This is a genomic window from Mesobacillus sp. AQ2 (genome assembly GCF_030122805.1).
Classification (GTDB): Bacteria; Bacillota; Bacilli; order Bacillales; family Cytobacillaceae; genus Mesobacillus; species Mesobacillus oceanisediminis_A.
In genome coordinates this window covers 1,177,632-1,235,302 of record NZ_CP126080.1, presented here as the reverse complement: position 1 = coordinate 1,235,302, position 57,671 = coordinate 1,177,632, and the positions used below count along the sequence as shown (strand labels likewise).

The window sequence follows — 57,671 nt, the reverse complement described above, 5'->3', positions numbered from 1 at the left end:
TCGGCGAAGTTAGCTAAAATCTCGGAACGTCTGGGTGCATCTGCCGTGGTTGTGGAGGGATTTGAGGCCGGCGGGCATCTGGGGACAGACAGGCCATTATTTGAAATACTCCCCGAGATTGTTGAGGCTGTGTCCATCCCGGTAATTGCTGCCGGAGGAATATTGACTGGTGCTGATATCGCCAGGGCATTATCACTTGGAGCTTCTGGGGTCCAAATGGGCACAAGGTTCGTGGCCAGCGAGGAATGTGACGCTCCGCAAAGCTTTAAGGAAAAGTACATCTCGGCTGCAGAAAAAGACCTGCAGCTGGTAAAAACAACTGTAGGCTTGCAAGGGCGGGCAATCGCAAATCATTTTACAAGGCTTATTACTACTTCAGATAAACTCCGGATCAAAAAATGCCGTGATTGCCTGAAAAATTGCTCCTACCAATTTTGCACACTTGACTCGCTGCTTACCTCAGTTGCAGGGGATGTAGAAAATGGCCTCGTATTTGCAGGTGCCAGGGTTGGTGAAATAAAAGAAATCCTTCCCGTCCGGAAAATTATAGACAATTTAAAGATGGAATATATAGCAGCTAAAAGCTTCGCTCAATAAAGGCTCTTTCTTCATCAGGTCCTGCTTACCATAAAAACGGAGTCTGTTTTTCCTTGTACGGAAATAGGCTTTCATAAAAACAGACAACCATGATTGTGGCTGTCTGTTTTTCTTTATAGTGTTATTAAAAATTCCTGGTTTGTCCGCTGATCTTCTGAGAAAACCCGTTCGTTAAAATAGATTTCTTCATCATTCATTAAAATGACAGTCGAGCTTCTCGTTCCGTATCCTTCACTTTTTATGAACATTGGTGACAGCAAACGTTCCCATTCAAGTGAAACTCCAGTTGAAGGCAATATATGGTCAGGTGCAGGGTCCGCATTTTCCAAAAGGCTAAATAAGCTGTCTGCCAGGTCAGAAGTGTCTTCCGATACGATTTTCTTCAATCCTGCTTTACCTTTTTCCACTTTAGGCCATTCGGTATTAAGCAGATGGTTGCTTACGCCATGGATACCTGGCTGAATTTCCACCGGGTGGTGGTTTCCACGGTTCGAATAGTAATAAAGTTCCTTAAGGTCACCTGCCAAAAGATTATAACCAGGATATTCGAGACGCCTTTGTGCCATTTTTTGAAGATAATTTTCGGGATTGTCCATTCCCCTAAGATATTCAGCCACAAGCTCCCCGCGGGTTCTTTTTCCAGCAGTCTGTTCACTTGGGTCCCGGTAATTAGTCAAGGCGGCAATTTTCCCTGAAGTGGTCACTCCCATCCAGGTACCCATTTTTTCAAGGTCGCGTCCGGCAAGCAGCTCCGGTGCATCCTCCCAAAAAGCCGCTGGGGCAGTGGCACGGTTGTATGCTTCATCCCTGTTTGCAGCGATAATCAGCTTATATTTTGGATGCGCTTTATAGGCAAATAAAATTAAACACATTCATCATCACAGCTTTCCGTTCGGTTTTCTTCTATTATAACTCAAAGCAAAAAAGAGAAGGACCAGGTCCCTCTCTTTTCAGTCATTTATTATAACAGCATACCTGCCATTGCTGCACTCAATAATGACGCAAGCATACCAGCAATGATTGATCGTACACCCATTTTCGCGATGTCAGCACGGCGATTTGGGGCAAGGCTTCCAAGTCCGCCAAGCAGGATTCCCATGGAAGATACGTTTGCGAATCCACATAGCGCGAAACTGATGATTGCTACTGTTTTAGCAGATAATTGATCGATTTGCGGCGCAAATGATGAATAAGCTACAAATTCATTCAAGATCAATTTTTGTCCAATGAATCCGCCAGCTTTAACTGCTTCATCCCAAGGAACACCAATAGCGAAAGCAAGCGGAGCAAATACAAAGCCAAGAATCGTTTCAAGTGTTAGATTATCGGCACCGAAGAATCCTCCTAAGAATCCAATAATACCGTTGATTAATGCAATCAATGCGATGAACGCAAGCAACATTGCACCAATATTCAAAGCTAATTGAAGACCTGTACTTGCACCTCTGGCCGCAGCATCGATGACGTTCGCTGATTCTGTGTCTTTTTCCATCCTCAGCTCATCAGATGTTTCAGATTTCTCTGTTTCTGGAATCATGATTTTAGCCAGTACCAACCCTGCCGGAGCAGCCATGAAACTTGCTGCAAGCAAGTATTCCAAAGGAACACCCAATAAAGAATAACCAATTAAAACAGAGCCCGCAACGGAAGCTAGTCCACCTACCATTACTGCAAAAAGTTCAGATTGAGTCATTTTAGCAATGTATGGCTTAATGACAAGTGGTGCCTCAGTCTGTCCAACAAAAATGTTTGCTGCTGCTGAAAGTGATTCAGCTTTGCTCGTTCCCAGTAATTTAGAAAGTCCTCCGCCCAGGAACTTGATGATTAATTGCATGATTCCCAGATAGTAAAGAACAGAAATCAAAGAAGAGAAGAAAATGACGACAGTTAATACTTGAAAAGCGAATACAAACCCAATATTTTCGGCCTGGAACAAGCCGCCAAACAAGAATTGCACGCCAGCGTCTGTATAATTGACGATTTCATTGACAGCAAGCGAGAGTTTTTTCAATAGCAGCTTCCCTGTTTCCCACTTCAGTACAGCGAAAGCGAAGATGAATTGAATTGCCATTCCACCAATGATTGTGCGCAAATTGATGGATTTCTTGTTATTTGAGAAAATGAATGCAATTCCCAGAACAACAGCTATTCCCATCAAGCCCCATAAGATATTCATTTTGACCCACCTCTTGTTGTGTTATTTGTTACCGTTTACAAATAGTTTGAAAAAAATTTCTTTAAAACGTTTACATTTGTTTAACTTAAACTTTCTATAGCAAATATATCAGACCTAAAGAACTTTTGTAAATATGTTTTTGAACAAATGTAAAATGAAAATAATGCCTTTTCATTTTTTCGACAAAAATACCCTCAAGGCCGAAAACCTATCGGGTATCTGATTGTACCTTATGGCTTTTCTCATTAAGTACAACTATTAAACCTTTATTTATCCAACAGGAACTTTGCTGTGAACTGGTCTGTTACAAGCACATTTGTATAATTCCCTTTTAAAGCACCATAAATACCTTCAATTTTATGGGCTCCTCCTGCCACTAAAATAGAATACTTTTTCTTTTTTAACTCTTCCAGCTCGATCCCCAATGTTCTCGCATTGAGATTTTCGTTACATACCTGGCCGTCCTTATCGAAGAATCGGGAACAAATATCCCCTACGGCTTTAGAATAGATGACTTGCAGGTCCTCTTCTGTAAAATAGCCTAACTGGAACAATAGAGATTCGGATTTAATCGGCCCGATTGTATAGACGGCGATGTTGGACTGCTTCCCCATTTCGAGGATTTTTTTGATATGCCTGTCCGCCTCCATTGCCTGCTTCACTACGACATGGTCGACGATTGCCGGGAGCGGCAGGTGGTGTGGTGCACTGTTGAAGGCCTTGCCGAACAAATACAGGATTTCATTCGCATATGTATTCGTTTCAGAATGGCTGACACCGCCTTTCAACTGGACTACCTTGACATTCTTACACGGCTTCTGTTTCAGTTCCAGAGCCACGTGGTAAAGCGTCGTTCCCCACGTTACACCAATGATATCATCATGCTCAACCACTTCATTCAAAAAAGAAGCCGCCTTCTCCCCAAGATATGTTTTGATGACAGTGTCATCATATTGGGGAATATGGGTAACAATCGCCTTTTTGAGCCCAAACTTTTGTTCAAGCTGCAATGACAGATTCTCGACATCCTCAGTCGGATCCATGATCTTGATGTCGACAATCCCCTCCTGCTTCGCTATCTGAAGGAACCTCGAAACTGTCGGTCGCGATACTCCCAATTCTTTTGCGATATCATTCTGGTTATAATCCAGTAGATAATATAGCTTTGCAGCCTCGATTATCTTCAATAATTTTTCTTTTTCCATTCTGATCACCTTTGGAAATGACATAAATTCAATACCTTCATTTTAACAAAAAATCCAAATGAAAACATTTACAATTTTAAAAAGAACAAAATGTTCATAAATCTCCTTATCTTTACATATGATTAATCTTTTTGAACGTTTTAATCAACAACTAATAATATTAAAACACAAAAAGGCATCCTCCTCATAATGGAAGAATGCCTTTTTTCAAATTGATTGCTGCTTTTCAATTATGCCAAGAGCCTTGATCATTTACTGCTTTCGCTTAGGGATTTTCCCGATTCCTAGCTCTCTTGCCTCTTTGTTTAATGCTTTTATTAGACTTAAGGCCATCATCGCCATGATGATGGAGAATGGCAGCGCAGCGACGATCATTGTATTTTGCAGTGCCTGTAATCCGCCAGAGTATAGCAACACCAGGGATATTGCCGCTAGCATGATTCCCCAAATGAATTTGATTCGGTTGCCTGGTGTCAGGGACCCATTAGTTGTCATCATGCCTAAAACAAATGTCCCTGAATCCGCTGAAGTGATGAAGAAAGTACCAATCAGAATCATTGCAAGAATAGATAACAATGAACTCATTGGGTAATTAGCGAATACGCCAAATAATGCTTCTTCGGTCGCCAGCTCAGAGATTTTTGCAATCCCCTCCTGCTCCAATTTAATCGCAGAACCCCCAAATGCGGAAAACCATAGGAAGCCAATCAGGGAAGGTACAAGAAGAACTCCAAAAACAAACTCCCTTATCGTACGGCCTTTAGAAACTCGAGCTATAAAAATCCCTACAAATGGCGCCCATGCAATCCACCAAGCCCAATAGAAAATGGTCCATCCGTTTATCCATGAACGCACATCTTCATTCAGCGGTGAAATACGGAAGCTCATTGAAGGAAGGTTCTGAAGATAGGTACCAATAGTATTGGTGAATAGATTCAGGATAAATTGAGTTGGTCCAAGAATCAGCATGGCTAACAGCAATAGACCTGCCAAAAGCATATTAACATTGCTCAGGATCTTAATCCCTTTCCCTAATCCTGACCATGCTGAAATCATGAATAAAATGGTGACAATCAGGACAATTAGTAATTGGGTCAAGAAACTAGCAGGAATTCCAAACAGGTAAGAAAGCCCCCCGTTAATTTGTACAGCTCCAAATCCTAAAGTTGTTGCCACACCAATAACTGTCGCGACGACAGAAATTACATCGACTACTTTTCCTGCGGTCCCTTCAGTGCGTTCACCTAGAATTGGTCCAAGTGTGGCACTGATCAGTCCAGGCTTACCATGGCGGAAATTGAAATAAGCAAGAACTAAGGCGACAATTCCGTAAATGGCCCAGGCATGGATGCCCCAATGGAAAAATGTGAATCTCATTGAATCACGGATAGCCTGATTCGATCCCGGTTCCGATCCCGTCGGTGTTGATACCATAAAATGGCTTATTGGCTCAGCAGTTCCCCAGAAAACCAGTCCGATCCCCATCCCGGCACTGAACAGCATCGCATACCAGCTCAGCGTCGAAAATTCCGGACGGTCGTCCTGCCTGCCAAGCCTGATTTTCCCCAGTGGGCTAATGAGGAAATAAAGACACACAATAACAATTAAAGATACAAGGATTAAATAATACCATCCTAAAGAATCAGTTATGAAAGCCTGAATATTGGCTGTTACTGATTCAAGCTTATCTGGTACAAATACACCGAACAGGACCATCAGAAGCAAAATCCCGGCCGATATGAAAAATACTGATGAATCCTTTTTCATCATAAAACTCCTTTCAATAAAAATGACACTTTAATACCCTAACATAACTTTAGGTTTTTTTAAAAAGATTGACTCATAACAAAGTTAGTATGGCCTGATACAGCCATAAAAATGTGGGTTTAAAGACTTTTAAAAGTTGCAATCTAAAAATTCCTTTTTGTATCCGCCTGTTGAAAACAGAAATTTATGGTTCTGGAAGCACAATTTTATTTATTTTCCACAAATTATCCATTTACAATCTATTAGTCTATTGAATCCATGTCGAAAGTTGTATAAGATTGATATAGAGATGTTGTAAGGAGACGATTTGTTGAATAAAAAAATCTTTTTCAGGACATTGTCAATAGGAGTCATTTTCCTTGTTACCTTCCTCGGTGGCGAGAAGATCCGATCGATTGAAAACCCTACAGCAGAGGCTAAAACAGAAGAAGCACCCAAAATTACCAGGACTAAAGCCCATCTCGTGAACAAGAATATCGAAAATAAAACACTTCTTAAAAATTTTACGAATAAAGAAGAAAAAATCCTCATTGACGGGGTCCCACACGTGAGCCAGCTCCCCGAATTGCAGCGAGGGTGTGAAGTAACCAGTTTGTCCATGCTGCTGCAATATGAAGGAATTGCAGTGGATAAGATGACTTTAGCCCAGAAAATACATAAAATTCCCTTCCGTGACGCGAATTATGTCAGAGGCAACCCGTATGATGGATTTGTTGGCGATATTTATACATTCAGCAAATCTGGTTACGGTGTTTATCATGGACCAGTCGCCAACCTTGCAGAAACCTTCCTTCCAGGAAAGGTCAAGGATGTGACTGGACAGCCGTTTAAGACAGTAACTGAGCTGCTTGACAGCGGTTCGCCGGTCTGGGTCATCATTAATTCGACGTTTGCCCCATTGCCAGAATCCGAGTTCACAACCTGGAAAACCAATACCGGTGATGTCAAGATTACATACAGAGAACACAGTGTATTAATCGTCGGCTATGACGAAAATTACTTATACATCAACGACCCTCTTGATGTTACAGGCTACAAGACTGTTTCACGCAAAGCATTTGAACAAGCATGGATTCAAATGGGCAGCCAGGCAATAGGCATCGAAAAGTAACAGTTTAAGAGGATAATAGGAAAAATCGGCAGGGATTCTACCCTGCCGATTTTTGTTTAAGCGTACATTTTATTTTCTTCTTGTTTGAAAAAGCTCTTCATGGCATGGAATACATCGGCTTTTTGCTTGAGGATATAGTATCTGAAATGTTCATCTTTAATGTTTTTATACGCGGACATTAGGGTCGAGTGGCGGTTGTACTGATTGACTTCTCCATAGCCAAACATATTGGAGACCTTCATCAGTTCTTCAACTAATTTTACACAGCGGGCATTGTCGGAGGTCAGGTTATCACCATCGGAAAAGTGGAATGGATAAATATTGAACTTGCTTGGATTGTACTTCAAATCTATAAGTTCTAAAGCTTTTCGATAGGCGGACGAACAAATTGTACCGCCGCTTTCTCCTTTTGAGAAAAAATCTTCCTCGGTTACGACCTTTGCTTCGGTATGATGTGCAATGAATTCAATTTCGACTGTTTCATATTTAGAGCGAAGGAAACGGGTCATCCAGAAGAAAAAGCTTCTCGCCATATATTTTTCCCAAAGTCCCATACTTCCGCTCGTATCCATCATCGCAAGCACTACAGCCTTCGAGTCTGGCTTCACAACCTCATTCCAGGTCTTAAACTTCAGATCCTCCTTGTAGATTGGATGGAAAGCTGGTTTTCCGGTCATCGCATTTCGTTTATAAGCTGACATCATTGTGCGCTTCTTATCAATATTCCCCATGAGCCCTGTCTTCCTGATGTCATTGAATTCGATGTTTTCGACAAGATGTTCCTGTTCTTCCTTCTTCTTGAGGTTCGGAAGCTCCAACTCCTTGAATAGGGCCTCCTCAATCTCCATCATCGATACTTCTGCTTCGTAATAATCTTCCCCGGCCTGGTCTCCTGCACCCTGGCCTTTGCCTGGTCCCTGCTGTTGGCCTGAGCCATCCCGGGCGACAACATCCCCAATCTTTGAATCTCCGTTGCCCTGGCCTACATGTTTGTTCTTATCATAGTTATAACGGATTTTGTACTCATCCAGTGACCTTATCGGAATCTTTACGACATCCCTGCCGTTGGACATGATAATGTTCTCTTCTGTGATCAAATCAGGCAGATTGCTCTTGATTGCTTCCTGCACCTTTTCCTGATGGCGCTGTTGGTCATCATGTCCTTTGCGGTGGAGGGACCAATCTTCCTGGGAAATCACAAACTGGTGACTGCTTTCATCGGTCATTTTCAACCCCTCCTTTGAAATTTTCATTTTGAGTAACATAATACAAACTACTTTCATACAATATCCCGATGGCCGTAAACCACAGGGGAGATGTAATTACTCTATCTTATGCAAGAAGACAAAATAATTTACAAATAATTTTGACAATTACCGCTTTCTCCTAGTGCAGGACAAGCCCATTTTACATATTGAATTTATTTTTAGGGGCTGAGGTTAGGCACTATATATCGCAATAACACGCTCACCTTTTTTTGGCAAAAAAATAACCTTTGCATTATCCGCAAAGGTTATTTCTTTTCATTCGCTTTATCAAATTGAATTGGATCTGGTACTTTATCATATTCCTCTTTTAAAACTTCGCCACTGCGGCGATGTTCCATTTGCTTGCCCAGATTTTCCATTTCATCTTCATTGCGGGCCATGGAACTGTTTTTAGGGACATAGTTTTTTGGTAAGTCTTTTTGTACTTCTTCTTTTGCCATCTTTATCACCTCTTGCCTGTACTATTCCCTCTATGGATGCTAAATAAACTCTTAACCCAAGTTGAAAAGGACCTGCAATCTGCAGGCCCCCGCTGTCTACCTATTTAATAAGCTTCCAACATACCGCAGCAATTCGTTGGCGGAAGTGGAGTTGTAGCCATGCTCATCAATTAGCCTTGCGACAACATTATTGATTTTCTTCAGCTGGGTCTCATCAGGAGTTTTCGTGGAAGTCGTGATTTTCACAACATCCTTCAGATCAGCAAACAGCTTTTTCTGGATCGCTTCACGCAGGCGATCATGGGAATTATAATCAAACCGCTTGCCTTTACGCGCATAAGCAGAAATTCTGATTAAAATCTCTTCACGGAACGCTTTCTTCGCATTTTCGGAAATGCCAATCTGTTCCTCGATCGAACGCATCAGCTTCTCATCCGGATTGATTTCCTCTCCAGTGAGCGGATCGCGAAGCTTCGCCTTATTGCAATAGGCCTCAACATTATCAAGGTAATTATCCATAAGGGTTTTAGCTGATTCTTCATATGAGTACACGAATGCTTTTTGAACTTCCTTCTTGGCGATATCATCATACTCTTTCCGGGCAAGGGAAATATAATTCAGATAACGTTCCCTTGTTTCTGCAGTGATCGAAGGGTGCTGGTCAAGTCCCTCTTTCAATGACCGTAATACATCCAGTGCATTGATCGTTTTGACTTCTTTCCTGATAATTGTGGAGGAAATCCGATTGATAACATAGCGAGGATCAATTCCGCTCATCCCCTCATCCTGGTGCTCTTTTTTCAATTCCTCAACATCTGCCCGGTTATAACCCTCTACACTTTCACCGTCGTACAGCCTCATTTTCTTTATCAGGTCAATATCACCTTTTTTCGGATCCTTCAGGCGTGTAAGGATCGTGAACATTGCAGCAACCCTTAGGGTATGCGGCGCGATATGGACATCGTTCACATCGCTTTCCCTGATCATCTTGTCATAAATTTTCTCTTCTTCGGACACTTTTAAGTTGTACGGTATCGGCATAACGATTATACGTGAATGTAGCGCTTCGTTCTTTTTATTCGAAATGAATGAACGGTATTCCGTTTCATTGGTATGGGCAACAATCAATTCATCCGCACTGATCAATGCGAATCTTCCCGCTTTAAAATTGCCTTCCTGCGTCAGGCTCAGCAAATGCCAGAGGAATTTCTCGTCACACTTCAGCATTTCCTGGAACTCCATCATGCCCCGGTTCGCTTTATTCAGTTCACCATCAAAGCGATATGCCCGCGGATCGGATTCAGAACCATACTCGGCAATCGTGGAGAAATCAATGCTTCCGGTTAAATCCGCGATATCCTGTGATTTAGGATCAGAAGGGCTGAATGTGCCAATCCCTGTTCTTTTGTCTTCTGAGAAGAAGACTCTCTCAACGATGACATCTTCAATCCTGCCGCCATACTCCTGGTCAAGCCTCATCATATTAAGCGGCGACAGATTGCCTTCAATCCTGATGCCATATTCATCATAAAAATCCTTGCGGAGATGATGCGGGATCATATGCAGCGGATCTTCATGCATAGGGCATCCCTTAATTGCGTAGATCGCCCCTCTATCAGTATGCGAGTATGCCTCCAACCCTCTTTTCAGCATGGTGACCAGGGTGGATTTTCCGCCGCTTACCGGGCCCATCAACAGCAGGATCCGCTTCCTCACATCCAGCCTTTTAGCCGCCGGATGAAAATACTCTTCAACAAGCCTTTCCAGTGCCTCTTCAAGACCAAACAATTGGGAACTAAAGAAGGAATACCTTTTTTTTCCTTTTTCGTTTTCAATTCCTGCGTCTTTGATCATATTATATACACGCGAATGTGCCGATTGAGCAACCCAAGGCTGTTCCTTTACAATTTCAAGATATTCCCTGAACGTCCCTTCCCACTTAAGCTTCTCTTCATCCTGGCGATACATTTCAATCTTTTTTAAAATATCCATATGGACCTCCCCATGTAGCGTTATCAAGAGACGATTAATAAATTCTATGCAGCAAACAATTTGAACATGCGTAATCGTTGGTCCATCCTGATTGTCCTTTTTAATTCCTGATGCAAAAACTAAGAGCCTCTCCTTCACAGTTCGAAGATAATAGGCTATAATAAATTCTATATGGACAAAATCCAGTAAAAGGGAGGCTTACATACATGAAACTAATTCTAATTCTGGGCGTCACAGTTGCATTCTTATCTGCAATCTTCACTTCAGGTTACGATGATAAGCCGGGGATCACCAAAAAATAAAAAGCTGCCGATTGGCAGCTTTTTTACTTTTTAATCATTATTTTTTATTCAAATTCTGTTTTTCCACGAATTCCTTCATATACATCCGCGATTTACGGCCTAGCATCTTGGCCATTTGGCCAGTCCAGGTGTCCTCACGTTTCCCACCCGTTCTTTCACGGTAGTATTGCGAGGTCGTTTCATTATAATCCTGCAGCTGTTTCTCAAACAAGCTCTGGTCCTGCTGATACTCATTTTCCATATAGACATGTTCCATTGCAAGACGAGGCTTTAAATCCGTCTCCTTATTAGGATAACCTACTGCCATGCCAAACAGAGGAATAACATGTTCAGGCGTCTTTAAAACTTCTTTTACTGCTTCCAGGTCATTGCGGATTCCGCCGATATAGCAAATACCAAGACCCATTGACTCAGCAGCAATTGCAGCATTCTGCGCAGCCAGGGCCGCATCGATCAATGCAACCATGAATTTCTCCGTACTCTCAATTGAATCATTCAAATCAACATTCTCCATCTCAGCCAAGACCTTATGGCGATGAAGGTCCGCACAAAACACAAAGAAATGGCCATTAGCTGCAACATATGCCTGATTCCCGGCAATTTCAGACAGCCTGTCCTTATTCTCCTGGTCCGTCACGCCAATAATCGAATAAGCCTGGACGAAGCTGGAAGTAGAAGCTGCCTGTGCGCTTTTTACAATCGCTTCTATCTGTTCCCGGTCCAGCGTCTGATCCCTAAAGCTCCTTACTGAGCGATGGTTTAAAATGGTTTCGATTACCTGGTTCATTCTTCTCTCATCTCCTTTAATATAATGGCAATGCCAAAAAGGAGACCTGAAAAGGCCTCCTAATATTTGCGCAAATCGCGATAATCCTGCTGCCTCAATGCCTCATAAATCAGGATAGCGGCTGTATTGGACAGATTTAATGAACGAATATTTTCATTCATAGGCAGCCTCAGGCATCTGTCCATATTGTTTTCAATCACTTCTTTAGGAAGTCCGGTTGTTTCCCGGCCAAAAATAAAGAAGTACTCCTGATCGGTTGCACTATAATCAAAAGCAGAATGCGCCTTCTTGCCAAACTTGGTCACATAAAAGAATTTTCCACCCTCATTCTGTTGATAAAAATCATCCAGCGAATCATAGTAATGGATCTTTACGTGTTCCCAATAATCCAACCCGGCACGCTTCAGCATCTTATCATCCGTTGAAAATCCCAACGGCCTGATCAAGTGAAGCTTGGTATCGGTACCAGCGCATGTGCGCGCGATATTGCCAGTGTTGGCTGGAATGAGCGGCTGGTATAATACAACATGCAATGCCATGACTTTCACCTCTAATCAAAACTACAGCTATTATACCATTACACTCCTTCACAGCAAAAGAAACGGCCCTTCTATTCACTCATCACGGTCATCAGTAATCATAAGGAACTTATACTTTATATTCGGGGTATAGGCCGTCGAATCCTCATATGCCCAGTACCTCATTCGGGAGTTATACGTATGGGCGTTGACAAGCGGCATTCCGTCCGCGTCATGCCCGGTTACAATGGTCGTATGATCGAATCGTCCATCTCCCTGGAAATCGTAGCAGATCACATCGCCGAGCTTCAGCTTTTCAGCACTGCTCACCTCTCTGCCCCTTAGCCCAAACTTTGAACCAGGAATATGCCAGCGCAACGCATTAGCAACCGACCAGCTGAAGCTCCAGTTATTATTCTGCATCCACCAGCCATTGCTTCGGTTTGGATAGCCTCTCATCGGTGCCCCGCCAACATGCAGACACTGCGATATATAATTGGTACAATCCACTTCGAACTTCTTATATGCGGGATTATAGTCATTCCACCAGCGTTCAGCATACTGGACAGCCTTTAACCTATCATATCTGAAGCCCTTCCTCTCCTGTCCGTCCACCTCATGCGAAAAGACAGGCAAAGCCTCTTCAATTTTCTCCGTGGGTTCATTTTCATTCAACTTCTCGTCGTTCACCAGGATCCCTTTGTAGAATTCGGCCCGCCTCTTTTCCACTTCTTCCTCCATGTAAAATAAACCTCTTTGCTTGATCAAATACTGAAAGTGAACATCATATAAAACAGATGCATTCTCATTATCTTCAAATCTTTGCTTAATCCTGCCATCTGCCTTTGCTTTTACAATCTCAGCAGACCTGTTTGCAAAGCTCTGCTTTTTTAACTCAATGCCCGCACACTCATGCAATTGATTGCGAGGCATGGATACACATTGAAGGACTCGCTGTTCCAGCAGCTCCTGCAGTTGTTTACGCATACTCATCTCTCCCTTCACCTATCATGTTTATGAAGGAGCAAGGGATTTAAGGCATAAAAAAAGAATGGATTATTAAAAATCCATTCTGTCCTAAATTGGGATATCAGACTGTTCCTTTTCATTAAAAAAATCCAAGCCTTTACTGATTTCCTGCAATACTTCTTCATCCTTCTCAAAAGAAGAAGCATGCTGCAATGCGTCCAACGCGTCGTGTCCGCCAATTTTGCCAAGCGCCCATGCTGCCGTTCCTCTGAGAACAGGTCTTGGATCCTCCTTCAGGACCATTATCAACTCCGGTATCGCTGTATCATCCTTAAAATGAGCCAGGGCAATAATCGCATTACGCTGGATAGGCTTCTTTCCGCGCCATGAACCTGAAACATGTCCGAATTTTTCTTTAAACTCCCGGTTGCTGATGGTCAATAAAGGTTTCAGCAACGGCTTTGCAATTTCAGGGTCTGGCTCCATTTCTTCATGGAAATGAAAATCCTTCCCTTTGTTTTCTGGGCAAACTGTCTGGCAAGTATCACAGCCATATAATCGGTTGCCCAGCTTATCCCGAAACTCATCCGCTAAAAACCCCTTAGTTTGAGTCACAAAAGCAATACATTTTTGCGCATCCAGCTGACCGCCCTGTACCAGCGCACCTGTAGGACAGACATCCACACACTTGTTACAGCTGCCACAACGATCCTCCATGGGATGGTCAGGCTCAAACGGTATATTCGTAATCATTTCGCCTAGATAGACGTATGATCCAAACTCGGGTGTGATAATCGAACAGTTTTTGCCGCTCCAGCCGATGCCCGCTCGTTCCGCAACTGCCCTGTCCACCAGTTCACCCGTATCGACCATCGATTTGAAGCGGGCTTCAGGAACTTTCAAAGCAATAAATTCCTCGAGTTTTTTCAGCCTGTCCCTCAGGACCGCGTGGTAATCAGTCCCCCATGACGCCCGACAGAAGATTCCCCGCCTTTCCCCCTTCTTGCTGATCACTTTCGTTTTCATTTTTGAAGGATAGGCGAGAGCAATCGAAATGATTGATTTAGGACGATCAAAAATCAGGGCAGGCTCCGTTCTCTTTTCAATATCCTTTTCTTCAAATCCTGATTGATAGTGAAGTTGCTGCTGCATGTATAACCGGACCTTCATCTCTTCAAAGGTCGATGGTGCTGCAAAACCAATTTTATCGATGCCGATCGTTTTGCTGTAAGCTATGATCTCCTTCTTCAAACTTGCCATATCCATTGCGGATACCCCCTTCCTATTTTGATATCTATATATGAATCCCATAAATTTAAAAGCAAATCTCTTTTATGATAAACTATTTTAAAGCAGATTTGGAGGTGGAATCAATGGAAATTCAAGTTTCCAGGATGATATGCAATCTCAATCCCGGATTCACAATCGGAATGATCGAGTATAAGAACATACAAGTAGGCGAGTCTCCTCAAATGTTGAAAGGCAGACTGCAGCTCTTCCAGGAATCAATATACTTTGACCTTTTGGAAAAAAACGTTACGGAGCTTGAAGGAATCAAAGAGTGGCGAGGAATCTTCAAAGCAACGGGGAAGGATCCTAACCGATATAGACATTCGGCCGAAGCCCTTTACCGAAGGATCTCTAAGCAGAATTACCTTCAAACCATACATAGTGCGATAGATCTGAATAATTTCTTCTCGCTTGAATATCAAATTCCAATTGGTATTTACGACAGTGACAAACTGCAGGGGAATATCACAATTAAAGTTGGCGAAGAAAATGAAGAGTACGGAGGTCTGAATGGCAGAACTAATAATCTTGCTAACTTGATCATATCTGCAGACGATAAAGGACCGTTCGGAAGCCCTTTTGTCGATTCTGAAAGGACCGCAGTGACAGAAGAAACAAGAAATGCGTTGCAGATTGTCTATTTAAGGCCTTCTTCTCCGTCAACAGAAATGGAGAAGATGACCGAATCACTCATGAATATGTTCACCCAGATTCATGGAGGAACTGGTACATTTAAACTCGTGGGATGCTGATGCATCCTTTTTTCTATTTGGCCAACCGAGCACGGGGCTACTGATTCCACATCTATCAAAGAAATTGGCTCTGTTAAACAAGGCTGTTGATTTTCGTTCCAGGCGCTTCGCTTTCCGCGGGGCTGGCGCTGAGCCTCCTCGTCGCTTTGCTCCTGCGGGGTCTCACCTGGCCAGCTGCGCCCGCAGGAGTCTACGCGCCTTCCACTACAATCAACAGGAGTAAAAACAACATTGGGCTTTAACAGAGCCAAGAAAAAAAAACGCAGTATATCGTTTTCTGGAAACGATATACTGCGTTAGTCACGTATGTATGGAGCGGGTGATGGGAATCGAACCCACTACATCAGCTTGGAAGGCTGAGGTTTTACCAGTAAACTACACCCGCATACATATCTTATGAAAATAAAGAAAACAGGAGATCCTGTTTAAAATAAAGATGGTACCGGTGGTCGGGGTCGAACCGACACTCCAGAAGGAACACGATTTTGAGTCGTGCGCGTCTGCCAATTCCGCCACACCGGCATATGAAGATTTCAAATACTGCAATTCCACTAAATAATTAGTGGAGGCGGCAACCGGATTTGAACCGGTGAATAAAGGTTTTGCAGACCTTTGCCTTACCACTTGGCTATGCCGCCATATTATATTGGAGCGGAAGACGGGATTCGAACCCGCGACCCCAACCTTGGCAAGGTTGTATTCTACCACTGAACTACTTCCGCAAATGGCTGGGCTAGCTGGATTCGAACCAACGCATGACGGAGTCAAAGTCCGTTGCCTTACCGCTTGGCTATAGCCCAATATATTATATTCAATACTGATTGAATATGTGATTTGAAATGGGGCGACTGATGGGAATCGAACCCACGAATGTCGGAACCACAATCCGATGCGTTAACCACTTCGCCACAATCGCCATTATAAAATTGGCAGGGGTAGTAGGAATCGAACCCACACCAAAGGTTTTGGAGACCTTCGTTCTACCTTTAAACTATACCCCTATGATAAATGGTGGAGGGGGACGGATTCGAACCGCCGAACCCTGAGGGAGCGGATTTACAGTCCGCCGCGTTTAGCCACTTCGCTACCCCTCCATTATAACATCATTTCCGATGTTAAAAAACCCATTTACTCAATTTCCTGATTAACCAGGAAATTTTAAATGGTGGCTCAGGACGGAATCGAACCGCCGACACAAGGATTTTCAGTCCTTTGCTCTACCGACTGAGCTACTGAGCCATATACTGGCGGTCCCGACCGGGATCGAACCGGCGATCTCCTGCGTGACAGGCAGGCATGTTAACCGCTACACCACGGGACCAAAATCTTTTCAAGTGATTAACTTGAAAAGCACTTCATGATTGCGGGGGCAGGATTTGAACCTGCGACCTTCGGGTTATGAGCCCGACGAGCTACCGGACTGCTCCACCCCGCGACGGTAATAAAAATGTTATTTGATTTATGCTCTTAGAGAGCATTGACTGTTCCGATCCCAGGAAGCTTACTCAAGCAGCAGCTCGATCGGTACAACTCGCAGTTCATACAGTGAAGTAACGCTCGTTGCTCCACCCCGCGACGGTAATAATTCATCAAAAAACTTATGGTGGAGGATGACGGGATCGAACCGCCGACCCTCTGCTTGTAAGGCAGATGCTCTCCCAGCTGAGCTAATCCTCCATTGTTATGTTACTTATTAAAGAAAATGGTGACCCCTACGGGATTCGAACCCGTGTTACCGCCGTGAAAGGGCGGTGTCTTAACCGCTTGACCAAGGGGCCTTTTGTTTAAGTTTCTATGGCGGAGAGCAAGGGATTCGAACCCTTGAGACAGCGTTGACCGTCTACACGATTTCCAATCGTGCTCCTTCGACCTCTCGGACAGCTCTCCAAATTGGCTCCGCAGGTAGGATTCGAACCTACGACCGCTCGGTTAACAGCCGAGTGCTCTACCACTGAGCTACTGCGGAATAGTAATGATTTCTCCGACCTGGATACACAATCCGTATCTTTGAAAGAAGATGTCAAATGCATCTTGCCCGGCGGCGTCCTACTCTCACAGGGGGAAACCCCCAACTACCATCGGCGCTGAGAAGCTTAACTTCCGTGTTCGGTATGGGAACGGGTGTGACCTTCTCGCCATCGCCACCAGACATTTTTTCAAGACAATATCTATTATACTGTCTTTAGTGCATTTTGCAAGAGAAATTTTAAAGATATTTCACTTCGTAAAAATCTTTATTCCCTCAAAACTAGATAATGTGTAAGAAGAAAACAAGGGAATCGAATGATCATTGTCCAGCTCCGGCTCCTAGCCTCTCGAGTCGCTTCGGTCCATCCGCCGAAGTCAAAGAACGACTTCAACTGCTGGCCCTCCAGCGCTTGTCGAGGCTGTACAGTCGCCTACGCTTTTCGTATTTGGTTAAGTCCTCGAACGATTAGTATCAGTCAGCTCCACACGTCACCGCGCTTCCACCTCTGACCTATCAACCTGATCATCTTTCAGGGTTCTTACTAGCTTGCGCTATGGGAAATCTCATCTTGAGGGGGGCTTCATGCTTAGATGCTTTCAGCACTTATCCCGTCCGCACATAGCTACCCAGCGATGCCTTTGGCAAGACAACTGGTACACCAGCGGTGCGTCCATCCCGGTCCTCTCGTACTAAGGACAGCTCCTCTCAAATTTCCTGCGCCCACGACGGATAGGGACCGAACTGTCTCACGACGTTCTGAACCCAGCTCGCGTACCGCTTTAATGGGCGAACAGCCCAACCCTTGGGACCGACTACAGCCCCAGGATGCGATGAGCCGACATCGAGGTGCCAAACCTCCCCGTCGATGTGGACTCTTGGGGGAGATAAGCCTGTTATCCCCGGGGTAGCTTTTATCCGTTGAGCGATGGCCCTTCCATGCGGAACCACCGGATCACTAAGCCCGACTTTCGTCCCTGCTCGACTTGTAGGTCTCGCAGTCAAGCTCCCTTGTGCCTTTACACTCTGCGAATGATTTCCAACCATTCTGAGGGAACCTTTGGGCGCCTCCGTTACTCTTTAGGAGGCGACCGCCCCAGTCAAACTGCCCACCTGACACTGTCTCCCGCCCCGATCAGGGGCGCGGGTTAGAATTTCAATACAGCCAGGGTAGTATCCCACCGACGCCTCCACCGAAGCTGGCGCTCCGGTTTCTCAGGCTCCTACCTATCCTGTACAAGCTGTACCAAAATTCAATATCAGGCTACAGTAAAGCTCCACGGGGTCTTTCCGTCCTGTCGCGGGTAACCTGCATCTTCACAGGTACTATAATTTCACCGAGTCTCTCGTTGAGACAGTGCCCAGATCGTTACGCCTTTCGTGCGGGTCGGAACTTACCCGACAAGGAATTTCGCTACCTTAGGACCGTTATAGTTACGGCCGCCGTTTACTGGGGCTTCGATTCAGAGCTTCGCGTGAGCTAACCCCTCCTCTTAACCTTCCAGCACCGGGCAGGCGTCAGCCCCTATACTTCGCCTTGCGGCTTCGCAGAGACCTGTGTTTTTGCTAAACAGTCGCCTGGGCCTATTCACTGCGGCTCATCCGGGCTATTCACCCAAATGAGCACCCCTTCTCCCGAAGTTACGGGGTCATTTTGCCGAGTTCCTTAACGAGAGTTCTCTCGCTCACCTTAGGATTCTCTCCTCGCCTACCTGTGTCGGTTTGCGGTACGGGCACCATTTATCTCGCTAGAGGCTTTTCTTGGCAGTGTGGAATCAGGAACTTCGGTACTATATTTCCCTCGCTGTCACAGCTCAGCCTTCACGCAAGCGGGATTTGCCTCACTTGCAGCCTAACTGCTTAGACGCGCATATCCAACAGCGCGCTTACCCTATCCTCCTGCGTCCCCCCGTCGCTCAAACGATAAAGAGGTGGTACAGGAATATCAACCTGTTGTCCATCGCCTACGCCTTTCGGCCTCGGCTTAGGTCCCGACTAACCCTGAGAGGACGAGCCTTCCTCAGGAAACCTTAGGCATTCGGTGGATGGGATTCTCACCCATCTTTCGCTACTCATACCGGCATTCTCACTTCTAAGCGCTCCACCAGTCCTTACGGTCTGACTTCAACGCCCTTAGAACGCTCTCCTACCACTGACATCTAAGATGTCAATCCACAGCTTCGGTGATACGTTTAGCCCCGGTACATTTTCGGCGCAGAGTCACTCGACCAGTGAGCTATTACGCACTCTTTAAATGGTGGCTGCTTCTAAGCCAACATCCTGGTTGTCTAAGCAACTCCACATCCTTTTCCACTTAACGTATACTTTGGGACCTTAGCTGGTGGTCTGGGCTGTTTCCCTTTTGACTACGGATCTTATCACTCGCAGTCTGACTCCCACGGATAAGTCTTTGGCATTCGGAGTTTGTCTGAATTCGGTAACCCGATGAGGGCCCCTAGTCCAAACAGTGCTCTACCTCCAAGACTCTTACAACGTGAGGCTAGCCCTAAAGCTATTTCGGAGAGAACCAGCTATCTCCAAGTTCGATTGGAATTTCTCCGCTACCCACACCTCATCCCCGCACTTTTCAACGTGCGTGGGTTCGGGCCTCCAGTTGGTGTTACCCAACCTTCACCCTGGACATGGGTAGATCACCTGGTTTCGGGTCTACGACCACATACTCATTCGCCCTATTCAGACTCGCTTTCGCTGCGGCTCCGTCTTCTCAACTTAACCTTGCATGTAATCGTAACTCGCCGGTTCATTCTACAAAAGGCACGCCATCACCCATGAACGGGCTCTGACTACTTGTAGGCACACGGTTTCAGGATCTCTTTCACTCCCCTTCCGGGGTGCTTTTCACCTTTCCCTCACGGTACTGGTTCACTATCGGTCACTAGGGAGTATTTAGCCTTGGGAGATGGTCCTCCCAGCTTCCGACGGGATTTCTCGTGTCCCGCCGTACTCAGGATCCACTCAGGAGGGAACGAAGTTTCAACTACAGGGTTTTTACCTTCTCTGACGGGCCTTTCCAGACCACTTCATCTACCCCGTTCCTTTGTAACTCCATGTAGAGTGTCCTACAACCCCAAGAGGCAAGCCTCTTGGTTTGGGCTATGTCCCGTTTCGCTCGCCGCTACTCAGGGAATCGCGTTTGCTTTCTCTTCCTCCGGGTACTTAGATGTTTCAGTTCCCCGGGTCTGCCTTCAATACCCTATGTATTCAGGTAAAGATACTGTTCCATTACGAACAGTGGGTTTCCCCATTCGGAAATCTCCGGATCAAAGCTTACTTACAGCTCCCCGAAGCATATCGGTGTTAGTCCCGTCCTTCATCGGCTCCTAGTGCCAAGGCATCCACCGTGCGCCCTTTCTAACTTAACCTAAAAGGTCATTTCTCTAATTGAATAGAGAGAAAACTAAAATGGCGATCACTCGGTTTTCTTCTTGGTTCTTCTTACTTACGATTATCTAGTTTTCAAGGAACAAAAAAGCTTTGAGAGAATTGCTCCCTCAAAACTAAACAAACAAGCGTACAACTATGTGGATTACATCCACAGTACGAATCGAAAGATTCGCATTCCGATTGCCCTTAGGCAATATCCTTAGAAAGGAGGTGATCCAGCCGCACCTTCCGATACGGCTACCTTGTTACGACTTCACCCCAATCATCTGTCCCACCTTAGGCGGCTGGCTCCAAAAGGTTACCCCACCGACTTCGGGTGTTACAAACTCTCGTGGTGTGACGGGCGGTGTGTACAAGGCCCGGGAACGTATTCACCGCGGCATGCTGATCCGCGATTACTAGCGATTCCGGCTTCATGCAGGCGAGTTGCAGCCTGCAATCCGAACTGAGAATGGATTTATGGGATTGGCTTCACCTCGCGGCTTCGCGACCCTTTGTTCCATCCATTGTAGCACGTGTGTAGCCCAGGTCATAAGGGGCATGATGATTTGACGTCATCCCCACCTTCCTCCGGTTTGTCACCGGCAGTCACCTTAGAGTGCCCAACTGAATGCTGGCAACTAAGATCAAGGGTTGCGCTCGTTGCGGGACTTAACCCAACATCTCACGACACGAGCTGACGACAACCATGCACCACCTGTCACTCTGTCCCCCGAAGGGGAACGCCCTATCTCTAGGGTTGTCAGAGGATGTCAAGACCTGGTAAGGTTCTTCGCGTTGCTTCGAATTAAACCACATGCTCCACCGCTTGTGCGGGCCCCCGTCAATTCCTTTGAGTTTCAGCCTTGCGGCCGTACTCCCCAGGCGGAGTGCTTAATGCGTTTGCTGCAGCACTAAAGGGCGGAAACCCTCTAACACTTAGCACTCATCGTTTACGGCGTGGACTACCAGGGTATCTAATCCTGTTCGCTCCCCACGCTTTCGCGCCTCAGCGTCAGTTACAGACCAGAGAGCCGCCTTCGCCACTGGTGTTCCTCCACATCTCTACGCATTTCACCGCTACACGTGGAATTCCGCTCTCCTCTTCTGCACTCAAGTTCCCCAGTTTCCAATGACCCTCCCCGGTTGAGCCGGGGGCTTTCACATCAGACTTAAGGAACCGCCTGCGCGCGCTTTACGCCCAATAATTCCGGACAACGCTTGCCACCTACGTATTACCGCGGCTGCTGGCACGTAGTTAGCCGTGGCTTTCTGGTCAGGTACCGTCAAGGTACCGGCAGTTACTCCGGTACTTGTTCTTCCCTGACAACAGAACTTTACGACCCGAAAGCCTTCATCGTTCACGCGGCGTTGCTCCGTCAGACTTTCGTCCATTGCGGAAGATTCCCTACTGCTGCCTCCCGTAGGAGTCTGGGCCGTGTCTCAGTCCCAGTGTGGCCGATCACCCTCTCAGGTCGGCTACGCATCGTTGCCTTGGTGAGCCGTTACCTCACCAACTAGCTAATGCGCCGCGGGCCCATCTGTAAGTGACAGCCGAAACCGTCTTTCAGCTTTCCCTCATGTGAGGGAAAGGATTATCCGGTATTAGCTCCGGTTTCCCGAAGTTATCCCAGTCTTACAGGCAGGTTGCCCACGTGTTACTCACCCGTCCGCCGCTGATCTTCAAAAGCAAGCTAATGAAGATCCGCTCGACTTGCATGTATTAGGCACGCCGCCAGCGTTCGTCCTGAGCCAGGATCAAACTCTCCAAGAAAGAGTTATGAGTTAGCTCATAAGTTAAAACGTTGGCTCATGTCTTCTATAATTAATAGAAGCATGATAATTTATTGTTTGTTGACGCTTGTTTGTTTAGTTTTCAAAGAGCAAGTTAGTTAGCATGCCGCCCAGAAGCGACTTTACTAATATACCATCGGGCATTTTTTCTGTCAACACTTTTCTAAAAATGTTTTTCAGTGAAAAATACTTTTAAGTTGTAAACCGTCTGCCGCGAAAATGTTTTTGCTATGTTCCGCAGCGACGGTTATTAATATACCAAGTATTTTTTGAATGGTCAATAGGTTTTTTCGTTTTTTCAGGATAACTTTTCAGCAACCTTATAATATCTGTGATAAATGCCCTGTCCTTTCGTTTCTACGTTTACTACTTCAATGATTTTCTTATCAATCAAATACTCTACAAGGATTCCTAGGTCAACAGAATACGGTAAAAGTTCTGGATGGGACATCAGGTCACTGAATGCCCAATACTCTTCACCTTCCATCACTTCCACTAAATGCTGGCTCCCTACTTTTGTCCTTTTGTGGATCAGGAATTCGCTTGCCAGGAACAAGAGTTCAAGCCTTTTTTCTATTGTCTCTTCACTGCAAATTAACTCTTCGTATAACTTATAGATTTCTGGCTCGATCTGCTTCACTTGATGCCAGACGGTCACTTCGGGATGAAAGCCATTCTCTATCACTGCAAGTCTTGCAAGATGATGCAATGAATGCACAACATAATTGTAGGCATCCAAATAGTTAAAGTTATCAAATAGCATCTTGCCATCTGAGTACCTTCTGATCAACTTGGCAAACTCAATTCCCATTTTTATTTTGCGTCCGAAAAACGGAAATTCTTTAAGTTCATGTTTTAAATCAGCGATTTTTTCATTTCGATCAAAAATTATCTTCCCATTGTAAAGCCAATCAAAAATCTTTTTATTGCTGCCAGTTAGGAGCCAATCATTGATCTGCTTTTCGGTTACAATATGCATGGCGGCTTTTTTATCCTGATAGGAATAATGTTTAACAAACACAGGTTCTTCATTTTCTTTCACTATAATAAGCAAAATGACATCAAATGTATCGGTCGCAGCGAGCGCTTTATGTCTCTTCTCCACCGCCACCACTCCTACGGTGTTAGGGTGGCTTGCACGTTCTTGATAAATCGAACGAAGGATATCCTCCATAATAAACTCCTCCATTTGTTTGTTAGCATATATGTTCGACAATTATATAAAATCTCCTGCATTTCATCTAGACAATTTTCGACATCGGTGTTTACTTTTTATGATTATCTTGCCGGAAATAGTATGATATAGTTAGATTTTAGGGAGGGAAACTTCAATGGGTAAATATTCAAGTAAAATAAATAAAATCCGCACCTTTGCGTTAAGTCTTATCTTCATTGGCTTCATCGTTATGTATGCGGGTATCTTCTTCCGCAGCTCATTTGTGGTCATGACAATTTTTATGATCCTTGGATTGCTGTTTATTATTGCCAGCACGGTTGTCTATTTTTGGATTGGACTGTTATCGACAAAGACAGTTCAGGTAGTTTGCCCTAATTGCGGGAAACAAACGAAAATGCTTGGCAGGGTGGATATTTGCATGTATTGCAACGAACCGTTAACTCTAGATGCCTCTCTGGAAGGCAAGGAGTTCGATGAACAATACAATCGAAAAAAATAAAAAGAGAACTTCGTTTTTTGCCGAGTTCTTTTTTTATCCCACAATGCTTACATATGAAGCAGCAGAATCATGTACGCAGACAAAAAAAGAAAACTGATAGCTTATGCCATCAGCCGTAAGTATTAATGGACTTCCTTTGCGGAACATTCCGGACAAGTTCCGTATATTTCCATTCTATGGTGCCCAACATTAAAACCTGTTACATGGGAAGCTAAATGCTCTACTTCGTCAAGGCCAGGGTAATGGAAGTCAACGATTTTCCCGCATTGATCACAGATGACGTGATAATGATGGGAAGTAACAAAGTCAAAACGACTGGAGGCATCCCCATATGTCAGTTCTTTGACCAATCCAACTTCACGGAATACTCTCAAATTGTTATAAACCGTCGCTACACTCATATTTGGAAATTTACCTTCAAGCGCTTTATAAATCTCGTCTGCTGTAGGGTGCGACATTGAGTTTATTAAATATTCGAGTATCGCATGACGTTGCGGAGTAATACGGACTCCTGTATCCTTCAAGGTATCCAGGGCTTCTTTTAAATGACTCTGTACCACCGCCATGCACCTCACTTTTTCAGATTATAATTCTTATTTTATAATGTTTATAATTAGTGTACTAATTTTATTCCTCTTTTGTCAATATTGCTACACCACAAACATTTACAACTCTCAACCTTGATGCAAGGTTTGTTCTTTTGCTCCCAGGTGCATATTCACATATCTTGCGGCGACAAACAGGAAGTCGGATAGTCGGTTTAAATAGGACAGGACAAGCGGGTTAACCTCATCTCCCAGCTCAACAGCCTGGCGTTCCGCTCTTCTGGCAACCGTCCTTGCTACATGAAGCGCGGCACCTGCCTGGTGTCCCCCAGGAAGAATGAAGTTCGTCAACTGCGGAAGCGCTGCATCCCAATCATCGATTTTCTTCTCTAGTTCTTCTATATCCTTTGCTTCAAGTACCCATTTTACTTCTTTGCCAGGAGGAGTGGCCAGTTCAGCACCGACATGGAACAAAACTGTCTGGATCTTATGGAAGATTGCCTGCATTTCTTCTTTATCGTTAAAAAACTCTCCATTCAGGTAACTGAGTGCCAGGCCTATCATTGAATTTGTCTCATCACATGTCCCGTAAGCTTCAACACGCATATCATTTTTTGCTACCCTTGTTCCATAAATAAGAGAGGTTGTTCCTTTGTCCCCTGTCTTAGTATAGATTTTCATTAATCAGTACCCCCTGTCCATGTCGATTACATTGATAAACTCTGTGGCTTTATTAAGATATGTATGAAGATTTTGTTTGAAAATTTCAAAGGACCTTGGCAAATAATTTTTGGTCAAGCTTGAAATATGAGGAGTTACGGTTACATTGTCCATTGTCCAGAATGGATGACTTTCCTTCAAAGGTTCTTCATAGAAAACATCCAGATAAGCATGCGCGATCTTATTTTCCTGAAGTGCGGCCAATAACACCTCATCTTGGACCAAGTCACCACGGCCAATATTGATAAACACAGCTGTGTCTTTCATTAAGACAAAATCGTTCAAGTCGAGGAAATGCTTCGTTTCTTGCGTACTTGGCAATACCGAAACAATGAAATCCGCTTTAGGCAAAGCTTCCCTGAAGTTTTCCATCGTATAGTTTTCGTCTGTCCAGTCGGCTTGGCGGCCGCTCCGATTCACACCAATCGTTTGCATATTAAAAGCTTTTGCCAAACGGGCCACTTCTCCCCCAATCGCCCCTATACCTAGAATGAGCAATGTCTTGCCGTACAATTCTCCCATTGGCAATTTACGTTCCCAAGTTTTGCTTTGTTCATTTGACCATAACGACTTCATTTGTTTAACATGCTGCAGCATCATGCCGACGGTAAACTCAGCCATCGGAATTTTATGGATCCCCCGCACATTTGTAACAAGGATTCCGCGTTTTTTACACGCTTCAAATGGCATTTTATCCAGACCGGCAGACATGACCATAATCCATTTGAGCTTGTCTGCTTTGCCAATCAGCTCTTCCGTCAAATCTTCACCATAGGTAAGGAATATCTCTGCATCCAAAAATAAATCTTCCTTGATTCCTTTATGGAATTCGAAGCTCACCTGAGGGAATTCCTTTTTCACCTCTTCCTGCAATCGTTCAGCCGGAAGAATCGAGGAGTAAATATTCATTTTCACCCAACCCTTCGTTCTAGTTTCGTACTATTAATTGTATTAATTTTCACTTAATTAAACAACTTCCAAGCCTGAAAAATGAAAAGCCGGCGCTACATTTCGAAGAATGGGAATTCGAACCTGTTTTCCCCATAAAAAAGGCGGGCTATTTAAGCCCGCTAAAGTGTTTGAGGAGGTATGCCCTAATACAATGATATTCAGTTACAGCTGAAATGAATGGACAGTAGCCTGTATTGATAAAAATAGGCGGAAAAATTATCCCTTTAGATGATATTTTTTTGCGATAGCTTCACGATAGAAATCAAGCGATGGCTCGTCATTGAGGTTTGACAGCATTCCCTGGATTACCGGGATTCGGGGTGCATCTCTTTCGATCTCACTCTCGAGGACATCCAGTGTGATTAGCAAGTCATCTCTATTTTGAAGATCAGCAACTGCTTCTTTCATTTTAGTGATGACCTTTTTAATGTCCTTGCTATCTGTCAGGAAGTATGCCTTGGTCTTTGTTATCAACTCATCGATTTTTTCTTTTGTTGCCAGTGGCTCCTCTCCCTGCAGTCCATCAACCAATGAATCCACTCTTCTTAGAATGTATCCCACTAATTCATCAATCTTGAATCCTTCAGGATTGAATAGAAGCAACTTTATATAAGAATTAAAAAATCCCTCGAGCATTAGCGCCATATCCCATAAATGCGCTTCAGCACTTTTACCGTAGATTGCCCGCAGGCTGCCTTGATAAAACATTTGTGCTTCGTAATACTTGCGGATCATCAATTCCTTTACCTCTTCATTCAAGGGAATTGCCTGTTCTCTGGATTGCATGATGATGAATTCCTTATGCTCGAGCATGGTATTGAATAATGCTGTCAACTGCAAAGCAAACTTTTCCCTGGGCGGCAGATTATCATTTTCAAACCCTTCAAGTTTCTTCTGGATATAATCAAAATAATATTCAAGAATTGCGATCAATAAAGCTTCTTTGGATTTGAAATAAAGATAAAAAGCGCCCTTGGAAATTCCGCTTTCCGTGACGATCTCCTGGATTGAGGTAGAAGCGAACCCTTTCGTCGCATAAAGCTTAATCGCTGCTTCGATGATTGCTTTTTCTTTTTCCTTCATCTTTATTGCCTCCCCAATATAAACATCGATTGACTGACTGGTCATGGTAATAATTATACACCCTATTATAACTTATAACCGGCATCAAAACAGCAATAAAGACAGCCGTTTCTGGCTGTCTCCATGTTTACAGGTTTTCTTTAATGAATTCAAGCGCCTCTTCCACATGGCCCTTTACTTTAACTTTTCTCCACTCTTTGGCAAGATTGCCGTCCTTATCAATGATGAATGTAGACCTTTCGATGCCCATGTATTCTTTGCCAAAGTTTTTCTTCAGCTGCCAGACGCCATAATCCTCAGCTGCTTTATGGTCTTCATCCGCAAGAAGAAGGAAAGGCAATCCATGCTTTTCAATGAATTTTTCATGCCGGTTAATCGGATCTGGGCTCACCCCAAGAATGACAGCATTTAACCCCTCGAAGCTTTCATGATGATCCCGGAAATCACATGCTTCTGTTGTGCAGCCGGGTGTCATATCTTTCGGGTAAAAATAAAGCACCACATTCTTCCCTTCAAAATCGGAAAGTTTTACAGTTTCTCCATTGCTTGCCGGCAGCTCAAACGCCGGTGCTTTTTCACCTATAGCCAGTGCCATTATGTATCCCTCCAAAATTTGATCTATTAACATTAGCCTATCTAATTTCGGGTTGGAATACAAATCAAAGGAACACTTCAGGACCGTTTTTGATCAAACATGGCCCTTGTTACAAACGCTGCAGGAATCGTATAACCAATCAGCGCCTCCAAAACAGCGATCGCCCTCCCGACCCCGACTGGAGCAATATCCCCATATCCTACAGAAAACAGAGTAATGGCACTGAAGTACATACTCGTTGACATCCTCTCATACGACGAAGTGCTTGGCCGCATGCTCTCATCGGATAGTACCCAGATTCCTTTCAAATCAAGCAAATAATACAATAATCCAAAGCCAGCCATCACCGTCCCATAAATCAGCGCAAGTGTGACAAAGTTTTCGAACGAGACCTGCTTGCCTTTAATTTTATGAGGAATGAATAATGTCCGCAAACTCAAAAATATAGCTAAAACAATCAAAAAAATTGAAATGTAAAATTGCATTTTCAAGCCTCATTTCATGCCTCTCTCCCTTCACTATACGCTGGCGAAAATAGGAGTATGACAGCAAGTACACTCTGATGAGATCCATGCTTCTGACTATTTTCGGCATTTCAAGTCAGGACCTGTCTGAAATAATAAAAAAGACCGCAGCAAGGTTAATGCTGCAGTACTGTCTTTAAGGAATGAGACCCTTATGGAGCTGCTTTGGACTTTATAAGGGTATCTTTCTCCTGGAATGGTACCCTTATGGAGCTGTTTTGGGCTTCATAAGGGTATCTTTCTTCTGTAATAGTACCCTTATGGAGCTGTTTTGGGATTCATAAGGGTATCTTTCTCCTATAATAGTACCCTTATGGAGCTGGTTTGGACTTTATAAGGGTATCTTTCTCCTGGAATGGTACCCTTATGGAGCTGGTTTGGACTTTATAAGGGTATCTTTCTCCTGGAATGGTACCCTTATGGAGCTGTTTTGGGCTTCATAAGGGTATCTTTCTTCTGTAATAGTACCCTTATGGAGCTGGTTTGGGATTCATAAGGGTATCTTTCTCCTATAATAGTACCCTTATGGAGCTGGTTTGGACTTTATAAGGGTATCTTTCTCCTGGAATAGTACCCTTATGGAGCTGTTTTGGGATTCATAAGGGTATCTTTCTTCTGTAATAGTACCCTTATGGAGCTGTTTTGGGATTCATAAGGGTATCTTTCTCCTGGAATGGTACCCTTATGGAGCTGATTTGTGCCTCATAAGGGGATCTTTCTCCCGTAATAGTACCCTTATGGAGCTGATTTGGACTTCATAAGGGCACCTTTCTCCTGGAATGGTACCCTTATGGAGCTGCTTCGGACTTCATAAGGGTATCTTTCTCCTGGAATGGTACCCTTATAGAGCTGATTTTCACTGCATAAGGGTATCTTTCTTCAGTAATAGTGCCCTTATGGAGCTGATTTGGCCTTATAAGGGTATCTTTCTTCAGTAATAGTGCCCTTATGGAGCTGCTTTGGCCTTATAAGGGTATCTTTCTCCCGTAATGATACCCTTATAGAGCTGCTTTGGACTTCATAAGAGCACCTTTCTCCTATAATTGTACCCTTATGGAGCTGTTTAGGGCCTCATAAGGGTATCTTTATCCTGTAATAGTACCCTTATAGAGCTGCTTTGTGCCCCATAAGGGTATCTTTTTCCAGTAATAGTACCCTTATGGAGCTGCTTTGTGCCTCATAAGGGCACCTTCCTCAATCAGCAGTACCCATATCAAGCTGTTTTGGACTCTAAAAGGGCATCTTTCCCCAGCAACGATTCCCTCATGGTGCTGAAATAATTAAAGTCAGTTCCCAGCACCACGGTATCTTTTAACGCCTTCATTCCAAATGAACACTGACAGGCTGAAAAAGGCAAGCCCGATTACTGGTGTCAAAAATGAATAACCATACCACTCATCTCGTCCTAGGAAATAGGCAGCGGGATAGACTCCGACGAAGGCGAATGGCAAAATCCATGTCAGGACAAACCGGATTGCCTTGTTATAGATATCAACAGGATAGCGGCCGTAGTTCCCGATATTGTACATCATCGGCATGATGGATGTGCGGGCATCTGCCCAGAAGCTTATGCAGGCGATCATCACGAAAATGCCGGCATAAACAAGAACACCGCCCAAGACAAATAAAACAAATAAGAAGGGATCAGACCAGCTTACCTCAAGGCCAAGCCGGCTTCCGGCATAAAACATGACAGCTAGGCCAGTGATGGCTCCGAACAATGATTCCAGTTCCATCCGTTCAAGGATGATTTGGAACAGGCTGTGGATCGGCCTTGTCAGGATCCGGTCAAGTTCCCCTTTTACTATATAACGTTCATTGAAATCCCAAATATTGAAGAAGGAAGAAAAAAGTGCGTAAGGCACAAGGAAAAACCCGTATATAAAGATGATTTCATCCCGGCTCCAGCCGTTCAGGAATTCGGTATGATCGAATACCACGAGGATAAATATCAGATTGACCGCCTGGAACAATAAATCCGAAAATATTTCAACGACCAGATCTGCCCGGTATTCGAGCCTTGTTTTCATATACTGGGCGACATACTGAAAAAACATGCTAACGTAAAACACTTGTCACCCTCCCTGTATAATCAATTGTTTTTTTGCTATGACCCAAAGAATCTGGGTTGGGATCACCAATATCAACACCCATGCAGCCTGAAGCATAAGACCTTCGACTGCCTCGCTCCCTGTTAAGCCATTCGTGAATATCATGCTAGGAATATAGCTGATTCCCTGAAAGGGAAGAAACCTCATAATTTCCTGGGCCCAGCCAGGAAAGAAGCTGATTGGCAGCAGCAATCCTGAAAACAGGTCGATGAGGACACGCTTGGCCCTAATCAGGCCAGTATTATTATATAAGAAGAAAGTAGTGATTCCCGTCAGCAGGTTCAATTGTGTGTTGATGAAAAAGCTTAGCACAATCGAAATTGCGAACAATCCCCAGGTCGCGGCGTCCGCTGAAAATTCCAATGGGAAAATCAACGCGACAATTACCATCCCAGGAACGGAAAAGAAGAACAATCTAAATATCCCTTCTCCCAGTCCCTGCATCGTTTTCATGCCGAGATAGCTGTATGGCCTGATCAATTCAACGGCTACCTTGCCTTCCTTGATTTCCGTCGCCATTTCCCGATCGATATTATTGAAATAAAACGCCCTTGCCATCCAGGCAACCGCCACATAAGTCGTCATTTGCACAGCACTCAAGCCTTCTATTTCACTCTTTCCTCCATAAATCGCATTCCAAAGAAAGTAGTAAGCTCCGATATTGATACTGTAAATCAAGATTCCCGTATAATAATTCGTCCTGTACGCCAGCATCATCAAAAAACGGATGCGGATCATTTCAAGATATTTATCCATTGATCGCCATCCCTTTATCATAGATATTGCGGATGATCTCTTCAGTGGATGGCTCATTGATTTTTACATCCCTGACCTTATAGGCAGCGACCGTCAGTGCAATCACCTGGGACACAGTTTCCTCATCATCCCCAGTCATCGCGGTAAAGACCTGACTCTTCTCATCCAGTTCCCACTTTATACCCAGATTGGCTGTCAACGACTCGAGATGGTTAATGTCAGCAGGTTCAAGGAACTCAAAACTGATTTCCTTTCCTTCTCCCCATTTCTCCTTCAGACTTTTCAGGGCGCCATCATAGATAATATTCCCTTCATCAAGCATGATGACCCGCTCGCACAGTGCCTCGATATCAGTCAAATCGTGCGTTGTCAACAGAATCGTCGTATTGTACTTCTCATTTATTTCTTTTAAAAACTCTCTTATTTTCAGCTTAACGAGCACATCCAAACCAATAGTCGGCTCATCAAGGAAAAGCAGCGGCGGGTTATGGATCAGCGCGGCGGCAAGTTCACAGCGCATCCTCTGCCCAAGCGAAAGCTTCCTTACTGGCTTATCGAGCAACGGTTCCAGATCAAGCGTTTTAATCACATGGTCCATATGCTCGTTATACTGAGCATCCGAAACTTTATATACTTTTTTCAACAGACGGAACGATTCCTGGACAGCGATATCCCACCAGAGCTGGGAACGCTGGCCAAACACAACACCAATCGTCTGGACGAACCTTTCCCTTTCTTTATGAGGATTCATGCCATTTACAATGACACTTCCTGAAGTCGGAGTCAGGATTCCGGTCAGCATTTTAATTGTCGTCGATTTCCCGGCGCCATTTTCACCGATGTAACCGACCATCTCTCCCTGTTTGACGGTAAAGTTGATATCGTTCACTGCAGGAACGATTTTATAATTACGTGTAAAAAGATCACGGAAGGCTCCCGATAATCCGGAACGGCTCGAATATGCCTTGAATTCCTTCCGCAGTCCATTCACTTCAATTGCGTTCATGTTGATTTCCTCCTTTGGTCACTCAAACAGTTTAGCCAATCCTCCTGGCTAAAACAAATGCTATGCCTGATTACCCTTTTCGTGGTCTCGGATAGTTCAATCAGAAAACATGTTGAATAACGAAGGAATTGCGAGTCTAAAACAAAGCTTCTTTTTCGTTGGAAATGAACGAAAAGTGAAACAATCGGTAAAAAATAAAATTAATGATAAAATAGTTAGGCAGTCATATTTAGGAGGTTTAATGATGCAAAGAACGAATTCTGAGCGAATACATAATGAAGCACTTGAACATATCGTCGGAGGCGTAAATAGCCCGTCCCGTTCCTACAAGGCAGTCGGCGGCGGTGCCCCTGTTGTGATGGAACGGGCCCAGGGGGCATACTTCTGGGATGTGGACGGCAATCAATACATCGATTATCTGGCGGCATATGGCCCGATTATCACGGGGCATGCCCACCCGCATATTACCGAGGCAATCAAAAGAGCTGCCGAAACAGGGGTATTATATGGCACGCCAACTCCTCATGAGGTTAAATTCGCAAAAATGCTGAAGGAAGCAATGCCCGGGATGGATAAAGTGCGTTTTGTGAATTCAGGTACCGAAGCAGTCATGACGACAATCCGAGTAGCACGGGCATATACCGGGCGCGATAAAATCATCAAGTTTGCCGGCTGCTATCACGGCCACTCAGACCTGGTATTAGTTGCTGCAGGTTCTGGTCCATCCACTCTTGGGACGCCTGATTCAGCTGGTGTGCCTAAAAGCATTGCACAGGAAGTCATTACAGTGCCATTCAATGATATTGAACCTTTCAAGGAGGCACTTGAAAAATGGGGCGACCAAATCGCGGCAGTTTTAGTGGAGCCGATTGTCGGCAATTTTGGAATTGTCGAACCTAAACCTGGTTTCCTAGAGGAAGTGAAGGAGCTTACCCATCAGGCTGGATCGCTGATCATTTTTGATGAAGTCATCACCGCCTTCCGCTTTATGTACGGCGGAGCTCAGGACTTGCTGGGAATCACACCTGACCTTACAGCAATGGGCAAGATCATCGGCGGAGGCCTGCCAATCGGCGCTTACGGCGGCCGTGCTGAAATTATGGAAAAAGTCGCTCCACTTGGCCCTGCTTATCAAGCGGGCACGATGGCTGGCAACCCGGCTTCCATCCTTTCCGGCATTGCCTGCCTGGAAGTCCTGAAACAGGATGGTGTATATGATTACCTAGATCAGCTTGGCGCGATGCTCGAAGAAGGAATCACAGCTTCAGCAAGCAAGCACGGGATCCCGATTTCGACCAATCGTCTGAAAGGTGCGCTCACCATCTACTTTACAACTGAAAAGATCGAAAACTATGAGCAGGCAGAGAACACAGATGGCGAAATGTTTGCGCGTTTCTTCAACCTGATGCTTCAGCAGGGAATCAATCTAGCTCCTTCCAAATATGAAGCATGGTTCGTTACGATTGCTCATACACAGGAAGATATTGAAGCCACCCTGCATGCAGTTGACCAGGCATTTTATTCAATGGCGAATGAATAAATATACAACTTTCTATACATAACAGGCATTGATTGGATGCCTGTTATTTTTCATCCTATAAATGAAAACGTTTACATTGCTAGCTATTTTCCATTTACGATAATCCTTCTCCAAATTCTTTTCATCCAAAAATATGTATAAATAATTGATTTCTGAAAATTCTTATGATATAGTTGCTATTAATATTCTTAAAATTAGCCATTCAAGTGGCCGCTTTTAATCCCTTGCTTTAAATTCCCGTCAAAATGTTATACCCTCATGTACCAAGCTATCAAACGACAAATCATAGATTATTTTTTCAGGAGGTGAACCGGCTTAAAGGAACACTTTATAAGCCGAAATTTATGACAACACAATGGAGCCCTTCCAAATTCAAAGATTTCTCAAGATTCGAACACGATGCCTGCGGAATTGTAGCCAGCATTGAAAAAAAGAAGATCCCGACGCGCGAAAATATTTTTCACTGTATTGATGGCCTCGTCACCATGAACCACCGAGCAGGCTTTATCAATGGCGAAGGTGATGGAGTGGGTGTGCACATCGATATTCCACGGGCGCTCTGGAAGGAAAAACTTATTGAAGCTGGTGTGGAATCCAGCGCTGTCGACAACGAAAGCTTCGTCGTCGGACATGTTTTTATCACGAGGACCGATCAAGCTGAAGCAATCCAGGATGAACTTAAGGCAAAGCTTGAAGAGCAAAACATGATGCCGATCTTTTCATCTGTTGACGTAACAAATCCTGAAGCGCTTGGCCCGATTGCCATCCAGGAAAATCCTGTATTTTGGCAGTTCGCATGCCTTGCAGACGAAGTCGGACAGGAACTTTCAGGCAAATTGTTTAATATGATCATAGATTTCGAGAAAAACGATCAGGTTCATGTGGCTTCCCTAAGCCAATACCACGCTGTTTATAAGGTTATGGGCGCAGGCGACATACTGCCGAAATACTACCATGACCTGGCAAGCCCGCTTGTGGCATCCACTATGACTCTTGGGCACAACCGTTATTCTACTAATACTCTATCAAGCTTTTTCCGTGTTCAGCCCTTCAGCGTCCTTGGACATAACGGAGAAATCAATACAATTGCAAGACTCCGCGACGAAGCTCGAATGGTCAATGTCCCACTCGTCAAAGATGGCAGTGACTCACAGGATTTAAGCCGTACGCTGGAAACATTCATCTGCCGTGATGGCTACTCATTGTTCGAGGCAATGGACATGATGTTCCCGCCAATCATCAATGAAATCAAAGCTTATCCGGAGCATTTACAAGATTTATATACTTATATCCGCGAAGCATGGGGACACTTCGCACAGGGACCTGCCGGAATCATTTCGCGATTTGCCGACGAAGCAGTATTCAGTGTGGATGCTCTTGGCCTGCGCCCTCTCTGGATGGTTGAAACAGAAAGCTCATACCTGTTCTCATCAGAACCGGGAATCATTTCATCAACAGAGTACACAAATGACCCCAAGCCACTTGCACCGGGCGAGAAGGTCGGCCTGAAATGGAATGGTGACAAAATCGAAGTTTATGAAATGGAGCAGTTCCAGAGTGCGGTTTACCAGCGTTTTTCCGGGCGTATTTCTTTCCAGGAAGCCCGTCATCGCCTACAGGGTGCAAATCTTGCAAAAACGGTAACAATGACATACCCGGATAAAATCCATAACGGACAATATAAGGCATTCGGCTGGGAGCGTGACCACGTCCAGCTCGTCGAACAGATGGCTGAAAAAGGGGCAGAGCCAATCCGCTCCCTTGGACATGACGCTCCGCTTGCTGCGATGAATCCAGAACGCAAAAATATCGCTGATTTTATTAAAGAAAGTGTCGCTGTCGTAACAAATCCTGCAATAGACCGTGACCGCGAGGCGGAACATTTTTCAACAAGGACTGTTCTTGGCAAACGCCCTTCGCTTTTCGGAAAAACAGAAACAGGAAAAGTCATCGAACTGCTCACCCCTCTGCTTATCGAAGGCAAAGCAGGCTATGAGGCTTCGTTGAAAACTGGCCAGCCAAGCATGGACCAGGTCATCCAATGCTATCAGGATGACAAACTTGCTGCCTATCTGGAAACAGTTTTCCACAGTGACGAAACAGTCAAGGATGCGCTTGAGAAACTTGCTGCTGAGGCAATTGCTGCTGTGAAGGATGGCAAAACATTGCTTGTTCTTGACGATGCAATGGCCCACCAGGAAAATTCTCTGTGGCTCGATCCGCATCTGGTCGTCTCAGCGATCGACCAGGCTCTTGTAAAAGAAGGATTGCGCCGCGACTGCTCACTGCTGCTTCGTTCCGCTTCCTTAAGATCGCTGCATGATATCATTGTTGCACTCGGACTGGGCGCAGACGCAGTCAGCCCATATTATATGTTCATGACAGTACTCGATGAGTCCATCACACCGCTTGTGAATCTGTACAGCGCCCTTACGAAAGGCCTTGAAAAGGTTATTTCCACAATCGGTATCCATGAATTGCGCGGATACGGGCGTCTGTTCTCGGCAATCGGCCTGAATGATGAAGTTGCAGATTATTTAGTGATCGTGAACTTCTTTGGTTCTAATGAACTTGCATACAATTTCGAAGCAATGAAAGAAGACGCATTGAAAAGAGCTGAAGACTTCCAGAACGAAAAAGAACGGATCGGCAAGACGTTCCACCTCTTTCCTCGTATCTGGAAAGCGATTGGTGAGGTTGCTTCTACCGGGGACTATAGTGTCTACCGGGAGAAAATTTCCGAACAGGAAGACAGCAACCCGACTACGATCCGCCATTTGACTGGATTGAAAAAGACCGACTCAAAGGTTTCACCAGAAGAAGTTGAAATCGGCGTAGGTGAACACAGCCTGCCGTTTGTCATCGCTTCAATGTCATTTGGTTCGCAAAACGAAATCGCATTCCGTGCATATGCTGAAGGCGCAGACCGTTTGAACATGGTAAGCATGAACGGCGAGGGCGGCGAAATCAAGGATATGCTTGGCAAGTACCCGCGCACGCGAGGCCAGCAGGTTGCCTCAGGACGTTTCGGTGTGAATGCGGAGCTGCTGAACTCTTCCAATCTTCTTGAAATCAAGATTGGTCAGGGCGCAAAGCCTGGTGAAGGCGGACACCTTCCTGGTTCGAAGGTTACAGCTAAAATAGCGGAGGCAAGGAATGCCACCATTGGTTCTGATTTGATTTCACCATCAAACAACCATGATATTTATTCGATCGAAGACCTTGCGCAAATGATCCATGAGCTCAAGACAGCCAATGACCAGGCACGTGTAGCCGTTAAGGTTCCTGTCGTTCCGAATATCGGCACGATTGCAGTTGGTATCGCCAAGGCAGGGGCTGATATCATCACCTTGAGCGGTTTTGACGGCGGTACAGGTGCTGCCCGCATCCACGCACTCCAGTTTGTCGGCTTGCCTGCCGAAATTGGCATTAAGGCGGCACACAATGCCTTGCTTGAAGCAGGATTGCGCGACAATGTCGAGCTCTGGGCTGATGGCGGTGTGAAGAGTGCTCAGGATGTGATTAAATATATGCTCCTTGGTGCAAACCGCGTCGGCTTTGGTACGCTGTCAATGCTGGCCATCGGCTGTACAACTTGCCGAGGCTGCCATCTGGATACATGCCATGTCGGGATCGCAACCCAAATCGACTCAGAAGCACAGGCAAAGGAACACGGATTGCGCCGATTTGTACCTCGCCAGTTCGACCTTGCTGTCCAGGGTATCATGAATCTATTCACTGCATTCGGGAATGAACTGAAGGCTCTGGCTGCTTCTGCCGGAATCAAAAATCTGCAGGAAGCAGTCGGCCGCTCCGACTTGCTGGAACAGATTAAAGGAAATGACTTGCTTGATTTGACCTACCTGCTGAAGCCGCTTGAAATCGGCCAGATCATGCATCAAAAAGAAGCTGCTGCCGCGATGGCATCAGCACAGCTCCAGGTCGCTGCAGGCGCCGAGTATCTTGATGCAATCGACGAAGAGCTTCATCAGTCACGCGAATTCAGAGCTGTCACTGCCGAACAGCGTGTGCTGGCCAGCAGGGTTTCCTGCCACCGTGTCCGTGGACGTCTTGATGGATCCTATCGTAATCTGCAGCCAGTCTCACTTCGCTACAAAGGTTCCATTCTCGGAAACGGACTTGGCGCCTATAACACAGATGGCATCAACATCGAGATTGACGGCGGCGGCCAGGACGGAGTCGGTAAGACTTCATTCGGCGGTGCGATTTTAATCGCGAAATCCCCTGGCAAGGATGGCGGTTTCTACAATGGTTCAGTCGGCAAAGGCTTTGGCTACGGAGCGCAGAAAGGATTGCTCGTCGCACAGGGCAATGCCGACGCCCGTGCTGGAATCCGTTTATCAGGAGCTGATATGATCATCGGCGGACTTGTGAAAAAGCCTATCCCTGAAAAAGAATTCGGCAACATTGGAACAAACGCCAATATCAAAGGATTTGCGTTTGAATACATGACGAATGGCCGCGGACTTGTCCTCGGTGATCCGGGACCATGGATTTGTGCAGGCATGACAGGCGGTGTCGTCTATCTGAGACATCAGCCGGAGATGGGCTTGACAAGAGAAGCCCTCACCCGCCGTATTGCCAAAGGCGCGAAGGTTTCCATCGACACACTAACCGCAAAAGGCGTACAGGATGTAAAAGAAATGCTTTCATCCTATACCGAGATGCTGGCACGCCATGGCCAGGAAAATGAAGCCAAAGAACTTGCATTAATAATGGAGCATCCAGAAGATCACTTTGTTCAGGTCGTTCCTGTTAAAGAGCAGGCAGACCCGGCCGTATCAACTGAATGATTTAAGAAAATGATAGTGGCCCCGTTACTAAAACGGGGCCATTTATTTTGGACACAATCCAGATTAGCCTGATTCAGGAATAAAGGCTGGATTTTAAGGAATATATTTTGGTTCTAAGGAATATAATCCATTTTTAAGGAATATATCCGCTTTTTCAGGAATATCTCACAATAATTAAGGAATATCTCCAATAAGTTTGTTTTACCGATATCCTCTCCAATGAAATGTAACCACTTTCATAAAAAAAGGCTTGTTTTTTGGTAAATTGACGCTTGAACTTCTCCCATATCCATTGTATAGTACATAATTGTTTAGTTTTAAACAAAATGGTTTAAAGTATAAATAATTTCACGGTCTTTGCATTTAACGAATGAGATTTTTTGTCTCTAATGAAAGGAATTCACTCTAAATGAAACTTGGTGCCCGCATTTTAAAAACGGGAATTGCCATTACTCTTGCATTATTTTTATCGAATATTTTCAATCTGCCATCACCGGTATTTGCCGGGATTGCAGCGATTTTTGCCCTGCAGCCCACTGTATATCGCTCTTATCAATCAATCATTGAACATATCCAGGGCAATCTGATCGGTGCCGCGACCGCGGTCTTGTTCGTCATGGCGTTTGGCAACAGCATTTTCATCATCGGCCTTGCGGCGGTACTGGTTATTACGTTAAACCTTAAGCTGAATCTGGAAAAGACGATTTCACTTTCGATGGTAACTCTAATTGCAATCATGGAGACGCCTGGCGATAATTTCATCCAATTTGCTGTGATTCGTTTCTCGACCATCATGCTCGGGGTTGTTTCTGCATTCATTGTCAATCTAGTTTTCCTGCCTCCGAAGTATGAAAACAAACTTTATTACAAGAGTTCCATTCTATCAGAGGAAATTACGAAATGGATCAGGCTGAGCACACGCCACGCCTCCGAGCACCAGCTCCTTAAGGCAGACATCGAGAAGCTTCGCGAAGGCATTATCAAGCTCGATCAGCTATACATGATGTACAAAGAAGAACGTGATTATTTTAAGAAAAATACACTCGCTAAATCACGTAAACTCGTCATCTATAGACAGATGATCAACACGGTTAAAAAATCATTGGAAACACTGAGAAGGCTTCATCGATACGAGAATGAATTCAACCAGCTCCCGGTAGAATTCCAGGAAGTCATTCAGCAGCAGCTTGATTACCTGATCAATCATCATGAACAAGTAATGCTGAAGTATGTCGGAAAAGTCCGCCCTGAAACTTCCTATATCGCGGGTGAGGTCTGCCTGGACAAAAAACAGCTTTTTGAATTGTTTTTGGCGCAAAGAAATGAGCTGGATCAAACAAACAGCCAGATGCTGTACCACGTCATGCAATTAGTCTCGATCATCATGGAATACGGCGAGCAAGTTGAACACCTCGATAAACTCGTGACAAGCTTCCAGTCCTATCATAAAGATGACGGCAATATCACGATCGAACAAAATACTGAAATTTAAAAGCAGCTGGATTATCAGCTGCTTTTCGTTTTACATATAGGATTAGCTCTTCATTCTTGGATCCAGTGCATCCCTCAGGCCATCACCCATCAGGTTGAAACCAAGTACGGTCAGCATGATGGCAAGCCCAGGAAAAATCATTGTCCATGGTGCCTGGATCATATAATCTTTTGCATCTGCAAGCATCTTTCCCCATTCAGGATTTGGAGCGTCAGCACCAAGCCCAAGGAAGCCGAGTGCGGCCGCTTCAATAATCGCCGTCGCAATGGCCAATGTGCCCTGGACGATGATTGGCGCCATACTATTTGGCAGAATATGCTGGAACAGGATCCGGCTGTCCTTCATCCCGACCGCCTTCGCTGCCATGATATATTCCTCTTCCTTAACACTGAGTACCCTAGACCGAATCAACCTTCCAAAGTTTGGAATATTAATGATTGCTATCGCTATGAGCGCATTCCTAAGGGAAGGTCCGAGAACAGCAACAATGGCAATTGCCAATAGAATGCTTGGGAATGCCAGCATGATATCAAAAGCTCTTGATATAATGGTATCTACCCATCGGCCATAGTAACCGGCAAGGATACCGAGCAGGCAGCCTACGATGATTGAACCCATTACCGCAAAGGTTCCTACCCATAAAGAAATCCTTGCTCCAAAAACAACCCTGGAAAAGATATCACGGCCAAAGTCGTCTGTGCCGAACCAATGATCTGCTGAAGGAGCTTGGAGACGGACCTCCATTTTCTGGTCATTGATGCCCTCTGGCGTAATCAATGGAGCAAAGATTGCCAGCAAAATAAAGAACAAGACAATTACCGTTCCGACAACGGCCAGTTTATTCTTCTTGAAACTATACCATGCTTCTGCCCAGGGAGACGCCACTTTTTCCTCTGCCTGCACGGCCGGCGGCGGCATTTGTTTTTGAGTTGAAATCTCCATCTATTTCTCCCCTTCCATCAACGGTATTTGATCCGAGGATCAATTGCTGCATACAATAAGTCCACTACTAGATTGATCAGTACAAAGATGAGCGCAATGATCAGGATGCCGGATTGGATTACCGGATAATCGCGGTAATTGATTGCTTCGTAAATATATCGGCCAATCCCCGGCCAACTGAAGATCGTTTCGGTAAGGATCGCGCCGCCAAGCAGAAGGCCTGTCTGCAAACCGATAACCGTCAATACAGGGATGATTGCATTTTTCAGGGAGTGTTTGTAAACGACCCAGAACATGCTCAACCCTTTCGCTCTTGCAGTTCTGATAAAATCAGACCTCATGACCTCAAGCATTGTCGAGCGGGTGATCCTTGCGATGATGGCCATCGGAATCGTTGCCAGCGCCATGGCCGGCAGGACAAGATGCTTAAGTACCTCGACAAACTGGTCAGTTCTCCCCTGGATCAATGTATCAATAATATAAAAATTTGTGATGGCATCGACCGGGTTCCTTACTTCTTCTCGCCCGGAGGTCGGCAGGATATCGAGATTGATGGCGAACATCCATTGTTCCATCAAACCAAGCCAAAAAATCGGCATCGATACACCGACAAGCGCTAATACCATTGCACCGTAATCAAACCAGGAATTCTGGAACCACGCACTGATGATTCCCGCATTGACACCTATAAAAATCGCAATCATCATCGCGACAAATGAAAGTTCCATCGTTGCGGCTAGATATGGCCAGACTTCATTGCTTATTTCCGACTTCGTCCTTAGTGATTGTCCTAAGTCCCCTGTCAACAGCCCACCAAGATAATTAAAATATTGCATGTACCACGGCTGGTCGAGTCCAAGCTCTCTCGTTAAATCCGCAATGGCATCTTTAGTCGCCAACTGTCCGAGAATGACTTGGGCGGGATCGCCAGGGATTGCTCGGATCATGAAAAATACAATAAGTGATAGTCCCAACAGTACAGGAATTAGTGAAAAAATCCTTCTGACAGAATAGGCAAACACCTTCCCACCTCATTTCTTGATGAAAAGCGTAAGCGCCTTGGCCAGCCCCGACAAGCACTGGAGGGCCGACCGGTGAAGTCGTTCCTTGACTTCATTGGGCGGACCGAAGTGACTCGAGCTGCTCAAAGCTAACGCTTTTCGCAAGATACTCGAGGATGCTATATCAGGGATGAAAACTGGCTAGGCGCTGGAGCTAGACATTCCTTAATTTGAATAATTTCTATTACCAATAGAAAAGGGAGAATGCATATGTTCTCCCTTTCCCCGATGCATTATTTTTTGAATTCAACCGTTGAAAGAATATCAGATCCTGTCGGATGTGCCTTGAATCCAGTTACATCTGCTCTTCCCGCAAGTGCAGGCTCAGAGTGGACAAGCGGAATCCATGGAGCATCTTCTTTAATTAACAATTGAGCTTCCTTATACAGTTTTTCGCGTTCAGCCTGGTCATTTGTAGACTGAGCCTTGATGAACAGATCATGCACTTTCGGGTTTGCATAGCGAGCATAGTTATTGCTGTCGATATTATCCTGGTCTAATAGGACATACAGGAAGTTGTCAGCATCACCATTGTCACCAGTCCAGCCCAGAAGGAATGAATCTGCTTCACCAGTACGTGTTTTTTCTAGATATGTCGCCCACTCGTAAGAAACAATCTTCGCTTTTACGCCCACTTCAGCAAAATCTTTCTGAATCGCTTCAGCAACTTTCTTTCCATCTGGCATATATGGTCTTGGAACTGGCATTGCCCATAGTTCAATTTCAAAACCATCTTCAAAGCCTGCTTCCTTTAAAAGCGCCTTAGCCTTCTCTGGATCATATTCATATGCTTCTACAGCATCGTTATATCCTGCAACTGTCTTTGGCATTGGGTTCTTGGCAGGCTCTGCAGCACCGGCATAGAAAGCGTCGATGAGCGCTTGCTTATTAACCGCATGATTCAATGCCTGGCGTACTTTCTTATCCTTAAGAGGTCCGCGTTCGTTGTTCAGGCCAAGGTAGGCCACGTTCAAAGAAGGTCGGTAGAACGTCTGCAGATCCTTGTTGTTTTCGATGGATTCAACATCACTGAAGTTCACGCCATCAATGATGTCGACTTCTCCTGTGTTAAGAGCATTCAGACGAGCTGAGTTTTCTGGGATGACACGGAAGATGACTTCATCAAGCTTTGGAAGTCCCTTCTCCCAGTAATCTTCGTTTTTCACCAATGTTACTTTGTCATTGCGCTTCCATTCCTTGAACTTAAATGGACCAGTACCTACTGGATTTTCAATGAACTTATCACCATACTTCTCGATTGCAGCAGGGCTTGCAATCCCGAATGGTGACATCGCAAGGTTTTTGTAGAATGGAGCAAGGATACGGTTCAATGTGAATTCAACTGTATACTCATCCACTGCTTTTACTTCCTTGATTACATCGCCAAATTGCGAATTATAGTAATAGAATTGTTCTTTATTTCCGGCCTTCCAGCGCTCGAAGTTGAATACGACTGCTTCGGCGTTGAAATCGGTGCCGTCATGGAATTTAACACCTTTACGAAGTTTAAGTGTATGCTTCAAACCATCTTCGGACTCTGACCATTCTTCTGCAAGACCTGGGTGAATTTCTGTATCCTGCTCACCGAATTCGATAAGAGTTTCATAGATGTTTTTTGTTACTTTAAATGCTTCACCTTCTGTAGTTACAGCTGGGTCAAGCGAAGTTGAATCGCCGCCACGGCCAAATACTAGAGTTCCGCCAGACGATGATCCGCCTTCAGAACCAGATTCCCCGCCTGTTTTCTTGCCGCCGGAATCATTATTACAGCCGGCAAGCCCCATGCTAAGGATGAGGATAAAAGCAAAAAACATTAATCCAAAACGCCTTTTCATATTCTTCCCCCTTGTTTTTTCGGACCGGTTTTATTTATCGGGTCCATGTTATATATCATCTATGCTGTTTTTCCTGCCAGCATTCCCTTTTAATCAGGAATACAGATGGCAGGCAGCAAAATGACCTGGTTCAATCTCCCGCAGTGCGGGCCTGTCTGTCTTGCAGATTTCCATACACTCCTTGCACCTTGTATGGAAGGCGCACCCCTGGGGTGGATTCGACGGACTTGGAAGGTCGCCAGTCAGCAGTACCCCATCCCTTTTGATATCTGGATCTGGAATCGGCACCGCCGAAAGTAATGCCCTGGTGTAAGGATGCAGCGGTTTTTCGTACAGCTTATCCGCATCCGTGATTTCTACTAGTCTGCCTAAATACATGACTCCCACTCTATCGCTGATATGTTTGACCACACCAAGATCGTGGGCGATAAAAATATAGGTCAGCTGGAATTCCTTTTGCAGGTCCTCCAGCAAATTCAATACTTGCGATTGGATGGATACGTCCAGTGCTGAAACTGGTTCATCAGCGATGATCAGCTTTGGCCTTGTCATCAGCGCCCGGGCGATCCCGATCCTCTGACGCTGGCCGCCGCTGAACTGGTGGGGATACCGTTTGGCATGGTAACTGCTGAGGCCGACTACCTCCAGCATTTCCCTGACCATTTGCTTTCGTTCCTTTTTCGTTCCGATTCCATGGACGATGAGAGGTTCCTCGAGGATCTTTTCAACAGTATGCCGTGGGTTCAAAGACGCAAAGGGGTCCTGGAACACCATCTGCATATCCTTTCTGGCCTTGCGCATATCGCTATCAGAAAGGGTCACCAAATCCTTCCCTTCAAACACGACCTGCCCTTCTGTCGGATCAATCAGGCGCATCAGCATCCTGCCTGTTGTCGATTTCCCGCAGCCAGACTCTCCTACCAGACCGAGGGTTTCCCCTTTGTTCACCCAGAAGCTGATATCATCAACTGCTTTGACTGCCCCGGTCTGTTTTCCCAGGATCCCGCCTGTAATAGGAAAGTATTTTTTAAGACCATCAACTTTTAACAGTACTTCTGCCATCGGCTACTCCCTCCTTCTCATGCAACAGGCAGCGAACAGTATGACCTGGCCTGTCAGTTTCATAGAGTTCCGGGTCCACGCTCAGGCATCTGTCCATGACGAATTCGCATCTGGCCGCAAATCGGCAGCCGGTCTTGATTGAACCGGGCTTCGGCACATTGCCAGGTATCGAATATAAGCGTTCCTTTTTATCCCGGATATCAGGAATCGATTTAAGCAGGCCAAGAGTATAAGGGTGCTTAGGGTTTTTGAAGATATCCCCGACAAGCCCTTCCTCAACAATCTTTCCGGCATACATGACAGCGACACGCTGGCATACTTCTGCTACGACACCAAGGTCATGAGTGATCATGATAATCGCCGTATCGAGCTTTTCATTCAAATCCTTCATCAATGCCAGGATCTGCGCCTGGATGGTTACATCAAGTGCAGTTGTCGGCTCATCTGCAATCAGCACCCGAGGGTGGCAGCTGAGTGCCATCGCAATCATGACCCTTTGTCTCATCCCGCCTGAAAGCTGGTGGGGGTACTCCTTGACAATTTGCTCTGCCCTGGGAAGGCCGACAAGCTTCAACATCTCCACTGCCTGCTGATATGCCGCCTTTTTGCCGAGCTTCTTATGTATTTTCAACGCTTCCACCAGCTGTTCACCAATTGTGAATAATGGATTCAACGAAGTCATCGGCTCCTGGAAAATCATCGCCACTTCATTTCCGCGGATTTCCCTCATCCTGGACTCTGAAGCGTGCACCAGGTCTTCGCCATTGAGAAGGATTTCGCCTCCAGCAATTTTTCCCGGCGGCTGCGGAATCAGCTTCATGACGGACAAGGATGTCACGCTCTTTCCACTGCCCGATTCTCCGACTATTCCAAGGATTTCACCTTTATTGACCGAAAAGCTGACATCATCTACCGCTGGAACCTCACCATCTTTGGTGATAAATGATGTTCTTAAATTTTTCACTTCTAAAACCGGAGCATGTACCACTTGCCTACTCCTTTCTATTACCGAAATATTATTGCTGAATAAAAATAATTCTCTCTGTGTAAAACATTTTATATTAAATGCCCACAAATAGTCCACTGATTTTTCTTAATTATTTAAATATAGTAATAATTTTGAATAGTATTAGGGAATTGGTACTATTTGTATGTCAAAAGCTGATGAAATATGACACGAACGGTATGCTAAGAATTATGGGTAAAATGCTGAAAAACCGATTCTTTCTGAAAAGCTATTTTCGCCTTGATTGTTGATTTTCTTTAATAAACTTGAAATCAATAGAATTACAAAGCCTTAAGAAATTCTTCAAATAAAAAAACCGAAGCCAAATTGGCTCCGGTTCTCCTTCTTTTCATTTAATTTTCCAGCTGCTGTACCTGGAACAACCTATGATAGCCGCCCTGTTTTGCCATCAATTCTTCATGGCTTCCAACTTCGACGATTTCACCATGCTCAATCAGGACGATCCTGTCTGCATGGGTGATCGTGGATAAGCGGTGGGCTACTACGAAGGTTGTCCTGTCCTTCGCCAGCTTTTCAATCGCTTCCTGGATAAGATGTTCACTCTCAAGATCAAGTGCTGAAGTGGCTTCGTCAAGAATTAAAATAGGCGGATTCTTAAGGAAGACTCGCGCTATGGCGACACGTTGTTTTTGGCCGCCGGAAAGCTTGACTCCTCTTTCCCCTACTTTGGTATCATAGCCTTCGGGAAGATTCATAATAAATTCATGGGCATTCGCGGCTTTTGCAGCCTGGATTACTTCTTCATCGCTTGCACCTGGCTTGCCCAAAAGTATATTGGATTTCACCGATTCACTGAATAAAATATTATCCTGTGCAACCATCCCGATTTTATCGCGCAATGAACGGACTTTGAATGAGCGGATGTCCTTGCCGTCAAGAAGGATTTCTCCATCTGTGACATCGAAGAATCTCGGAATCAGGCTGACAAACGATGACTTCCCGCCGCCGCTCATTCCAACAAGCGCGATCGTTTCACCCTTTTCAACCTCTATATTCAAACACTTCAGTACCGTCTCCCCGTCTTCTTCATACGAGAAGCTAACATTTTTAAAAGAAATGTCACCATGTACTTTTTTCAATTCCACTGCATCAGGAGAATCCTTAATATCATATTTCTCATCCATGAACTCGAATACCCGGTCCATTGAAGCAATCGACTGTGTCAGCGTCGTCGATGAATTCACCAGTCGGCGCAACGGATTGTACAATCTGTCAATATAGGCGATGAACGCTGCCATTTCCCCGATCGTGAGACTTCCGTGGAGTACCTGATAACCAGAAAAGCCGATGACAAGGAGCGGGGCTATATCAGTAATCGTATTGACCACAGCAAATGCTTTTGCGTTCCAGCTTGTATGTTCAAGCGCTTTTGTTAAAAAGTTTTTATTCTGCCGGTCAAACTGTGTCTGTTCATAATCCTCAATCGCAAAGCTTTTGATGACCGAAATCCCGGCCACTCTTTCATGCAGATAGCTTTGTACTCCTGCAAGTGCCTGTGACCGTTCCCTCGTAAGCTTTCGAAGATTCCCAAAGAAGTATCTTACCGAAAAAGCGTAAAATGGAAACAGGATCAGGGAAACGAATGTTAACTTCACGTCCATCGTAAACATGATAGCAGCCGCTATCAAAATCGTAGCAACATCCAGCCACAGATTCATCAGTCCCGTAACAACGAAAGTCTTTGTCTGCTCGACATCATTGATCATTCTCGAGATGACCTCTCCGGCTCTCGTATTTGAATAATATTTATAACTGAGCCTCTGCATATGGGAAAACAATCTATCCCTTATATCATAGAGGATTTTGCTCGCTGTCCATTGCGCGAAATATTGACGATAGTATTCAATCGGCGGCCTGAGAACGACAAAAACAACGATCATGATGCCCATGACCCAGAATAATTTGTCCGTTTTTTCACTCTTGGTCAAGGTATCGTTACCGATGACATCATCGAGCACGAATTTGATCAAAAGCGGAATCAATAATGGAATCGCAAATTTCAGGATTCCGATGATGATGGTGCCAATGATTTGCAGCCTGTATGGTTTGACGAATTTTAAGTATCTGCGGATGCTGCCCAATTTTTTAGTTCCCCCTTATGGAGCCTTGCTCGTGCACGAAACAAAAACCTGTTGAATCGAATCAACAGGCTGAAGCTTGTCTTCCCTGTATGGTTAGCGGCGATAGGTTAAATACCGCTCATAATAAATGTCGATGAAATCTGGTGCAAAAGGTCCCTTCCTTTGCCTGATCCAGCGTTTGAGCTTTTCAACATTGTATTTCAGGATTTTGTCAATCACATCAGGGTACTGCATTTCCTTGCGGTGGCGCTCATATTCATCTTCATCGAGTAGATTAAACGTCATATCTGGAAAAACTTTAATATCGAGATCATAGTCAATATATTTCAGCGCTTCTCCGTCAAAAATAAATGGAGAACTAATATTGCAATAATAATATACGCCATCTTCCCGGATCATGCCAATAACGTTGAACCACAGCTGAGAGTGGAAGTAACAGATTGCAGGCTCTCTCGTAATCCAGGTCCTGCCGTCTGACTCCGTGACGACAGTCCGGTCATTTCCGCCGATTACAAGGTTTTGTGTGCCCTTTAAAACGGTAGTTTCTTCCCAGACTCGATGGATGTGCCCATTATGCTTATAACTATGGATTTGAATTGGTTCACCTTCTGTGGGTACGCCCATGTTCTTCTCCCCTACTTTCCTTTCCCGGAAACTTTGCAACCTATCAATGTATATTTATCTCGGTTTCTTTAAAACGACAAAAGGCAACAAAGAACGATTCCTATTTTTTATTATTATAACGGTTAACGAGAGAATTTAAAACAAAAGAGCCATCGATTTCCATCGATGACCCTTTAAAATTGCTTAAATTTTTATAAAAATTCATTTTTTTCGGATGGATTGCTCTTTTCCTGAACTTTTACCGCTTTCTCTTTCAAATGTAAATTCCCGCTTCACGGGTTCTTCAAATTGCTTCACATGGCCGTTACGGAGTAAACATTTTCAACAAGAGGTCTGATGATAAGCAACAATACTAAAAGTGCCTTTATAAAAAATTTAACGTAATGTAACAGCCAACTGCTGATAGGTATGAATGACATCCTCCGTCTGCTTTTCGAACATCCGGTGGATTTCCTTCAGATCCTGCTTTTTACGGTCAATTTCCAAGCGAAGCTCCTCTAACTCTGCATTTTGCTTCAGGGCATCCAGCTGCTTTTCAATCTCCTGGCACCTTTCCAGTTCAGACTGCAAATACAGAAGCTTTTCCATTGTTTGCATTTGAGTAGATACCAATTCGTTAAATTTATCCATGCTTATCCACCCCCTGTAAAATTTATCTCCTAATTGTATTCTTTGGCAGCCGTTGAATTCCTTTGACTAGTTATGTAGAGGATTTGGAACCTTTGTCGAATTGTGGACTCCCGTTTTCAGGCATGGAAAAGGCACTCTGCGAGTGAGAGTGCCTTTCATTTAGGTGATATTAACCCTGTTGGCCAGAGTTTTGACCTTTGCGTGCTTCAGCCTGCTGGTTTTGCTGGCGTACTTCTTGAGCGTTTGTTTCGCTCGCGAATTCTGTGCCATATTGACCTTGTGCACCTTGAGCAGATTGAGCATTTTGTTGTCTCACCTGCTGAATGTTAGTTCCAGCTTGAGATTGGTTAGGTTGTTTTGCCATCGTTTATCACCTCCACGAAATATAGATTAACCATCTGTGGGGGTTACTATCCGACTAAATTTTACCAAAATGCTCTCCTTAAACTAAAAGCGAAATTCCTCCGTCAACGATGATTGTCTGGCCGCGAATCATGCTCGATTCATCCTTTAAAAGGAACATGACGGCATTGATCATGTCATCGATTTCGACCATTCTTCCGGCAGGAGTTTTTTCTCTCGCCTCAGCAAGGAGTTCTTCCCTGTTTGGAAAATGGGTCAAAGCTTCCGTATCGACTGCTCCCCCTGAGACCGCATTGACGACGATGTTTTTGCGCGCTAATTCAACAGCCAGGTAGCGTGTCAGGGCTTCAAGCGCTGCCTTTGAGACTCCGACCGTCGTGTAGTTTTCCAAATAACGGATTGAACCAAGTGAGCTGATGCTGACGATCTTTCCGCCTCCATTTCTCTCCATCAGCTTCGCAGCTTCCTGGGCACAGAATAACAATGCCTTGCTATTGATGTTCATTGTCCAGTCCCAATGAGATTCTTCCAGTTCCATTGCTGGCCGCAGCACACCTGATGCTGCATTGTTCACGAACACATCCAGCCTTCCAAACTCTGCATCGATTTGTTCAAACATCGCCTTTATCTTACTGACGTCACCGACATTCGCTTTTACGACGAGAGCCTTCCTTCCAAGTGATTCGATTTGCTCGGCTGTTTCTAATGCTGCCGATTTGCTGCGGGCATAATTGATGACAATGTCATATCCTTCTTTAGCAAGCCTGATGGCCGCTGCTTTGCCGATTCCACGGCTGCTTCCTGTAATGAGTGCTACTTTTTGTGTCATGTGCAATTTCCTTTCCTATCCTCTTTCTGTTAAAAGCGGAATCATGATTTTGTTTCATTTTAGCTTTTTCAGGTATATATGACAATAAGTCTCCCAAAAGAGCCCTGATAAAAAACAGTACCTCAGAAAAGACTAACATTAAGTTTAAACCTAAATGAAAGGATGATCACTTATGTACGTTGGCCGTGATATGACTGAACTTTCGATGATGTCCAAGACTGACTGGAGAGACAGCGAGCTTGCGTTTTTCCATCACTCCCTGCAGCAGATGGTGCCATATTTAAATTCCGAAGGGCAGACCATCCACAGAGAAATTGTTGAAGAAATCGAGCGCAGGGGCGGCCTTAGCCGCGGTGAAGCTGATTACACCCATGGAACAAAAATCAGTTACGATTAGTAACAAAAAGCGTAAGCGCCTCGTTCAGCCCCGACAAGCGCTGGAGGTCCTGACACTGAAGTCGTTCTTTGACTTCATTGGCAGGACCGAAGCGTCTAGAGGGGCTATGCGCTGAAGCTGGATTAGGAATACCACATGTAGTCATCCATATCGCATGGTCAATAATTCCCGATAAACCATGAAAAAAAGGCTGCTAACCACCTTAGTGATTAGTCAGCCTTTTTAACTTCAAGATACCGCTTCAGCATTTTTTGGTATGGAACCGGAAATGCATATTCCTGGATCTCCTGCTCAGTAACAAGTTTTAACTGCTGAGTTTCCGGAATAGCGCTATCAAAGCTGCCGCTGAATACATGAATATTCCAAATCAGATGGGAGAAAACATGGCCGATTTCGCCTATGGAATCATTTATCTTAGGAGAAAAACCATAAAGTTCTTCAAAATGTCCGGACAGCTGCTCTCGCTGCCTTTGGAATCCGAGGTCTAACTCTACAGTCGGGAACTCCCACAGGTTTGCCAGCAAGCCAGTTTCCGGTCTTTTCCTTATAAGGATCCTTCCACTTTGATCACTAAAGATCCCTGCGGCCAGCTGGATATTTTTCTGCTTCTTCTTTTTCGTTTTTACTGGAAGCTCAGTTTGTACCCCTTCATGGAACGCCTCACAATGGTCCCTGACAGGACAAAGAAGACATGAAGGAGAAGTAGGCGTACAAATTAGGGCTCCCAGCTCCATTAAGGCCTGATTGAAATAAGATGGGTTTTCATGCGATATGATTTCCCTCACAGCCGATTCGAAAATTTTACGGGATGCAGGTCTGGCAATGTCATCCCAAATCAGGAGGATCCTCGACAAGACCCTCATCACATTTCCGTCAACAGCAGGTTCAGGTTTCCCGTAGGCTATGCTAAGTATGGCCCCTGCCGTGTATGGGCCTACCCCTTTTAACGAAGCTATCTCTTCCGGTGAATCAGGGACTTTGCCTCCGTAATGTTCATGGACTTCCTTCACTGCGGATTGTAAGTTGCGGACACGGGAATAATAACCGAGACCTTCCCAGGCTTTCAGGACCTTTTCTTCATCCGCGGATGCAAGCGCCTCTATGGTTGGAAATCTTTCCAAAAATCGATTAAAATAAGGGATGACAGTATCTACTCTAGTTTGTTGGAGCATGATCTCAGATACCCACACTTTATAAGGATCCTGATCCTTTCTCCATGGCAGTTCTCGCTGCTCGCTAACAAACCATCCTATCAAGTCATCCTGAAAGGATTTTTTATCCATTTTATCTACACATTTCTTGATGTCAGTTGCCACTTTTGTTCCTCCAGGTGTTAAACTTTCCGGAAATTTGGGAATATAATATTAACGCTTCTGCTTAATCGCCATGAAGCCAATTCGTTCGAGTCCTCCCGGAACGTAATCCTCCAGCATTCCAAAAACAGAATGGTCCCGGGAAAGACGCATTTTTTTCATTGCATGATAATGGGCTTCAGTCGGCACAAAAAATGATTCAATGAATACATTCCGCTGGCCCGACTGGCTGCATGAAAACATATTTGCTTCGAAATCAGGAAGCATCGCGGAAATTCGATGGATGGCCTCTTGATATTGGCCAAGCAGATTTTGTTTGACTTCGTATTGGATGATCATCTGAATCATTACGCCAGCTCCTTTATGACTAGTAAAGGGACTTAATGGTTCAACCCTTTAAAAGTAAATGATTATTTGCATTGTGACAAGACTTTTTACTTGCCAGTTCATTTATTTAGCTTTTATCAACTATCTAAAAAAGGAGGCGGTTTCCATGGATACTGGTACCCATGTTGTCATGGGGTTCGCTCTGGGCGGGTTGGCGACGCTTGATCCTGCTGTCAGCGAAAGCAGCATCACAGCCAGCAGCGTACTGGTCGCTACACTCGTCGGGTCACAAATCCCTGATATAGATACCGTTCTGAAACTGAGAAATAATGCAGTTTATATACGGAACCATCGCGGAGTCACTCACTCTATTCCAGCTGTCCTTCTTTGGCCGCTGCTTATTTCCGGGACAATATACTTTTTTAATCCGGAAGCAAATTTGCTGCACTTATGGATTTGGACATTCATTGCTGTATTCCTTCATGTTTTTGTCGACATTTTCAATGCTTATGGAACACAGGCACTAAGGCCATTTTCGTCGAAATGGGTCGCATTGGGGGTAATCAATACATTTGATCCGATTATTTTTGCGCTTCATGTCATCGGTTTGTTCCTCTGGGCATTTGGAGCACACCCCGGATACACCTTCTTAACGATTTATGGAATCCTTGTGCTCTACTATATATACCGATTCGTTGTGAAGCATCGAATCAAGTGTGCTGTTGAGAAAATCGTTCCGGATGCGACCGATATCATTATCGCTCCGACAATGCGGTTCAACCATTGGCGTGTAGCCGTCATGAACAAGCACCAATTCTTCGTCGGCCGCGGATACAAACGTCATGTGCGGATTCTTGACCAGTTCAACCGTGTCCCAGTTCCCGAAACTCCGGTGCTTGAAGCAGCAAAAACAGATAAGAATCTATCCGCATTCCTTTCGTTCTCACCTGTTTACCGCTGGGAATGTGATGAATATGATGATTTTTACGAAGTCAGGTTCATTGATTTGCGCTACCGCAGCAACGGGCACTATCCATTTGTCGCAGTCGTGAACTTGAACAAGGATTTGGAAATCCTCAGCTCTTACACAGGCTGGATTTACAGTGAGGAAAAACTAAGAAAGAAACTGGAGTTCATTCCAGGAGAAGGATAAGACCAATATTTATGAGCTGTACCTTTACTATTAGACACAAAACTAACAATGGGGGTGCAGCTTTTGTTTGGCTGGAGTCACTCCAAAACTTTATGACTTCCTTTCCCATGTGGCTGAGGAGGTTTTTCTATTATTAGGTTTGCGGTTTAATTCCAGCTGCTAAGGGTGCAATGAATAAGACTGAACGTGCAATTATTCTGCTTGATGGTGCAATTAACGTCGATCACTGCGCCATTATGATGTTTTACCGTGCAATTATTCAAAAGCTTGCTCAGAGATGCAAAATAGCTGAGCGCTAGAGATGGGATTATGAAACCCACAGTAGTTAATCACACTTAATTGAGCTAATCATGCCGATAAAAAACAAAAATCCCCTCTTAAACGGGGATTCTCTTTGTCAGGTTTATTCCTCTTCCAATAAATGCTTATACTTAGGATTCCTGGCAACGAATTCGTGCAGCTGGCTGCCGTAATTTTCAATCCATTGGCGGACGACTTTTTCTGTCATTTCGCTGCCCATATATTTATGGCCTGCTTTGGCGTATGTCGCTTCAAAGTCACTCCATAACAGCTCGACCCATCTCAAAGCCTGCTCATATGTGATGCCGTTGTTTTTTTCCTGAAGCAGGCTGGCCAGCGCTTCGTGTGTTTCCTGCATCCTGATCACCCTTTGCCAATTTTTAATATAGTTATGATTATGTGTCATTACTCGAATACTATGATTGCGTGCATCCATTCTGGAATGCACGTAATTTTACCCGTCACGGAGGGCATTATGCGAAATAAAGTAACCAATTTCCCGAACCAGAACAATAATAAGCTTGAGGGCGAGCCTCGGGCAAAAGCGGAATACGCTTCAAAAAGAGCCGATGGCACGATCAATACCCATCCTCAGGAGCGCATGTATGCTTCCTCTCACCGTGAAGATGACACTTCAGCAGTCATTAAGGACCATTAAACATCATCCTGTGGACAGCTTAAGCTGTTCCATCCTTTAACACATGAGCAAAACCAGATTCTTAATTATTCTGGTTTTGCTCTGTTTCCGTTAAAAGGGAAATCGGCAGTGCTTCTTCTTTACCATCTCCGTTAAGACGTGCACCCCAGGCAAATACACCATTCATATAATCGATTTTAAAGTAGGCTCCCGGGTCTCCTTCGATGCCATAGACTTCACCTGGCTTAAAATCATCCGGGTTGAGCATATAGGATCTGGCCATGGCAATCTTCCGCTCATAAACGGCCAGTTCACTTGCCATTCCCATTTGTTCTGCTTTCCTTGCCTTGTCGCGGAGACTGGCGATTTCCTGGTTCAATTCATATTCGGTCATTTCGCTGTAACGTTTTTCTCTGCCCATATTGATTCACTCCTGGATAGTTCTTGCTTTTAACATTCAAGCATTTAAGATATAACTAAATTATAGCATGTTATCTTAAGGAGGCTATCATGAAAGCAATCATTGTGACTGGTGCCGGCACCGGCCTTGGAAAAGAGCTCTCACTGCTGCTGGCCAAACAGGATTACCATATGATTTTGACAGGAAGAACAGAAGATAAACTAAATGCCGTCAAGGAGCAGATTGAACAATCAGGGGGAAGTGCCACCGCACTCACGCTTGACCTTCGCAATCTGGAGGATATCAAGGAGAAAGCGTTGTTGATTAGCAAAAAACATGAATTGTACGGGCTCATAAATAATGCCGGCCTCGGATACTTCGGTCCGTTCTCCGAAAGCTCCGATACAGAAATCGAAGAAATGTTCCAGACAAATGTTTTTGGAACGATCCATATGACGAAGGCCATCCTTCCCTACCTTGAACTGAATCATGAGGGCCTTGTCCTGAACATCGTCTCGACGGCCGGACTACGGGGGAAAAAGAATGAAGCTGTCTATTGTTCCAGCAAATTCGCCGTCAGAGGCTTTACCGAAAGCCTGCAGAAGGAGTACGAAGAAACAGACATCCGTTTCGTCGCTGCCTATATGGGCGGGATGAATACTCCATTCTGGGATGAAAGCGAGCATGTGGCAGACCCGGCTAGGTTTCGTTCTGCTGCTGAAGTGGCCGGAATCATTATCGATAATCTCGAAAAACCCGAAATTGTTATAGAATCGAAAAAATCATGACGCCAGTCATGATTTTTTTATTCCTCATTCTCTTTTTCGGAAATGAATTCATCGATCATTTCCATTGGAAATCCCTTGCGGTACAATGCCATCTTCAGCTTCTGTCTGTATTCACGTTCTGAAAGCTTACTGTACTTGCTGTGCAGTTTTTCTCCTTGAATACGCAATGCATCCATTTCAGCATCGTCTTCTTTTTCAATCTCTGTCTCATCCAAAGCAGCATGTATGATCGAAAATGAATAACCTTTGCGCCTAAGCATCTGTTCAATTTTCTGCTTAAGGATCCTCGATGAGTCCTTCTTATTCTTCAAAGCATATTTTTCACTGAGTTTGATTGCTTTTTCCAACTGTTCATCGAATGAGACCTCATCGACCACTTTTGTGATCAGATCGGGAGCAATCCCTTTCTCCTTCAGTTCCAGTTTAATGACTTCCGCGCCTTTATCCGTCGTATTCAGTTGTGTCCGGACAAAAGCGTTGGCAAATTCCTCATCATTCAGGAATTTAAACTCATATAATTTATGGATTGCTTCTTTTATGACGGAATCTGAGATTTCTTTTTTCTTAAGGTGTTCACGGACTTCAGACTCTGAGCGCATGCGGTGTGAAAGATAATTGATTGCTGTATTATAGGCTTTCCGGATATCGTCCTGAAAAAGCATTTCCGTGACCGCAAAGTCATCCAGTTCCATTCCCTTTTTCAAATTATATTTTATTAAAACATCTTCATCGACGCTGAACGCGTACTCTTCTCCCCTTCCGCTGTCGGTAAAAATGCTGTATCTGTCTTTATTGTGTTTTTGGACGGAGATTTTCGTAATGGCTGGCATTTGATTTTCACCTCTAAAGAAACTTTAACACATTCAAAGGAGGTTTATCATTTTAAAAGCAGTACTATATACATAAAAGGAAAACTTAGGAGGTTGACCATGAAAATAGCCATAACCGGAGGAACAGGGCTTGTCGGCAGGGCTTTAAGCAGTGAACTTATCCGTAACGGACATGAAGTATTCATTTTAACCCGGAATAGGAAAGATCAAGGCAGCCATAATCCAAAATTTGTTCAGTGGCTCAATGAGGCTGACAATCCGGAAAATGAGCTTGAAGGCATTAATGCAATCGTGAATCTTGCAGGCGCAACTATTAATGACAGATGGACAGATGAGTACAAACAGAAGATCATGGACAGCAGGATTAAGGCGACCAGCGAAGTGAACAGGATTATCGAGTCACTTAAAAATAAGCCTCCTGTCTTAATCAATGCAAGTGCAGTGGGTTATTACGGCACCTCGCTGACAGAAGTTTTCAACGAACAATCGGATCCAGCTAATGACTTTCTGGCTGACACGGTCTGGCGCTGGGAGGCTGCCGCAACCCAGGCAAAAGAATTAGGCTCCCGGGTGGTGCTTTGCCGATTCGGTGTGATCCTGGATAAAAATGGCGGAGCCTTGCCAAAGATGATGCTCCCGTATAAATTTTTTGCGGGCGGAAAAGTCGGCTCTGGTACTCAGTGGCTCTCATGGATTCATATTGAGGATGTCATTCGTGGAATTATTTATGCAATTGGGAATGACCAGTTGGACGGTCCAGTAAACTTTGTCTCTCCTTCACCAGTAACAATGGATCAGTTTGGCCAAATTTTATCCAAAGTGTTGGGACGCCCCAATTGGCTTCCGGTTCCCTCCTTTGCCCTGAAAATCGCTCTTGGAGATATGAGCATGCTTTTGCTGGAAGGCCAGAATGTCGTTCCCTCAAAGCTTCTAAAAGCCGG

Annotated in this window: 48 protein-coding genes, 15 tRNA genes and 3 rRNA genes (2 of these 66 cut by a window edge); 12 read left to right on the top strand and 54 right to left on the bottom strand. The window is 44.7% G+C overall.

What is annotated here, in order from left to right; translation table 11 throughout:
* Window positions 1-597, top strand: the 3' portion of a protein-coding gene (locus tag QNH36_RS06120; protein ID WP_144474297.1) for an NAD(P)H-dependent flavin oxidoreductase. It extends 369 nt beyond the left edge of the window; the window shows 597 of its 966 coding nt (coding positions 370-966); its start codon lies beyond the left edge, outside the window; the stop codon is at window positions 595-597.
* Between the two features lie 113 nt (window positions 598-710).
* On the opposite strand, the gene QNH36_RS06115 is transcribed toward QNH36_RS06120, so the two are convergent.
* The 4 genes from QNH36_RS06115 to QNH36_RS06100 all read right to left on the bottom strand — a co-directional run bounded on the left by QNH36_RS06115 (window position 711) and on the right by QNH36_RS06100 (window position 5,745).
* The gene (locus QNH36_RS06115) at window positions 711-1,469 is read right to left on the bottom strand and encodes an NRDE family protein (RefSeq protein WP_283904932.1); all 759 of its coding nucleotides are present in this window, start codon (window positions 1,467-1,469) and stop codon (window positions 711-713) included.
* A gap of 89 nt (window positions 1,470-1,558) precedes the next feature.
* Window positions 1,559-2,773: a NupC/NupG family nucleoside CNT transporter gene (locus tag QNH36_RS06110; protein WP_144474293.1), complete on the bottom strand. Its 1,215-nt coding sequence runs from the start codon at window positions 2,771-2,773 to the stop codon at window positions 1,559-1,561.
* A 266-nt stretch (window positions 2,774-3,039) separates the two neighbouring features.
* Window positions 3,040-3,978: a DNA-binding transcriptional repressor DeoR gene (locus QNH36_RS06105; protein ID WP_144474291.1), complete on the bottom strand. Its 939-nt coding sequence runs from the start codon at window positions 3,976-3,978 to the stop codon at window positions 3,040-3,042.
* A 252-nt stretch (window positions 3,979-4,230) separates the two neighbouring features.
* Window positions 4,231-5,745 (bottom strand): glycine betaine uptake BCCT transporter, encoded by a 1,515-nt coding sequence (locus QNH36_RS06100; protein ID WP_144474964.1) that lies wholly within the window; start codon window positions 5,743-5,745, stop codon window positions 4,231-4,233.
* A gap of 310 nt (window positions 5,746-6,055) precedes the next feature.
* On the opposite strand from QNH36_RS06100, the gene QNH36_RS06095 reads away from it, so the two are divergent.
* Window positions 6,056-6,856 carry a C39 family peptidase gene (locus QNH36_RS06095; RefSeq protein WP_283904931.1) on the top strand — a complete coding sequence of 267 codons (801 nt, stop codon included), beginning with the start codon at window positions 6,056-6,058 and terminating at the stop codon, window positions 6,854-6,856.
* Window positions 6,857-6,912: 56 nt separating this feature from the next.
* Here QNH36_RS06095 and yhbH read toward each other — a convergent pair whose 3' ends face one another.
* The 7 genes from yhbH to queG all read right to left on the bottom strand — a co-directional run bounded on the left by yhbH (window position 6,913) and on the right by queG (window position 14,398).
* The gene (gene yhbH / locus QNH36_RS06090; RefSeq protein WP_283904930.1) at window positions 6,913-8,082 is read right to left on the bottom strand and encodes a sporulation protein YhbH; all 1,170 of its coding nucleotides are present in this window, start codon (window positions 8,080-8,082) and stop codon (window positions 6,913-6,915) included.
* A 287-nt stretch (window positions 8,083-8,369) separates the two neighbouring features.
* A complete protein-coding gene (locus QNH36_RS06085; protein ID WP_283904929.1) occupies window positions 8,370-8,564 on the bottom strand; it encodes a hypothetical protein in 195 nt (64 codons plus the stop codon).
* A 96-nt stretch (window positions 8,565-8,660) separates the two neighbouring features.
* Window positions 8,661-10,556, bottom strand: a complete 1,896-nt coding sequence (locus tag QNH36_RS06080) for a PrkA family serine protein kinase (protein WP_144474285.1) — start codon at window positions 10,554-10,556, stop codon at window positions 8,661-8,663.
* A 339-nt stretch (window positions 10,557-10,895) separates the two neighbouring features.
* On the bottom strand, window positions 10,896-11,645 hold the full coding sequence (gene nfsA / locus QNH36_RS06075; RefSeq protein WP_283904928.1) for an oxygen-insensitive NADPH nitroreductase: 750 nt from the start codon (window positions 11,643-11,645) through the stop codon (window positions 10,896-10,898).
* A gap of 59 nt (window positions 11,646-11,704) precedes the next feature.
* Window positions 11,705-12,184, bottom strand: a complete 480-nt coding sequence (gene trmL, locus QNH36_RS06070) for a tRNA (uridine(34)/cytosine(34)/5-carboxymethylaminomethyluridine(34)-2'-O)-methyltransferase TrmL (protein WP_283904927.1) — start codon at window positions 12,182-12,184, stop codon at window positions 11,705-11,707.
* A 75-nt stretch (window positions 12,185-12,259) separates the two neighbouring features.
* Window positions 12,260-13,150: an amidase domain-containing protein gene (locus QNH36_RS06065; RefSeq protein WP_144474279.1), complete on the bottom strand. Its 891-nt coding sequence runs from the start codon at window positions 13,148-13,150 to the stop codon at window positions 12,260-12,262.
* Between the two features lie 90 nt (window positions 13,151-13,240).
* Window positions 13,241-14,398 carry a tRNA epoxyqueuosine(34) reductase QueG gene (gene queG, locus QNH36_RS06060; RefSeq protein WP_144474277.1) on the bottom strand — a complete coding sequence of 386 codons (1,158 nt, stop codon included), beginning with the start codon at window positions 14,396-14,398 and terminating at the stop codon, window positions 13,241-13,243.
* A gap of 107 nt (window positions 14,399-14,505) precedes the next feature.
* On the opposite strand from queG, the gene QNH36_RS06055 reads away from it, so the two are divergent.
* Window positions 14,506-15,174, top strand: coding sequence for a B3/B4 domain-containing protein (locus QNH36_RS06055; RefSeq protein ID WP_144474275.1), 669 nt, complete (start codon window positions 14,506-14,508; stop codon window positions 15,172-15,174).
* 311 nt (window positions 15,175-15,485) lie between these two features.
* Here the strand turns inward: QNH36_RS06055 and QNH36_RS06050 are convergent.
* From QNH36_RS06050 to QNH36_RS05960, 19 genes are all read right to left on the bottom strand, one after another.
* Window positions 15,486-15,559: transfer RNA gene (locus tag QNH36_RS06050), tRNA-Gly, on the bottom strand.
* 52 nt (window positions 15,560-15,611) lie between these two features.
* Window positions 15,612-15,696, bottom strand: a tRNA-Leu gene (locus QNH36_RS06045).
* Between the two features lie 41 nt (window positions 15,697-15,737).
* Window positions 15,738-15,812, bottom strand: a tRNA-Cys gene (locus QNH36_RS06040).
* Window positions 15,813-15,821: 9 nt separating this feature from the next.
* Window positions 15,822-15,896: transfer RNA gene (locus tag QNH36_RS06035), tRNA-Gly, on the bottom strand.
* Between the two features lie 3 nt (window positions 15,897-15,899).
* Window positions 15,900-15,974, bottom strand: a tRNA-Gln gene (locus QNH36_RS06030).
* A gap of 40 nt (window positions 15,975-16,014) precedes the next feature.
* A tRNA-His gene (locus tag QNH36_RS06025) sits at window positions 16,015-16,090 on the bottom strand.
* 11 nt (window positions 16,091-16,101) lie between these two features.
* Window positions 16,102-16,175 (bottom strand) — tRNA-Trp (locus QNH36_RS06020).
* 8 nt (window positions 16,176-16,183) lie between these two features.
* Window positions 16,184-16,268: transfer RNA gene (locus tag QNH36_RS06015), tRNA-Tyr, on the bottom strand.
* A 69-nt stretch (window positions 16,269-16,337) separates the two neighbouring features.
* Window positions 16,338-16,413 (bottom strand) — tRNA-Phe (locus QNH36_RS06010).
* Window positions 16,414-16,419: 6 nt separating this feature from the next.
* Window positions 16,420-16,495 (bottom strand) — tRNA-Asp (locus QNH36_RS06005).
* 40 nt (window positions 16,496-16,535) lie between these two features.
* A tRNA-Met gene (locus tag QNH36_RS06000) sits at window positions 16,536-16,609 on the bottom strand.
* A 166-nt stretch (window positions 16,610-16,775) separates the two neighbouring features.
* Window positions 16,776-16,851 (bottom strand) — tRNA-Val (locus QNH36_RS05995).
* Between the two features lie 26 nt (window positions 16,852-16,877).
* Window positions 16,878-16,952: transfer RNA gene (locus QNH36_RS05990), tRNA-Glu, on the bottom strand.
* Window positions 16,953-16,969: 17 nt separating this feature from the next.
* Window positions 16,970-17,061, bottom strand: a tRNA-Ser gene (locus tag QNH36_RS05985).
* Window positions 17,062-17,065: 4 nt separating this feature from the next.
* Window positions 17,066-17,140, bottom strand: a tRNA-Asn gene (locus QNH36_RS05980).
* 67 nt (window positions 17,141-17,207) lie between these two features.
* A 5S ribosomal RNA gene (gene rrf / locus QNH36_RS05975) occupies window positions 17,208-17,323 on the bottom strand.
* Between the two features lie 265 nt (window positions 17,324-17,588).
* Window positions 17,589-20,523 (bottom strand): 23S ribosomal RNA (locus QNH36_RS05970).
* 225 nt (window positions 20,524-20,748) lie between these two features.
* Window positions 20,749-22,298 (bottom strand): 16S ribosomal RNA (locus QNH36_RS05965).
* The 16S, 23S and 5S rRNA genes sit together here with 15 tRNA genes alongside, the layout of an rRNA operon.
* Window positions 22,299-22,616: 318 nt before the next feature.
* Complete coding sequence (locus QNH36_RS05960) at window positions 22,617-23,492, bottom strand: nucleotidyltransferase-like protein (protein WP_283904926.1); 876 nt, start codon at window positions 23,490-23,492, stop codon at window positions 22,617-22,619.
* Between the two features lie 157 nt (window positions 23,493-23,649).
* Here QNH36_RS05960 and QNH36_RS05955 point away from each other — a divergent pair, with 157 nt between their 5' ends.
* Window positions 23,650-23,994 carry a YgzB family protein gene (locus QNH36_RS05955; protein WP_144475016.1) on the top strand — a complete coding sequence of 115 codons (345 nt, stop codon included), beginning with the start codon at window positions 23,650-23,652 and terminating at the stop codon, window positions 23,992-23,994.
* A gap of 122 nt (window positions 23,995-24,116) precedes the next feature.
* On the opposite strand, the gene perR is transcribed toward QNH36_RS05955, so the two are convergent.
* The 9 genes from perR to QNH36_RS05910 all read right to left on the bottom strand — a co-directional run bounded on the left by perR (window position 24,117) and on the right by QNH36_RS05910 (window position 32,285).
* Window positions 24,117-24,560 carry a peroxide-responsive transcriptional repressor PerR gene (perR, locus tag QNH36_RS05950; RefSeq protein ID WP_144475017.1) on the bottom strand — a complete coding sequence of 148 codons (444 nt, stop codon included), beginning with the start codon at window positions 24,558-24,560 and terminating at the stop codon, window positions 24,117-24,119.
* A 108-nt stretch (window positions 24,561-24,668) separates the two neighbouring features.
* Window positions 24,669-25,220: a cob(I)yrinic acid a,c-diamide adenosyltransferase gene (locus QNH36_RS05945; protein ID WP_144475018.1), complete on the bottom strand. Its 552-nt coding sequence runs from the start codon at window positions 25,218-25,220 to the stop codon at window positions 24,669-24,671.
* A gap of 3 nt (window positions 25,221-25,223) precedes the next feature.
* A complete protein-coding gene (locus tag QNH36_RS05940) occupies window positions 25,224-26,168 on the bottom strand; it encodes a D-2-hydroxyacid dehydrogenase (protein WP_144475019.1) in 945 nt (314 codons plus the stop codon).
* Window positions 26,169-26,426: 258 nt separating this feature from the next.
* Complete coding sequence (locus tag QNH36_RS05935) at window positions 26,427-27,293, bottom strand: TetR/AcrR family transcriptional regulator (RefSeq protein WP_186326648.1); 867 nt, start codon at window positions 27,291-27,293, stop codon at window positions 26,427-26,429.
* A 127-nt stretch (window positions 27,294-27,420) separates the two neighbouring features.
* The gene (gene bcp / locus QNH36_RS05930) at window positions 27,421-27,888 is read right to left on the bottom strand and encodes a thioredoxin-dependent thiol peroxidase (RefSeq protein ID WP_144475021.1); all 468 of its coding nucleotides are present in this window, start codon (window positions 27,886-27,888) and stop codon (window positions 27,421-27,423) included.
* A 77-nt stretch (window positions 27,889-27,965) separates the two neighbouring features.
* On the bottom strand, window positions 27,966-28,373 hold the full coding sequence (locus QNH36_RS05925; protein ID WP_144475022.1) for a potassium channel family protein: 408 nt from the start codon (window positions 28,371-28,373) through the stop codon (window positions 27,966-27,968).
* Between the two features lie 1,325 nt (window positions 28,374-29,698).
* Window positions 29,699-30,484: an ABC transporter permease gene (locus QNH36_RS05920; RefSeq protein WP_144475023.1), complete on the bottom strand. Its 786-nt coding sequence runs from the start codon at window positions 30,482-30,484 to the stop codon at window positions 29,699-29,701.
* Window positions 30,485-30,487: 3 nt separating this feature from the next.
* The gene (locus QNH36_RS05915) at window positions 30,488-31,279 is read right to left on the bottom strand and encodes an ABC transporter permease (protein ID WP_144475024.1); all 792 of its coding nucleotides are present in this window, start codon (window positions 31,277-31,279) and stop codon (window positions 30,488-30,490) included.
* Window positions 31,272-32,285, bottom strand: coding sequence for an ABC transporter ATP-binding protein (locus QNH36_RS05910; RefSeq protein ID WP_144475025.1), 1,014 nt, complete (start codon window positions 32,283-32,285; stop codon window positions 31,272-31,274). The genes QNH36_RS05915 and QNH36_RS05910 overlap by 8 nt, the downstream gene beginning before the upstream one ends.
* Window positions 32,286-32,529: 244 nt before the next feature.
* Between QNH36_RS05910 and QNH36_RS05905 the strand changes: the two genes are divergently transcribed.
* The 3 genes from QNH36_RS05905 to QNH36_RS05895 all read left to right on the top strand — a co-directional run bounded on the left by QNH36_RS05905 (window position 32,530) and on the right by QNH36_RS05895 (window position 40,131).
* Window positions 32,530-33,825 (top strand): glutamate-1-semialdehyde 2,1-aminomutase, encoded by a 1,296-nt coding sequence (locus tag QNH36_RS05905; protein ID WP_144475522.1) that lies wholly within the window; start codon window positions 32,530-32,532, stop codon window positions 33,823-33,825.
* A 344-nt stretch (window positions 33,826-34,169) separates the two neighbouring features.
* Window positions 34,170-38,639, top strand: coding sequence for a glutamate synthase-related protein (locus tag QNH36_RS05900; protein WP_283904925.1), 4,470 nt, complete (start codon window positions 34,170-34,172; stop codon window positions 38,637-38,639).
* Between the two features lie 409 nt (window positions 38,640-39,048).
* Window positions 39,049-40,131: an FUSC family protein gene (locus QNH36_RS05895; protein WP_144475027.1), complete on the top strand. Its 1,083-nt coding sequence runs from the start codon at window positions 39,049-39,051 to the stop codon at window positions 40,129-40,131.
* Between the two features lie 42 nt (window positions 40,132-40,173).
* On the opposite strand, the gene QNH36_RS05890 is transcribed toward QNH36_RS05895, so the two are convergent.
* From QNH36_RS05890 to fabL, 10 genes are all read right to left on the bottom strand, one after another.
* Window positions 40,174-41,073, bottom strand: a complete 900-nt coding sequence (locus QNH36_RS05890; RefSeq protein WP_283904924.1) for an ABC transporter permease — start codon at window positions 41,071-41,073, stop codon at window positions 40,174-40,176.
* 17 nt (window positions 41,074-41,090) lie between these two features.
* A complete protein-coding gene (locus QNH36_RS05885; RefSeq protein WP_144475029.1) occupies window positions 41,091-42,095 on the bottom strand; it encodes an ABC transporter permease in 1,005 nt (334 codons plus the stop codon).
* Window positions 42,096-42,367: 272 nt separating this feature from the next.
* Window positions 42,368-43,969 (bottom strand): ABC transporter substrate-binding protein, encoded by a 1,602-nt coding sequence (locus QNH36_RS05880; RefSeq protein WP_283904923.1) that lies wholly within the window; start codon window positions 43,967-43,969, stop codon window positions 42,368-42,370.
* 93 nt (window positions 43,970-44,062) lie between these two features.
* Entirely contained in the window at window positions 44,063-45,031 is a 969-nt protein-coding gene (locus QNH36_RS05875; RefSeq protein ID WP_144475031.1) for an ABC transporter ATP-binding protein, read from the bottom strand.
* Window positions 45,006-46,019, bottom strand: a complete 1,014-nt coding sequence (locus tag QNH36_RS05870) for an ABC transporter ATP-binding protein (protein ID WP_144475032.1) — start codon at window positions 46,017-46,019, stop codon at window positions 45,006-45,008. The genes QNH36_RS05875 and QNH36_RS05870 overlap by 26 nt, the downstream gene beginning before the upstream one ends.
* Window positions 46,020-46,390: 371 nt before the next feature.
* Window positions 46,391-48,139, bottom strand: a complete 1,749-nt coding sequence (locus QNH36_RS05865; protein ID WP_251543776.1) for an ABC transporter ATP-binding protein — start codon at window positions 48,137-48,139, stop codon at window positions 46,391-46,393.
* Between the two features lie 93 nt (window positions 48,140-48,232).
* A complete protein-coding gene (ntdP, locus tag QNH36_RS05860) occupies window positions 48,233-48,763 on the bottom strand; it encodes a nucleoside tri-diphosphate phosphatase (protein ID WP_041967592.1) in 531 nt (176 codons plus the stop codon).
* Between the two features lie 375 nt (window positions 48,764-49,138).
* Window positions 49,139-49,393 (bottom strand): YgaB family protein, encoded by a 255-nt coding sequence (locus tag QNH36_RS05855; RefSeq protein WP_144475034.1) that lies wholly within the window; start codon window positions 49,391-49,393, stop codon window positions 49,139-49,141.
* Between the two features lie 169 nt (window positions 49,394-49,562).
* Window positions 49,563-49,757, bottom strand: coding sequence for a gamma-type small acid-soluble spore protein (locus QNH36_RS05850; RefSeq protein WP_144475035.1), 195 nt, complete (start codon window positions 49,755-49,757; stop codon window positions 49,563-49,565).
* A gap of 78 nt (window positions 49,758-49,835) precedes the next feature.
* Window positions 49,836-50,585, bottom strand: coding sequence for an enoyl-[acyl-carrier-protein] reductase FabL (gene fabL, locus QNH36_RS05845; RefSeq protein WP_144475036.1), 750 nt, complete (start codon window positions 50,583-50,585; stop codon window positions 49,836-49,838).
* Between the two features lie 172 nt (window positions 50,586-50,757).
* On the opposite strand from fabL, the gene QNH36_RS05840 reads away from it, so the two are divergent.
* Window positions 50,758-50,982 (top strand): hypothetical protein, encoded by a 225-nt coding sequence (locus tag QNH36_RS05840; RefSeq protein ID WP_144475037.1) that lies wholly within the window; start codon window positions 50,758-50,760, stop codon window positions 50,980-50,982.
* 209 nt (window positions 50,983-51,191) lie between these two features.
* Here QNH36_RS05840 and mutY read toward each other — a convergent pair whose 3' ends face one another.
* Both mutY and QNH36_RS05830 read right to left on the bottom strand, forming a co-directional pair.
* Window positions 51,192-52,265 carry an A/G-specific adenine glycosylase gene (mutY, locus tag QNH36_RS05835; protein WP_144475523.1) on the bottom strand — a complete coding sequence of 358 codons (1,074 nt, stop codon included), beginning with the start codon at window positions 52,263-52,265 and terminating at the stop codon, window positions 51,192-51,194.
* Between the two features lie 81 nt (window positions 52,266-52,346).
* Complete coding sequence (locus QNH36_RS05830) at window positions 52,347-52,643, bottom strand: hypothetical protein (RefSeq protein ID WP_251543778.1); 297 nt, start codon at window positions 52,641-52,643, stop codon at window positions 52,347-52,349.
* Between the two features lie 145 nt (window positions 52,644-52,788).
* On the opposite strand from QNH36_RS05830, the gene QNH36_RS05825 reads away from it, so the two are divergent.
* Complete coding sequence (locus tag QNH36_RS05825; RefSeq protein ID WP_144475039.1) at window positions 52,789-53,775, top strand: metal-dependent hydrolase; 987 nt, start codon at window positions 52,789-52,791, stop codon at window positions 53,773-53,775.
* A 403-nt stretch (window positions 53,776-54,178) separates the two neighbouring features.
* Here the strand turns inward: QNH36_RS05825 and QNH36_RS05820 are convergent, their stop codons facing one another.
* Window positions 54,179-54,433: a YfhJ family protein gene (locus tag QNH36_RS05820; RefSeq protein WP_144475040.1), complete on the bottom strand. Its 255-nt coding sequence runs from the start codon at window positions 54,431-54,433 to the stop codon at window positions 54,179-54,181.
* 117 nt (window positions 54,434-54,550) lie between these two features.
* Here QNH36_RS05820 and QNH36_RS05815 point away from each other — a divergent pair, with 117 nt between their 5' ends.
* On the top strand, window positions 54,551-54,733 hold the full coding sequence (locus QNH36_RS05815; RefSeq protein WP_144475041.1) for a small, acid-soluble spore protein K: 183 nt from the start codon (window positions 54,551-54,553) through the stop codon (window positions 54,731-54,733).
* A 61-nt stretch (window positions 54,734-54,794) separates the two neighbouring features.
* On the opposite strand, the gene QNH36_RS05810 is transcribed toward QNH36_RS05815, so the two are convergent.
* Window positions 54,795-55,133, bottom strand: a complete 339-nt coding sequence (locus QNH36_RS05810; RefSeq protein WP_144475042.1) for a YfhH family protein — start codon at window positions 55,131-55,133, stop codon at window positions 54,795-54,797.
* An 89-nt stretch (window positions 55,134-55,222) separates the two neighbouring features.
* On the opposite strand from QNH36_RS05810, the gene QNH36_RS05805 reads away from it, so the two are divergent.
* Window positions 55,223-55,900: an SDR family NAD(P)-dependent oxidoreductase gene (locus QNH36_RS05805; protein ID WP_251543781.1), complete on the top strand. Its 678-nt coding sequence runs from the start codon at window positions 55,223-55,225 to the stop codon at window positions 55,898-55,900.
* A gap of 17 nt (window positions 55,901-55,917) precedes the next feature.
* On the opposite strand, the gene recX is transcribed toward QNH36_RS05805, so the two are convergent.
* A complete protein-coding gene (gene recX, locus QNH36_RS05800; protein WP_283904922.1) occupies window positions 55,918-56,730 on the bottom strand; it encodes a recombination regulator RecX in 813 nt (270 codons plus the stop codon).
* A 99-nt stretch (window positions 56,731-56,829) separates the two neighbouring features.
* On the opposite strand from recX, the gene QNH36_RS05795 reads away from it, so the two are divergent.
* A protein-coding gene (locus QNH36_RS05795) for a TIGR01777 family oxidoreductase (RefSeq protein ID WP_144475045.1) crosses the window boundary here: on the top strand, window positions 56,830-57,671 show its 5' portion. It continues 58 nt past the right edge of the window; 842 of the gene's 900 nt are visible here — the first part of the coding sequence; the start codon lies at window positions 56,830-56,832; the stop codon falls past the right edge of the window.

Excerpts from the sequence above, each read along its gene's own strand:
- yhbH (WP_283904930.1), bottom strand. The coding sequence starts at position 8,082 with ATGACCGATGAAAGCAGTCACCAGTTTGTGATTTCCCAGGAAGATTGG.
- QNH36_RS05915 (WP_144475024.1), bottom strand. The coding sequence starts at position 31,279 with ATGGATAAATATCTTGAAATGATCCGCATCCGTTTTTTGATGATGCTG.
- QNH36_RS05890 (WP_283904924.1), bottom strand. The coding sequence starts at position 41,073 with ATGGAGATTTCAACTCAAAAACAAATGCCGCCGCCGGCCGTGCAGGCA.
- trmL (WP_283904927.1), bottom strand. The coding sequence starts at position 12,184 with ATGGCATTGCATGTTGTATTATACCAGCCGCTCATTCCAGCCAACACT.
- QNH36_RS06105 (WP_144474291.1), bottom strand. The coding sequence starts at position 3,978 with ATGGAAAAAGAAAAATTATTGAAGATAATCGAGGCTGCAAAGCTATAT.
- QNH36_RS05855 (WP_144475034.1), bottom strand. The coding sequence starts at position 49,393 with ATGGATAAATTTAACGAATTGGTATCTACTCAAATGCAAACAATGGAA.
- QNH36_RS05805 (WP_251543781.1), top strand. The coding sequence starts at position 55,223 with ATGAAAGCAATCATTGTGACTGGTGCCGGCACCGGCCTTGGAAAAGAG.
- QNH36_RS06080 (WP_144474285.1), bottom strand. The coding sequence starts at position 10,556 with ATGGATATTTTAAAAAAGATTGAAATGTATCGCCAGGATGAAGAGAAG.
- QNH36_RS05910 (WP_144475025.1), bottom strand. The coding sequence starts at position 32,285 with ATGAACGCAATTGAAGTGAATGGACTGCGGAAGGAATTCAAGGCATAT.
- QNH36_RS05935 (WP_186326648.1), bottom strand. The coding sequence starts at position 27,293 with ATGAAGGAAAAAGAAAAAGCAATCATCGAAGCAGCGATTAAGCTTTAT.
- QNH36_RS05925 (WP_144475022.1), bottom strand. The coding sequence starts at position 28,373 with ATGCAATTTTACATTTCAATTTTTTTGATTGTTTTAGCTATATTTTTG.
- QNH36_RS05940 (WP_144475019.1), bottom strand. The coding sequence starts at position 26,168 with ATGAATATTTACTCCTCGATTCTTCCGGCTGAACGATTGCAGGAAGAG.
- QNH36_RS06100 (WP_144474964.1), bottom strand. The coding sequence starts at position 5,745 with ATGAAAAAGGATTCATCAGTATTTTTCATATCGGCCGGGATTTTGCTT.
- mutY (WP_144475523.1), bottom strand. The coding sequence starts at position 52,265 with ATGGATAAAAAATCCTTTCAGGATGACTTGATAGGATGGTTTGTTAGC.
- QNH36_RS05850 (WP_144475035.1), bottom strand. The coding sequence starts at position 49,757 with ATGGCAAAACAACCTAACCAATCTCAAGCTGGAACTAACATTCAGCAG.
- QNH36_RS05960 (WP_283904926.1), bottom strand. The coding sequence starts at position 23,492 with ATGGAGGATATCCTTCGTTCGATTTATCAAGAACGTGCAAGCCACCCT.
- QNH36_RS06115 (WP_283904932.1), bottom strand. The coding sequence starts at position 1,469 with ATGTGTTTAATTTTATTTGCCTATAAAGCGCATCCAAAATATAAGCTG.
- queG (WP_144474277.1), bottom strand. The coding sequence starts at position 14,398 with ATGGATATGGCAAGTTTGAAGAAGGAGATCATAGCTTACAGCAAAACG.
- perR (WP_144475017.1), bottom strand. The coding sequence starts at position 24,560 with ATGGCGGTGGTACAGAGTCATTTAAAAGAAGCCCTGGATACCTTGAAG.
- QNH36_RS05810 (WP_144475042.1), bottom strand. The coding sequence starts at position 55,133 with ATGGGCAGAGAAAAACGTTACAGCGAAATGACCGAATATGAATTGAAC.
- QNH36_RS05830 (WP_251543778.1), bottom strand. The coding sequence starts at position 52,643 with ATGATTCAGATGATCATCCAATACGAAGTCAAACAAAATCTGCTTGGC.
- fabL (WP_144475036.1), bottom strand. The coding sequence starts at position 50,585 with ATGACACAAAAAGTAGCACTCATTACAGGAAGCAGCCGTGGAATCGGC.
- QNH36_RS05945 (WP_144475018.1), bottom strand. The coding sequence starts at position 25,220 with ATGAAAATCTATACTAAGACAGGGGACAAAGGAACAACCTCTCTTATT.
- recX (WP_283904922.1), bottom strand. The coding sequence starts at position 56,730 with ATGCCAGCCATTACGAAAATCTCCGTCCAAAAACACAATAAAGACAGA.
- QNH36_RS05955 (WP_144475016.1), top strand. The coding sequence starts at position 23,650 with ATGGGTAAATATTCAAGTAAAATAAATAAAATCCGCACCTTTGCGTTA.
- bcp (WP_144475021.1), bottom strand. The coding sequence starts at position 27,888 with ATGGCACTGGCTATAGGTGAAAAAGCACCGGCGTTTGAGCTGCCGGCA.
- QNH36_RS06110 (WP_144474293.1), bottom strand. The coding sequence starts at position 2,773 with ATGAATATCTTATGGGGCTTGATGGGAATAGCTGTTGTTCTGGGAATT.
- ntdP (WP_041967592.1), bottom strand. The coding sequence starts at position 48,763 with ATGGGCGTACCCACAGAAGGTGAACCAATTCAAATCCATAGTTATAAG.
- QNH36_RS05840 (WP_144475037.1), top strand. The coding sequence starts at position 50,758 with ATGTACGTTGGCCGTGATATGACTGAACTTTCGATGATGTCCAAGACT.
- QNH36_RS05875 (WP_144475031.1), bottom strand. The coding sequence starts at position 45,031 with ATGGCAGAAGTACTGTTAAAAGTTGATGGTCTTAAAAAATACTTTCCT.
- QNH36_RS05825 (WP_144475039.1), top strand. The coding sequence starts at position 52,789 with ATGGATACTGGTACCCATGTTGTCATGGGGTTCGCTCTGGGCGGGTTG.
- QNH36_RS05895 (WP_144475027.1), top strand. The coding sequence starts at position 39,049 with ATGAAACTTGGTGCCCGCATTTTAAAAACGGGAATTGCCATTACTCTT.
- nfsA (WP_283904928.1), bottom strand. The coding sequence starts at position 11,645 with ATGAACCAGGTAATCGAAACCATTTTAAACCATCGCTCAGTAAGGAGC.
- QNH36_RS05880 (WP_283904923.1), bottom strand. The coding sequence starts at position 43,969 with ATGAAAAGGCGTTTTGGATTAATGTTTTTTGCTTTTATCCTCATCCTT.
- QNH36_RS05820 (WP_144475040.1), bottom strand. The coding sequence starts at position 54,433 with ATGCAGGAAACACACGAAGCGCTGGCCAGCCTGCTTCAGGAAAAAAAC.
- QNH36_RS06065 (WP_144474279.1), bottom strand. The coding sequence starts at position 13,150 with ATGCGTAAACAACTGCAGGAGCTGCTGGAACAGCGAGTCCTTCAATGT.
- QNH36_RS05815 (WP_144475041.1), top strand. The coding sequence starts at position 54,551 with ATGCGAAATAAAGTAACCAATTTCCCGAACCAGAACAATAATAAGCTT.
- QNH36_RS06055 (WP_144474275.1), top strand. The coding sequence starts at position 14,506 with ATGGAAATTCAAGTTTCCAGGATGATATGCAATCTCAATCCCGGATTC.
- QNH36_RS05905 (WP_144475522.1), top strand. The coding sequence starts at position 32,530 with ATGCAAAGAACGAATTCTGAGCGAATACATAATGAAGCACTTGAACAT.
- QNH36_RS06085 (WP_283904929.1), bottom strand. The coding sequence starts at position 8,564 with ATGGCAAAAGAAGAAGTACAAAAAGACTTACCAAAAAACTATGTCCCT.
- QNH36_RS05900 (WP_283904925.1), top strand. The coding sequence starts at position 34,170 with ATGACAACACAATGGAGCCCTTCCAAATTCAAAGATTTCTCAAGATTC.